The following is a 47,844-nucleotide window of genomic DNA, read 5'->3' as shown; positions in this document are numbered from 1 at the left end:
GCGGGGGGCGGTGGGGCGGGGTTGGCTGGGCCCGCCCCCCCCCGGGCCCCCCCGCCGGGGGGGCGCCCGGGGGGGCCCCCGGGGCCCCCCCCCGGCCAGGGAATTCCCCCCAGCGGGGCGGCGGCAATAACCTCGAACGTCGATCATCACCTCGACGAAGGGGAAGAATGCGCCTGCGCGCCCTGCTAGCCGCTGTTGTCCTGACCACGACCGCCGCCCCTGCCGCCTTGGCCGCGCCAGGGATCGCCCACGGCACGGACGTCCCCCAGGGGCAGTTCGGGTTCGTCGCGAAGCTCGCGATGACGAAGATCCCCCGCCCGGACGGCTCGACGTACAGCAGCTACTGCACGGGCGCGCTGGTCGCCCCCGGCTGGCTCTTGACCACGGGCCACTGCTTTCACGACGCCAACCGCAACCGCGTCTCGGGCAAGGTCCCCTACCCCACCACGGCAACCCTGGACCTGACGGACGAAGCCACCGAATCAGGCGTAGCCCGCAAGGTGACAGAAGTAATCCAGGCCAAAGAAAACGACGTAGCCCTAGCCCACCTGGACACCCCAGTAACCACGGTAAAGCCGCTACAACTCAACCGAGCACTCCCCAAGGTAGGCGACCAACTGACGCTGGCCGGCTGGGGCAGCCTGACCAGCACAAACCCCAAACCGGCAACCCGAATGCAACAGGGCACGGTAGCCATCGCAACAGTCGCCCCGACAACACTGGGAGTCCGCGGCGCAGCCCCGGCAATCACCACAAGCGCCTGCACATACGACTCAGGAGCCCCGTACTTCACCGAAGCGGGCTTGGTAGCCCTGGAAGCAACCGGCCCAGGCTGCCCCCACGCAGGCATAGAAACCACCTCAAGGACAGACGTCCTAGCAGACTGGATCAAGAAGACAACGGCCTAAATACACCCCGACCTAAGCCGTAAGCGAACACCACGCAGAGCCAAACGGGTGATATTCACCACCCCCCACCCCCTCCGAAACCACGCTGGAACCGGAACCAGAGGCACCGTGGGGGGTCCGGGGGGCTCGGCCCCCCGGGAGGAATAAGGCCAACGGGAAGAGGCCCCGACGCGCTAGCGTCGGGGCCTCTGAACAGCGTGGGCGAGGAGGGAGTTGAACCCTCACGTCCTTTCGGACACACGGACCTGAACCGTGCGCGTCTGCCATTCCGCCACTCGCCCGAGTGCTTCCTTGCGGCAGCGAGGAGAAGACTAGCAGGTCGTTCGCACGGGTTTCACCGGGGGCCGTGTCGAGGCTCGCTCACCCGGATAGGATCGGAGCGGAAGTACACGTGTGAGGAGGTTTTCCCCGGTGGGCCGCGCTGAGCGATTCGACAGGCGACTCGAGAACCTGGTGGGGAACACTTTCGCGCGCATGTTCGGTGGCAACGTCGTCACGCAGGAAGTGGCGATCGCGCTCGAGCGGGAGAGTGAGGAGAACGTTCGTGAGCTGGCAGGCGGTCGGCAGCTCGCCCCGAATCACTACATCGTGTCCTTGGGGACGGCTGACCACGAGCGCATGGCCGGTGACGAGCAACGCGTCACCCAGGTGCTGGCGAAGGCGGTGGCCGAACACCTCGCCGCCGAAGGCCTGGACACCTATGGTGACGTCGTCGTATCACTCGAGCGCAACGAGGCGCTGCATACTGGACAGTTCAAGACCCGTTCGTCCGTCGATCCCGACGCCCGCCCCGCAGGCGCCGGTTCACCACGGTCGGCACGACCCAGCAACGCAGGAGACCCAGCAATGAGCCAGCCCCCCGGCTACGGCCAATACGACCAGGGTGACCCGTACGGCCAGCAGGGCCAATACGGCTACGGACAGCAGGGTGGCCAGCAGCCCGGGTACGACCAGGGTTATGGCCAGCAGCAGGGCGGCTACGACCAGTACGGCCAGCCGCAGCAGGGTGGGGCCTACGACCAGGGTTACGCCCAGCAGCAGCCCGGGTACGACCAGGGTTACGCCCAGCCTCCGCAGGGTGGTTACGACCAAGGTGGGTACGCCCAGCCCCAGGGCGGTGGCTACGACCAGGGCGGGTACGGCCAGCCCCAGCAGGGTGGCTACGAGCAGGGCGGCTACCAGCAGGGTGGTTACGACCAGTACGGCGGCCAGCAGCAGGCGCCCGGGTACGACCAGTACGGCGGCCAGCAGCAGGGCGGTTACGACCAGTACGGCCAGCAGCAGGCGTACGGCCAGCCAGCCGGCGACCCGTACGCGCAGCAGCAGGGCGGCTACGGCCAGCCCGCCGCCGGGCGTCAGCTCGCCGCGAGCCTGCAGCTGGACGACGGCTCGAACCGGACGTACTCCCTGAAGCAGGGTGGCAACGTCGTGGGCCGCGGCCAGGACGCCGACTTCCGGCTGCCCGACACCGGCGTCTCGCGCCGGCACCTGGAGATCACCTGGGACGGGCAGAGCGCGACGCTCGCCGACATCGGGTCGACGAACGGCACGACCGTGAACGGCACTCCGGTGCAGACCTGGCAGCTCGCGGACGGTGACGTCATCCGGGTGGGGCATTCGTCCCTGGTGTTCCGTACACAGGGCTGACTCCGGGCGCGAAATACTGTTCCCGCAGAATTGACGTGCGGGGGGACCGCGGCGTACCCGCGTCGCGGCTGCACGGAAGAGTCGGGAGCGGACACACCAAGTGCCAGAGCTGGTCGTACAACTCACCAGGGTGGGCTTCCTCGTGCTGCTCTGGCTCTTCGTGTTCGCCGCGCTCAGAGTCGTCCGCTCGGACCTCTACGCGGCGTCCGGCATGCGTGTCCAGGTGCCGACCTTCGGCCGCAAGAAGGAGAAGAAGCCGCGCGGCGGGAAGTCTCCGCAGCAGCTGCTGGTGACCCACGGCGCGCTCGCCGGGACCCGCATCGCGCTGGACGGCAGGCCGATCCTGATCGGCCGCGCCGACGACTCGACGCTGGTGCTCGACGACGACTACGCGTCGACCCGGCACGCACGGATCGCCCAGCGCGGTGAGGACTGGTACGTGGAAGATCTGGGCTCGACGAACGGGACCTATCTCGACCGGGCTAAGGTCACTGCACCCCTCCGGGTCCCGCTCGGAGTCCCCATCCGGATCGGCAAGACGGTGATCGAGCTTCGCCCATGACTCTCGTCCTCCGCTATGCAGCCCGCAGCGACCGGGGCCTGGTGCGTTCGAGCAACCAGGACTCCGTGTACGCCGGCCCTCGCCTGCTCGCGCTCGCCGACGGCATGGGTGGGCATGCGGCGGGCGAAGTGGCCAGCAAGGTCGTCATCGCCTCCCTCGCCCCGCTCGACGACGACGAGCCGGGTGACGACCTCCTCGCCCAGCTGCGCGAGGCGGTGGCGAACGGCAACGCCGCGATCGCCGAGCTCGTGTCGCAGGACCCCGACCTCGACGGGATGGGCACCACGCTCACCGCCGTCCTGTTCGCCGGGAACCGGCTGGGCCTGGTGCACGTCGGCGACTCCCGCGCCTACCTGTTGCGGGGTGGTCAGTTCGCGCAGATCACGCGCGACGACAGCTTCGTCAACGAACTGCTCGAACAGGGCCGGATCACGCCCGAGGAAGCGGCGGTGCACCCCCAGCGGTCGCTGCTGCTGAAGGCGCTGACCGGGCACGAGGTCGAGCCGAGTCTCACCGTGCGCGAAGCGCGCCCCGGTGACCGGTACCTGATCTGCTCGGACGGCCTGTCCGGGATGGTCAGCGACGAGACGCTCGCGGAGGCCGTGCAGATCAAGGACCCGCAGCAGTGCGCGGACCGGATGATCGAGCTGGCCCTCAAGGGCGGCGGTACCGACAACGTCACGGTGATCATCGCCGACGTCGTCGACGTCGACTTCGGTGAGGACGCGCCCATCGTGGGCGGCGCCGCCGGGGACGGCAGCGACGAGCGGCACCAGGGCGACTCCCCCGCGGCGCGGGCCAGGGCGCTGACCCAGCCCCCGCCGCAGCCGCGTCCGGAGCTGCCGCAGCCCACCGTGGACCCCAAGGCCAAGCGCCGGAAGCGGTTCCGCTGGCTGGCCGGCGCGCTGGTCGTGCTCGTGGTGCTCGCCGCGGCCGCCATCGCCACCCGCTACTTCGTGCTGAGTCAGTACTATGTCGGCGAAGGTGCGGACCAGGAGGTCGTGATCTACCGCGGCGTCCCCGGCAGCATCCTCGGCATCGACCTGCACACCTACGAGCAGGGCTCGTGCCCGCCGAACCAGGTGTGCACGGACAAGCTGCGCGTCAACCAGCTCCAGGAGGACGCGCGGCTGGCGGTGCAGAACGGCGTCAAGAAGGACAGCCTCGACGACGCCCGGAAGTACATCGACGACTTCCTGCAGCTGCACAAGCGCTTGAACAACTGCGCGCCGGCGGGGACCCAGCCGTCCCCGACGCCGACGCCTTCGGTCACGCCGACGACGACTCCGTCGGCACCGGCCGGTTCCACTGCTCCGTCGTCGGCGAACCAGCCTGCGGGGAGGGACTGCTCGACGCCGAGTTCGACGGCACCGACGACGGGAGGCGGTAACTGATGGGCCAGCCTGCCGCGAACACCGCCGAGCCGCTCGCGGCGCAGTTCCAGACGAACCCGCCGCGTGACGTCCCGACCCGGCGCAACACCGAACTGGTGCTGCTGGGGTTCGCGGCCTTCATCGTGACCATCGCGTTGGTCCTGGTGGAGGCGAACCAGGAGCAGGAACTCACCGCGTCGATCCTCTGGCTCGGGCTCGCCTACCTGGGCGTGCTGACCGGGGCGCACCTCGCGGTGCGCAAGTGGGCGCCGTACGCGGACCCGGTGCTGCTCCCCTGCGTCGCGCTGCTCAACGGCATCGGCCTGGTCATGATCCACCGGATCGACCTGGCCCAGGCCGAGAAGGCGCTGCAGAACGGCAAGGACTTCTCGCCGGACGTCACCAAGCAGGTGCTGTTCACGGTCGTTTCGCTGGCGCTGTTCATCGTGGTGCTGGTGGTCGTCAGCGACCACCGCACGCTGACCCGCTACGGCTACACCGCCGGCCTGATCGGCATCGTCGCGCTGGCGCTGCCGGCGATGCTGCCGTCGAGCCTGTCCGAGGTCAACGGCGCCAAGGTGTGGCTGAAGCTGCCGTTCTTCTCGATCCAGCCGGGCGAGTTCGCGAAGATCCTGCTGATGATCTTCTTCGCCTCGTTCCTGGTGTCGAAGCGCGACCTGTTCATGGTGGCGGGCAAGAAGTTCCTCGGGGTCGAGCTGCCGCGGGCCCGCGATCTCGGCCCGATCCTGATCGCCGCCGTCGTCTGCATCGGCGTCCTGGTCTTCGAGAAGGACCTCGGCACGTCGCTGCTGTTCTTCAGCGTCATCCTGGTGATGCTCTACGTGGCGACCGAGCGGGCCATCTGGGTCGTGCTCGGGCTGAGCTTCTTCGTCGTCGGCTGCGTGATCGCCTACAACCTCTTCGGGCACGTGCAGCAGCGCGTCGCCAACTGGATGGACCCGCTGGCCACCTACGACGACCCCGGCGGCGGCTACCAGCTCGCCCAGGGCCTGTTCGGGCTCGGCACCGGCGGTGTCGGCGGCACCGGCCTCGGCGCGGGCCGGCCGGACATGGTGCCCGAGGCCGCCACCGACTTCATCACCGCGTCGATCGGCGAAGAGCTCGGCTTCATCGGGCTGGCCGCGGTCCTGATGCTGTACCTGCTGGTGGCGATGCGCGGCATGCGGAGCGCGCTCGCCGTGCGCGACACGTTCGGCAAGCTGCTCGGCGGCGGGCTGGCGTTCACCATGGTCATGCAGATCTTCGTCGTCGTCGGCGGGGTCACGAAACTCATCCCGGAGACCGGTATCACCGCCCCGTTCCTGTCGAAGGGTGGTTCGTCGCTGCTGGCGAACTACATCCTGGTCGCCCTGCTGCTCCGGATCTCCGACGCCGCCCGCAGGCCCGGCACCCGTCCGAAGCCCCAGCAGCCGCAGGCACCGATCGCCGAGGCGCACACCGTGCTCGTGCAGCGCCCGCCGTCGGCGAACGGAGGCGCTCAGGCATGAACACCCCGCTCCGCAAGGTCGGCATGGCGATGCTCGTGATGGTCGTCCTGCTGCTGGCGAACGCCACCTACATCCAGGTGGTGAAGGCCGACGACTACCGCACCGACTCCCGCAACGCCCGCGTGCTCTACGACGAGTTCGCGCGCCGCCGCGGCCAGATCGTGTCGCAGGCGAACGGCGAGGTGCTGGCGAAGGTCGACCCGTCGAACGACAAGTACAAGTACATCCGGTCCTACGTCGACGGCCCGATGTACGCGCCGGTCACCGGCTACTACTCGATCAACTACGGCTCCGGCGGTCTCGAGCGCGCCGAGGACGACGTGCTGAACGGCTCGGACCCGCGGCTGTTCGTCCGGCGGCTGTCGGACATGGTCACCGGCCGCGACCCGAGTGGCGGCAACGTCCGGCTGACCATCGACCCGGCCGTCCAGAAGGCCGCCTACGACCTGATGACGCAGCGGGGCTACACCGGCGCCGTCGTCGCGCTGGAGCCCAGCACCGGCCGGATCCTGGCGATGGTCTCGACGCCGTCCTACGACCCGAACCTGCTCGCCTCCCACACGTCGAAGACGCAGATCGACGCCTGGAACGCGAACATCAAGAACGACAAGAACCCCATGCTGAACCGGGCGATCTCGGAGACCTACCCGCCGGGCTCGACGTTCAAGCTGGTCACCGCCGCGGCCGCGCTCGAGGACGGCAAGGGCCCGGACACCCCGGTCAACCCGGCACCGAACACGAAACTGCCGAACACGACCATCACCCTGGAGAACTACGCCGGCGAAGCCTGCCCGGGCGCCACGTTCAAGGACGCGCTCGCGCACTCCTGCAACGTGCCGTTCGCGGAGTTCGCCGGTCAGCTCGGTGCCGACAAGATGAAGAAGACCGCGAGCAACTACGGCATCGGGCAGACGGACCTGACCGTGCCGATGAAGGTCGCGCCGTCCACCGTCGGGCCGCTGGACTCCCAGGGCGCGCTGTACCAGAGTGGCATCGGCCAGCGCGACGTGCGGCTCACCCCGCTGCAGGACTGCCTGCTCGCCGCGACCGTGGCCAACAACGGGATGGCGATGAAACCGCAGCTGGTCCAGTCGGTCCTGGCACCGGACCTGTCCACCATCGAGGACTACAGCCCCACCGAGCTCACCGGCACACCGGCGCTGTCGTCGTCGAACGCCGCGATCCTCAAGGACATGATGATCGCTTCCGAGGGCTTCACCAAGGGCGGCGGCAAGCGCCCGGACATCCAGATCGCGTCGAAGACCGGCACCGCCGAGCACGGCACGGACTCCAAGAACACCGCCCCGCACGCCTGGTACACCGCGTTCGCCCCGGCGAACGACCCGAAGATCGCGGTCGCCGTGATCGTCGAAGACGGTGGTAACCGCGGGCTCGCGGCCACCGGCGGCTCGGTCGCCGCCGAAATCGGCCGCGCGGCGATCAACGCGAAACTCGGGGGTGGATAGCGCATGCTGTCCTCCGGTCACCTGCTGGCCGAGCGCTACAAGCTGACGAGCCGGATCGCCGTCGGCGGGATGGGTGAGGTCTGGCAGGCCAGCGACACCCGGCTCGACCGGACCGTCGCCGTCAAGATCCTCAAGTCCGAGCTGTCCGGCGACGCCGAGTTCCTCCACCGCTTCCGCACGGAAGCGCGGATGACGGCGTCCCTGAACCACCCCGGCATCGCCGCGGTGCACGACTACGGCGAGACCATCTTCGACGGCGACCTGTCGATCGCGTACCTGGTGATGGAGCTCGTCGACGGCGACCCGCTGGCCGGGTTGCTCGCCAAGCACGGCCGGCTGTCGGCGGAGTTCACGCTCGACATGCTGGAGCAGGCGGGCAACGCGCTGCAGGCCGCCCACGAGCGGGGCCTGGTCCACCGCGACGTCAAGCCGGGCAACATCCTGGTGACCCCCGCGGGCCAGGTGAAGATCACCGACTTCGGCGTCGCGAAGGCGGCCGACGCGGCCCCGGTCACCCGGTCCGGCATGGTCATGGGCACGGCGCACTACATCGCGCCGGAGCAGGCGCTCGGGCACCCGGCCGAGCCGGCGTCCGACGTCTACTCGCTCGCGGTGTGCGGCTACGAGTGCCTCGCCGGGCACCGGCCGTTCCTGTCCGAGAACGCCGTGACCGTCGCCATGATGCACATCCGCGACATGGCGCCGCCGTTGCCGCCGGACGTCCCGCCCGCCGCGCGCGCGGTGATCGAGGCGACCCTGGTGAAGGACCCGCGGCAGCGCTACAACAGCGGCGGCGAGTTCGCGGCCGCCGTCGCCGCGGTGCGCGCCGGGCTGCCGCTGCCGGCGCCGTCCGGGCTGGTCAACGCGTCCTACTCGACCGGGCAGCAGCCGATCCAGCAGCAACCCGTTCAGCAGCAACCCGTTCAGCAACAGCCGGTGTCGCAGCAGATTCCGCAGCAGCAGCCGCCGCACATGCCGATCGGGCCGCCGTCGCCCGCGATGAACCCGATGCCCGTCATCGGGCCGCCGTCACGGCCCGCGATGGGGCCGGTCATGGTGCCGGTCACCCGCAAGAAGCCGCAGTGGGGCTGGTGGGCGCTGCTGGCGGCGATCCTGCTCGTCGTCCTGGTGGCGGGCATCGTGCTGATCGCCAAGATGATCGGCAGTTCCGGCTCGCCGCAGCACAACGGCCAGACGACGAGCCAGGTGGTCCCGGGCAGACAGCCGCCCGCGGAGGAACCGCCCGCTTCGAGCGCTTACCCGGCGGATACTCCCGGCACGACCGACGATGGCCAGCAAGGCATCATGACCACACCTTGGACGGAATGGAACGGCATCCAGAGATGAGCACACCCAGACTGCTCTCCAACCGGTACGAGCTGGGCGAGACGCTCGGCTACGGAGGCATGTCCGAGGTCCATCACGGGCACGACGTGCGACTCGGCCGGGAAGTGGCGATCAAGATCCTCCGTGCCGACCTCGCCAGGGATCCGCAGTTCCAGGAGCGCTTCCGTCGTGAGGCGCAGAACGCCGCCGCGCTGAACCACCCGGCGATCGTGGCGGTCTACGACACGGGCGAGACGAACACCGAGTTCGGGCCGCTGCCGTACATCGTCATGGAGTACGTCGAAGGCCGGACGCTGCGCGACATCGTCAAGACCGAAGGCCCCATGTCGCAGAAGCGCGCAATGGAGGTCATGGCCGACGTCTGCGCGGCGCTCGACTTCTCCCACCGCCACGGCATCGTGCACCGCGACGTCAAGCCGGCCAACGTGATGATCACGAAGAACGGCGCGGTCAAGGTGATGGACTTCGGCATCGCGCGCGCGATGCACGACGGCCAGTCCGCCATGACCCAGACCGCCGCGGTGATCGGCACGGCGCAGTACCTGTCGCCGGAGCAGGCCCGCGGTGAGTCGGTCGACGCCCGTTCCGACGTCTACGCCGCCGGCTGCGTGCTGTACGAACTGATCACCGGCGAGCCGCCGTTCACCGGTGACTCCCCGGTCGCGGTGGCCTACCAGCACGTTCGGGAGGACCCGAACCCGCCGTCGTCGGTCAACCCGGCGGTCGCGCCCGAGCTCGACGCCGTCGTGCTGAAGGCGCTGGCGAAGGGCCCGGCGAACCGCTACCAGTCGGCCGCCGAGATGCGCTCGGACCTGGTGCGCACGCTTTCGGGCCAGCGCCCGGCCGCGCCGATGGTGATGTCCGAAGACGAGCGCACGCAGGTGATGAACGCCGATCGCCGTCAGCCGCAGCGCTACGAGGAGTACGCCGAGCCGGACGACGAAGACCCGAAGGCCAAGCGCCGCCGCCGGACGCTCCTGGCGGTGCTGGCGGCGGTGTTCGTGCTGGGCGCGGTGCTGCTGATCATGTGGCTGTCGGGCTCGTTCAAGAGCAGCCCGACCGCGGTGGAGATCCCGGACGTGCTGCACCAGACGGTCCCCCAGGCCCAGGAGCAGCTGCGGGGCAAGGGGTTCCAGTCGTTCACGACCAAGAACGTCACCTGCAACGTCCAGCCGACCGACGGCAGCCCGCAGTGCGGTCAGGACGACATCAACAAGGTCGTCAAGATCGACCCGGCCGTCGGGACGCCGGTCAGCACCGACGCGAAGATCACGTTGTACGTGGGTGTCGCGCCGGGCAAGGCCAGCGTGCCGGACCTCAAGGGCAAGACGCGTGACCAGGCGCAGCAGGCGCTCACCGACGCGAAGCTCACGCTGAACCCGGACGTCACGGAGACCGAGGTCGACGACCCGAACCAGGCCGGCCTGGTGCAGAACCAGACCCCGACCGCGGCGTCCGAGGTCGACGAGGGCACGAGCGTCAAGATCACGATCGCGAAGTCCAAGGAACTGAAGCAGGTTCAGGACTTCACGGGCAAGCCGTACTCGCAGGCCGACGCGGCTCTGAGAGGCCTCGGCTTCAAGACCAAGAAGGTCGACCAGGCTTCGGACACGGTCCCGAAGGACAGCGTCATCACCCAGAACCCGAACGGTGGCCAGCTGGCCGTCGGCAGCCTGGTCACGCTGACGGTGTCGACCGGTCCGGAGCAGACCGACACCAAGATCGAGATGCCGAACCTGGTCGGGATGACGGTCGACGAGGCCCAGTCGAAGCTGCAGAGCATGGGCTGGACCCAGAACCTCAAGCAGCAGTCCGACCGGACCAGCAACAAGCCGGAAGGCACGATCACCAAGCAGAGCGTCCAGGCCGGCAGCCAGATCGACAAGGATCAGGCCGTGACGGTGGCCGTGTCGGAGGGCAACGGCTTCCCGACCGGGTTCCCGACGCCCACCACCGGGCCCTGACAGCCACTTGAAGAAGGCCCGCACGGTGTGAACCGTGCGGGCCTTCTTTCGTTTCAGGCTTTGTCGAGAAATCCTTGGACGGCGCCGAGAACCTGCTCGGCGTCACTGCCGGCGCCGCAGTCGATTTCGAGTTCTTCGGCCGCGCCCGAGCGCTTGATCCTCAGGGACACGCGGGCCTGGCAGCGACGCAGCCAGGCGAACAAGGACCGGCAGAAGACGACGGCGGAGGTGCTGGTCACGCCGACGACAACGGCGTCGAAGAGCTGGACCCGGCCGCGAAGCTCGTCTTCACCTCGCAACCAGGCGGCGAGGTCTCGAAGCTCGCCATCGGAGTTTGGCACGGTGATCGCTACGATCCCAGCCGTCACCCGGTCTCCCTTCACCCAGAACCGGAGAGAACCCGAACCTTAGTCGTGTTCGACGACCCCCGGGAAGCCTCGTCCGGGAATTGAAGATTGCAAATTGCACTCAGGAACGGCGCTGCACGAGCCGCGAGACGACCAGGAAACTCGCGGCCAGCACCACCACCGACGTCACCACCGCCAGCACCAGCGGGCCGCCGACCGGTTCCTCGTCGGTTAAGGCGTGCAGCAGGGGGTGGACCAGCGGAATCTTCGCCAGCAGCACGACGACCAGGGTGATCACGGCGGCCAGCACCGTCCAGCCGATCCGGTGCACCAGCAGCCGTGAGCACGGCAGGGCGATCGCGATGCCCAGCAGCGCGCACGCGATGTGGGCCAGCAGCCCGACACCCAGCGCGGCCGGCTGGACCTTGAACGACTTGAGCGCCGACCACGCCTCGGTGATCACCGTCAGGATCAGCGAGCACCCCAGCACGGTGAGGACGGCGCCGGTGATCAGCCGCCGCCACTGCCGCGCGTGGCTCAAGGTGACCAGGCGCTGCACCGGGTCTTCGATGTCGAGCAGCGCGATGGTCAGCCAGCACGACACGACCAGCAGTCCGCCGGCGCTCACCCCGAACAACGGCAGCGGCGGCGAGTGCGGGTCGGCGTAGAGGATCACGCAGAGCGCGAGGTAGGCCAGCAGCGCGGGCAGGTACCGCTGCGAATGTCCCAGCAGTGCCACGTAATACCGCGTCAACGCGAGCACGGCGCGACCTCCCGGACCGACCAGCCGTCCTTCAGCGCGCGCAGCAGCACGGCGTCGGCCGAACCGGCCTCGACGGTGAGCACGACCAGGGCGCCCTCGGCGACGGCGTGCCGCACGCCGGGCTCGTCCGTCCAGTCGGTGCCGTGCCCGCGCAGCACGATCCGCGTGGTCGGCTCGGTGTCTTCCGCGGTCAGCCGGCCGGCGGCCATCAGGTGCACGACGTCGGCGTGGTCGTGCACCACCTGCGGCCGGTGGTCGGTGAACACGACGCTCGCGCCGCGCGCCCGGGTCTCCTCGACGAGCTCGCCGAGGATCGCGTGCGTGGCGACGTCGAGCCCCGACCACGGCTCGTCGAGGACCAGCAGGTCCGGCCGCACCAGCACGGCCTGCGCGAGCCCGACCTTCTGCGCGTTGCCCTTGGACAGCGTCCGCAGCGGTGACGTCGGGCCGCCGACCAGGGCGAGCCGCTCGAGCAGCGGGTCGATCGCCGAGAGGTCGGTGAGCCCGCGGATGCGTCCCATGTGCCGCAGGTAGGCCCGCGCGCCCATGCGCTGGCCGGCCGGGAAGCGGTCCGGCAGGTACCCGATCCGCGGGCTTCCGGTGACGGTGCCGGTGGTGGCGTGCGAGACACCGGCCATGATCCGCAGCAGCGTCGACTTGCCGGAGCCGTTGGTGCCGAGGATGCCCACGACCCGCGCGGGCTCGACGGTGAGGTCGACGTCGTGGAGGACGAAGTCCCCGCGCCCGTACCGCTTACCGACCCCCTCGAGCCGGATCACGCAACGGCGGCCTTCTGCAGCGCCTTCGTCGCTCGCTCCAGCTCGGCGACGCGCTCGGCGTCGACGGGGTGGCCGGCCGCGGCCATCCAGTTGGCCAGCATCCGGTGACCGCCCTCGGTGAGCACGGACTCCGGGTGGAACTGGACGCCTTCCAGCGGCAGCTCGCGGTGGCGCATGCCCATCACGATGCCGGATTCGGTGCGGCCGGTGACCTCGAAGACGTCGTCCGGGATCGTCTCCGGCAGCACGGTCAAGGAGTGGTACCGGGTGGCCGTGAACTCTTCCGGCAGGCCCTTCAGGACGCCGACGCCGGAGTGGCGCACCTGGCTCGTTTTGCCGTGCAACAGCTCGGGCGCGCGGTCGACGGTGGCGCCGTAAACGACACCGAGTGCCTGGTGGCCGAGGCAGACGCCGAGCATCGGGGTCGACGTCTCGGCGCACTTGCGGATGACGTCCATGCTCTGACCAGCGCGTTCGGGGGTTCCGGGACCGGGCGAGACGAGCACGGCGTCGAATTCCGGGACGCGGTCGAGGTCCACGACGTCGTTGCGCCAGACGGTGCAGTCGGCGCCGAGCTGGGCCAGGTACTGGACCAGGTTGTAAACGAAGCTGTCGTAGTTGTCGACGACCAAGACGCGCATGGCCGCGAGCTTACCGGCTCCCACTGGCTGGACCGTACCGCAAATCACATTTTAGGTTAGGGCAACCTAACTTACGGTGGAGGGTGTGAGCCGATCCCTTCGCGTAGCCGTCGTGGGCGCTGGTCCCGCCGGCATCTACGCCGCCGACATCCTGGACAAGTCCGACGCCGAGGTGACGATCGACCTGTTCGAACGGATGCCTGCGCCGTTCGGCCTGATCCGCTACGGCGTCGCGCCCGACCACCCGCGCATCAAGGGCATCGTGACCGCGCTGCACAAGGTGCTGGACAAGCCGAACATCCGGCTGCTGGGCAACATCGACTACGGCACCGACATCAAGCTGGACGAGCTGCGCGAGTTCTACGACGCGGTGATCTTCTCGACGGGCGCGTCCGCCGACCGCGCCCTCGACATCCCGGGTGTCGACCTCGACGGCAGCTACGGCGCCGCCGACTTCGTCTCCTGGTACGACGGCCACCCGGACGTCCCGCGCACCTGGCCGCTCGAGGCGTCTTCGGTCGCCGTGCTGGGCGTCGGCAACGTGGCCCTGGACGTCGCGCGCATCCTCGCGAAGACGGCCGACGAGCTGCTGACCACGGACATCCCGGACAACGTCTACCAGGGCCTCAAGGCGAGCCCGGTGACCGACGTCCACGTGTTCGGCCGCCGCGGCCCGGCCCAGGCGAAGTTCACGCCGCTGGAGCTGCGCGAGCTGGACCACTCGCCGAACGTCGAGGTCCTCGTGTACCCGGAGGACATCGAGTTCGACGAGGGCAGCGTCGCCGCGCTGCGGGCGTCGAAGCAGATCGACATGGTCGTGAAGACGTTGCAGGAGTGGGCGATCCGCGACCCGGGAACGCGCCCGCGCCGGCTGCACCTGCACTTCTTCCACTCGCCTTCGGAGGTCCTGGGCGCCGACGGTCGTGTCGTCGGCCTCCGCACGGAACGCACCGAGCTGACGGGCGACGGCAACGTCCGCGGCACGGGCGAGTTCCACGACTGGGACGTCCAGGCGGTGTACCGCGCGGTGGGTTACCTGTCGTCGCACCTGCCGGAACTCCCGTTCGACCACGTGAACGGCGTGGTCCCGAACCAGGCGGGCCGCGTGCTGGACCTGGACGAGAACCAGCTCCCGGGCGTCTACGTGACGGGCTGGATCAAGCGCGGCCCGATCGGCCTGATCGGCCACACGAAGGGCGACGCGGCGGAGACGATCGCCAGCCTGCTGACCGACGCGGACACCCTGACGGCCCCGAAGTACGACTCCCCGGACGCGATCCTCGACCTCCTGGCGACGCGCGGAATCCCGTTCACAACGTGGGAAGGCTGGGGAAAGCTGGACGCCCACGAGAAGTCACTGGGCGAGGCGGACGGCCGCGAGCGCATCAAGGTGGTGGACCGCGAGGAGATGACCCGGGTCTCCCGCGCCTGAGCTCCCCCAACGCCGTGGCGGCCATTCCCGGGAGCCCGGGCTGGCCGCCACGGACCAGCTTGTAGTGATGATGACCAACTCAGCCAAACATCTGACCGACGCAAGCCTGACCAATGTGCAGGCGATGCTGGACTTCGCCAAGACCAAGCAAGACCCCCAACGGCGTGCCGGGATCATCGCCGATGCGCAGCATCTGCTTGGCTGGGCGATGCGCTCTGCCATCGCTGAGTGCGAGTCGTCCGGAAAACCGTGGCGGGCCGTAGCAGCGACCCCGCAGACTCGGAATTACCGTTTGCAGGTCAGCGGATCGAGCTCAAGTACCGAACCGGCCACGCCACAGAACTCGAAGACCTGGGTCCCGGCAGGTTCTATCCCGTCTGGCATGGAACTCGGCCGTCGTCCGATCCACCTTGCCGAACCGGTATTCGCGTTGCTCTTCGGACCCGCCGATGTCAGCGGTCAAGCAAGGATCGCGTGGCTCGAGGAAAGGGCACGGCTCATCAGACTTCGGCGCGACAATACGATGAAGGCTTAGTCGCCACATCGCATACATCAGCTCGCGCCGAGGTAGGCGAGCACCGCCAGCACTCGGCGGTTCGTGTCGTCCGAGGCCGTGATGGCCAGCTTGGCGAAGATGTTCGCCGTGTGCTTGCCGACCGCTCCTTCGCTGAAGTGCAGCCGGGACGCGATCGCCGCGTTCGAACAGCCCTCTGCCATCAAGCCCAGGACCTCACGCTCGCGCGCCGTCAGAGCGGCCAGCGGGTCGGATGCGTTGCCCGCCACCAGTTTGGCGATCACCTCGGGGTCCATCACCGTGCCGCCGGCGGCTACCCGGCGGACCGCGTCGATGAACTGGTCCGCGTTGAACACGCGGTCCTTCAGCAGGTAGCCGATCGCTCCGGTGCCGTCGGCCAGCAGCTCGCGGGCGTACAGCTGCTCGACGTGCTGGGACAGCACCAAGATCGGCAACGCGGGTATTTCGCGGCGGACCGCCAGGGCCACCTGGATGCCTTCGTCCGTGTTCGTCGGCGGCATCCGGACGTCCACAATGGACACGTCCGGCCGGTGGGCACGCAACGCCGACTCCAGCTCCGGGCCGGTGCCCACCGCGGCGACGATGTCGAAGCCGTGGGCGGTCAGCAGGTGCGTCAGGCCGTCTCGGAGGAGGTACTGGTCTTCGGCGATGACGGCCCGGGGTCGATCTGACACGGGACCTCCACCGTCGCGCTCGTCGGCCCGCCGGTCGGGCTGGTCAGCGTCAACCTACCGTCGAAACCGCCGAGCCGGCGCTCGATCCCGCGCAGGCCCGAGCCGCGCGCCGGGTTCGCGCCGCCGGGGCCGTCGTCGAGCACCACCAGCGTCAGCAGGTCGTCCTCGAAGGAGACGGTGATGGTCGCGCGGCGCGAGCCGTGTTTTGCCGCGTTGCCCAGCAACTCCGACACCGCGAAGTACACACACGCCTCCACCGGTTCTTCGACGCGCCCGGGCAGCGAGCCGGTGACCTCCGCCTTCAGCGGGCTGTCCAGCGCGATCGCGCGCACCGCGTCCAGCAGCCCGCGTTCGGACAGCACCGGCGGGTGGATGCCGCGGATCAGCACCCGCAGTTCGGTCAGGGCCTCGGCCGACGCCGAGCGCAGCTCGGCCGCGAGCTTCTTCGCGGCCGCCGGATCGTGGTCCACCAACGCTTCGACGGCGCCGAGCTTCATCCCCATCGCGACCAGCCGCGACTGGATCCCGTCGTGCAGGTCGCGCTCGATCCGCCGCAGCTCCGCGGCCTGCGCGATCGTGACGTCCGTGCGCGTCTGCTTCAGCCGGTCGACCCGCTGGGCGAGCCGGGACGCCTCGGTCGGGCCCAGCAGCAACCGCGCGAAGCGGGCCGCCTGCTTCGCCAGGAACGTCGTCGGGACGAGCCCGAGGACGAATGCGGCGAGCGCGATCGGGGTCAGCAAGAGCGCGTGCGCGGTGTCCGGCGGTACGCCGAAGAACCACGGCCAGGTGACGTTCCACGTCGCCATGATCGGCCGCCAGATCCACAGGTCGATCAGGCCGAGGAAACCGCCGAACACCAGCACGGCCGTCGGCAGCGCCAGCAGCGCCGTCACCGGTGGCAGCACGACGGCCGCCAGCACGTCGCGCCACGTAGCCCGGTCGCGCATCACCCACCGCGTCCGCGAAAGCTGCACCGGCCACCACGGCTCTTCGTACAGCTGCTTGCCCACCTGGAAGAGCCCGTCGGGCCGCGGTGTCGGCAAGGGTGGCGGCGGCAGGTACGGGGTCGGGATCCGCACGCCCGTCCAGGTGCCGACCTCGCGGCGCAGGGTGTTCGCGATGGTCCGGCTCCACCGCACCACCGGCGCCGCCATCGGCGGGGCCACGAGCAGCAGGGCCACCGGCCACACCGCGAACGCCGTGAGCACCACCGAAAGCGCGAAGGTCCCCAGCTGGTGCCCGAGCGACTCCAGCCGCTGGTGCATCCACCGCAGAGCGCCGATCTTCGTCACCCTGCCGGGCCGGCGGCCGAGCCACCACCGCGTCCAGTGGCCGTAACCGCGCAGCGCCAGTGGCCCGCCGAGCAGCGCGAAGACCGGAAGCAGCAGCGTGACCGGCGGGTTCACCAGCTGCCAGCCGAACTCGCGCTGCGCCGCCGGGTCCTCCATCACCCACGTGAGGCGACGGCTCCAGCGGATCCAGAACGCGCGCTTGTAGAGCGTGTTGCCGTCGCGGTACCAGCCGTCGCGCTCCCGTTCGGGTTCCGGCGGCTCGGGCAGGTACGGCGGCTCGATTTCGACGCCGCACCAGCGCCCGGCCAGCACCCGCGCCGTCGCCGAGCGGTGCCGGGCCCATTCGATCGCGGGGCCGAGGAAGAAGACCAGGCCGAGGCACAGCAGCCCGAACGTGAGCAGCTCGAGCAGCACGTCGAGCCAGCTCAGCAAACCGAACGCGGCGAGCGCGAACGCCCGGCCGACCGCACGCAGGTAGGCCATCGGCACCTCCTTCCCCCGTGATCCTCGCCGATCGGCCCGCGTCCGCGCACTGCCCGAAGGCCCCCGGCGAGGGTGGGCCCAGCTCTACCCCGGCGTCAGCAAAACCCTACTTGAGCTGGGGATTCAGCAGGATTCTGCGGGCGGCCGCGAGTTCGTAGCGTTGTCGCCATGGCCCTCATCGAAGTCACCGACCTCCGCAAGCGCTACGGCAACCGGGTCGCGGTCGACGGCGTTTCGTTCTCCGTCGAACGCGGCGAAATCTTCGGCATCCTCGGCACGAACGGCGCCGGGAAGACCACCACGGTCGAATGCATCGAAGGCCTCCGCCAGGCCGACGCCGGCGAGCTGTCGGTGCTCGGCCTGAACCCCGCGACTGACCGCGCGGCGCTGACCCGTCGCGTCGGCGTCCAGCTGCAGGAAAGCCGGCTGCCGGCGAAACTGCGGGTGCGCGAGGCGCTGGAGCTGTTCGCCTCCTTTTACCCGGACCCGGCCGACGTCGACGTCCTGCTGGAGCAACTCGACCTGCGCGACCACGCCCGCAGTTACTTCGGCAAGCTCTCTGGCGGCCAGAAGCAGCGCGTGTCGATCGGGCTCGCCCTGGTCGGGAACCCGGAGCTGGCGATCCTCGACGAGCTGACCACCGGCCTCGACCCGCACGCCCGCCGCGACACCTGGAAGCTCGTCGAGGCCATCCGCGACGCCGGGGTCACGGTCCTGCTCGTCACGCACTTCATGGACGAGGCCGAACGGCTCTGCGACCGCGTCGCGATCTTCGACGCCGGCCGCGTCGTCGCCACCGGCACCCCCGCCGAACTCCGTGCTGTCGCCGGAGAATCCACTTTGGACGATGCGTTCGTCTCGCTCACGAGGAGTGCCCGGTGACCACGTTCGCCAAGATCACCGCCACCGAAACGAAACTCTTCCTGCGCACGCCGATGTGGGCGCTGTTCGGCCTCCTGCTGCCGCCCGCGCTGCTGCTCGGCATCGGCGCCATCCCCGGCATGTCGGAGCCGAGCGAGGTCACCGCCGGCTTCCGGTTCATCGACCTGTGGGTGCCGTCGCTGATCGTCGTCAGCCTCGCGACGCTGGCGCTGCAGGCGATCCCGGGCGCCGTCGCGACCTACCGCGAGCAGGGTGTGCTGAGACGGCTGGCCACGACACCCGTCCACCCGGCGAACCTGCTGGGCGCGCAGCTGCTGATCCACGTCGCCGTCGCGCTGGCGGGCGTGGCGCTCGTGCTCGGGCTGGGCCACGCCGTCTACGACGTCCCGCTGCCGCGCCACCCGCTGACGTTCCTGGTGACGCTCCTGCTCGGCGCCATCTCGGTGTTCGCCCTCGGCCTGATCGCGGCCGCGCTCGCCCGCACCGCGAAGAGCGCCGGCGGGCTCGCGATGATCGCGTTCTTCCCCATCATGTTCTTCGGCGGCGTCTACCTGCCGCGGCCGCTGCTGCCGGAGGTCCTGCGCCGGATCGGCGACTACGTCCCGCCGGGCTCGCAGCCGCTGCAGGACGCCTGGGTCGGCAACGGCGTCCAGCCGCTGCAACTGCTCGTGCTCGCCGCCTTCGCGGTGGGCGGAACGGCGCTGGCGGCGCGGCTCTTCCGCTGGGAATGACCTCGCTTCCGCCATATTGGTGATGATCATCGTTTTCTCTTGTGGCCGGGCCAACCGGCCGGTAGCCAAGAGGGTGGCCCTGCTCAAACTGGAGGTTCGATGTCCCTGGACGTGTCACCCGCGCTGCTGGAGAAGGCCGAGCGCGGGGAGGTCTCCGACGCCGAGTTCGTCCGTTGTGTCAAGGAATCCCTGCCCTACGCCTGGGAAGTCATCACCGGCGTGATCGCCGACGCCGACGGCGCCACGGACGGCTTCGCCGACAACGAGACGCCGCCCCCGAGCGAAGCCGCCCGCGGGCAGCTGCTGAGGGCGCTGGCCTCGGACGCCATCCGCGGCGGGCTGGAGCGGCACTTCGGCGTCAAGCTGGCGTTCCAGAACTGCCACCGGGTCGCCGTGTTCAAGAACTCCGAACTGGACGGCGACCGTTACCGCGCGTTCGTCTCGCCGCGCGGGCAGCTGCTCAACCAGAGCCCGGAGCTGCGGGACTGCTAGCCCGCAGCACCTCGGTGCCGATCCGCGCGATGTTCGCGTAAGTCCCCTCCGGCGTACCGGACGCCTCCACGAGCATCAGCACGTGGGAGACGCCGGTGCGCCGGAGGCTCGTTTCCCGACCTCACGGAGCCAGCTGGTTCTCCAGGTACCGCACGAACAGCTCGTTGTGCAGCACCCGTGGCGAACGGCGCGCCCGGACGAGCGCGATCGCTTCCGTCGCCCCGAGCCCCAGCTCGACGAGCGTCCGCGCGACGACCAGGCCGGACCGGTTGTACCCGGCGTGGCAGCGCACGAGCGTCTTGCGGCCCGCTCGCACGGCCGCGGCGGCGAGCACGGCCAACCGCGCGACCTGCTCGAGCTGCTCCGGGGACAGCGGTCCGTCCGGGATCGGGTAGCAGTGGTGCTCGACGCCGTCGGGCGGACCGTGCCCTTCGCGGCGGTAAAGGCTGATCACGACGTCGAACTCGCGCGCGACGACCACCGGCACCTCACCCGTCGCGTCGAACCGGGTGTGCCCGCCGATCCAGAGCCCCGGCCGGACCTCACTCCACACCGGGTCGTCCGGGTACCAGCTCAGTTGACCGCGACCTCGTTGAACCACAGGCGCGGCTCCAGCCACGGGAACACGATGAACATCAGCAGGGCGACCACGCCGAGCGCGAGGACGACGGCCAGCGTCAGCTTCGCCGCGAACGGGCCCGGCAGTTTCCGCCAGATCCAGCCGTACATCAGGCTTCCCCGATCTTCGAGAGCAGGTCGCCGTAGTCCTTGACCTGGTTCTTCGGCACCTGCTGGGTGAGCACCGAGGTGATGATGAGCCGCTGCTGGGCGGAGAACTGCGGGTGGCACGTCGTGAGCGTGAGCAGCGCGGCCTGCTGGGCCTTCGGCAGCGTGTCGGCGCCCTTGTACGGGACCGGGTTCACCGCGGTGCCCTGGCTGGGCAGCACGACCTTGCGGCCGAACGTCTCGCTGTAGGCGCCGCCACCCTCACTGTTCGTGTCACGCAGGGTCGACACGCCCTTGCACTTCGGGTCGGCGCCCTTGCCGCCGGCCCAGCCGTCGATCTCGTCGTCGTAGGGCAGGACCTTGTAGATGTAGAAGTCGGTCGAGGTTTCGATCACGATCTGGTCACAAGATGAGAGGTTGTCCAGATCGTTGAACGGGGCACCCTTGCCGACGCGGTGACCGGCGACGGCGAAGTTGCCGGGCTCGCCGGGCAGCGACGTGCCCTTGTAGTGGCCGGGGCCGACCTCCAGCGCGGCGTCGTCGGTGCCCTCCTGGATGGTGAAGTTGTAGTCGACGCCGAACGTCGGGATGTGGATCCGGGCGAACGCCTTGCCGTCGACCAGCTCGGGGTGCAGCGTGCGGTCGTGCGCCCACTCGCCGTCGAGCTGGTCGCTCGCCTCGGACTGCTTGCCTGCCGAGAACAGGTCGGTCACGTAGAGCTCGTAGACCATGAACAGCAGCACGACGAGGCCGAGCGTGATGAGGATTTCGCCGGCCGTCCGGATCGCGACGCCACCCTTGCCCAGCGGGGCCGGGGCGGGTTTCTCCTTGGTCGCGGCGCCGCCCTTGCCGACCGGGGCGAACACGACGGTCTCCTCGGCCGAGCCTGGTGGCGGGGCCGGGCTGGTGTAGCGCCGGGGTGGCGGACCCTGCGGACGACGCGGTGGCTGCCCCTGGGGCCGGCCCGGCGGCACCTGGCCGCGAGGAGGCGTCACGGGCGCCCGGCGCTGGGGCGCGGGCCGCTGTCCGGGCTGTCTGCGCCGGTCGTCATCCGGTCCTTCTCGCGTAGCCACGCAAGCTCCTCTCAAGCCGCGTCGAACCCTGGGTGACGCCGCTGTCACGGTCCGGGAAATCCGACCACTCCTGGCCGCTGCTTTCCTGCGGTCATTTACGTTAACGTGTGCACGTGGCGCCGGTTGCGCACCCTCAGCGGGACAGCGCCACCTGACGAGCCCGAAGAGCACCGCGAGGAATCACACGATGCCCAAGTCCAAGGTCCGCAAGAAGACCGCTTACACCCCGCCTGCCGACCGGCGTACGCCGGTGAAGGTGCGGGCCGCAGGCCCCACCGGCCTCGCCTGGAAGATCCCGATGTTCGGGTTCATGGTCCTGGGCTTGGTGTGGCTGCTGGTGAACTATATCGCCGGGGACAAGATCTCCTGGATGGCCGACCTGGGCAACTGGAACTTCGCCGGTGGGTTCGCGTTGATGATCGCGGGTCTGCTCATGACGATGCGCTGGCGCTGATTATTACTCCAAATGGCGGCTTGACGTCGAATTACACCGGTGTGACTCATCCCCAGTGTGGATAACCCCTGTGGATAACTACCCCACCTCTTGGGCACCGCGTCGGGCCGTTGTGGTATCGGCCTGGGCCCTCACGGCGTTGCTGGTGCTCGGCGTGGTCGTCGACGCGCTGACCGGCGACCGCGGCGGGCTGGTGCTGTTCGCGCTGGCCGCCGTGGCGGTCGGCGCGTTCTCGGCGCACGCCACGATCGTCCGTCCCCGGCTGGCCGCCGGCGCCGAGGGCCTGCTGACGCGGACGCTCGGCGGTACGCAGCAGCTGCCCTGGGGCGAGACCCGCACCCGGCTGCGCACCACGCGCCGGCTGGGCCGCGACGGCGTCACCCTCGAGATCGAGCACGACGACCGGCTGTACGTCTTCGGGTGGCTGGAGCTCGGCGAGGACCCGCGGGACGTCCTGGACGTCCTCAGCACGCTCCGCGCGCGGAGCTAGGTGCAGTTGTAGAGCTGGACCCCGCGGTACGGGACGAGGCCGCAGGTCTGGGCCGCGAACTGGCTGTCCTTCCAGACCAGCAGGCCGACGATCGCGACGACGATGATCACCAGCCCGATGGCCTGCCAGCGCGCCTGGTCGACCTCCGGCGCGTAGAGCAGCGCCACCGTGACCAGCGCCCCGGTCACCAGGCCGCCGACGTGCGCGTAGATCGAGATGCCCGGGATGCCGAAGGTGATGAAGGCGTTCAGGGCGAGCGTGATGAGCAGGCCGGTCGGGTTCAGCCGCAGCTTCAGCACGATCACCGCGTAGGCGCCCATCAGGCCGAACAGCGCGCCGGACGCGCCGGCGGTCGACTTCTGCGGGTCGTCGAACAGCAGCACGGCCGCCGACGCGCCGAGCATCGAGATGAAGTAGAGCGCCAGGTACCGGCCGCGGCCGGTGATCTGCTCCAGGGACCGGCCCATCATCCACAGCGAGAACATGTTGACCGCGACGTGGATCGGCCCGAAGTGCAGGAAACCGCTGGTCAGGACCCGCCACCACTCGCCGCCGCCGAGGGTCGCGCTGCCGTACAGCTCGCCGTACTGGAAGGCGTTCGAGAAGTCGTTGTCCGAGAGGCTCTTCGCCTGGAAGGCCGTGAAGAGGAAGACCAGGACGTTCACCGCGAGGATGACCTGGGTGACGAGCACCGACTGGGACAACCGCGCGCCGAAGACGGTGCGCTGGCCGAAGCCGGCTTCCTGGTAGCTGCGTTGCTGACGGCGCTGCTGCTGGCTGCCGGCCTGCACGCAGTCGGTGCACTGGAAGCCGACGGGCGCCTCCCGGAGACAGTCCGGGCACGCCGGACGCCCGCACCGGGAACAGCTCAGCCCGGTCGGGCGGTTCGGGTGCCACCAGCACCCGGGCAGTGCGGCCTGGGGTTGCGCGGCGGGGTTCGGCGGTTGGCTCACGATAGGAACCAACCTACCGAAACTCCCGGACGCTCAGCCCTCGTGGTCGATCGTGACCTTCTCGATGACGACGTCGGACAGCGGACGGTCCGCCGGCCCGGTCGACGTACGGCCGATCGCGTCGACGACGGAGCGCGACTCCTGGTCGGCCACCTCGCCGAAGATCGTGTGCTTGAAGTTCAGGTGGGTGGTCGGAGCCACGGTGATGAAGAACTGCGAGCCGTTCGTGCTCGGCCCGGCGTTCGCCATGGCCAGCAGGTACGGCTTGCTGAACTGCAGTTCGGGGTGGAACTCGTCACCGAACTTGTAGCCCGGGCCGCCGCGACCGGTACCGGTCGGGTCGCCACCCTGCAGCATGAAGCCGTCGATGACGCGGTGGAAGATCGAACCGTCGTAGAACGGCCCGGAGTTCGTGCCCGCCGCGTTCGGCTGGGTGTACTCCTTGGTGCCCTCCGCGAGCCCGACGAAGTTCGCGACCGTCTTCGGCGCGTGGTCGGGGAACAGGTTCAGGTTGATGTCACCCTGGTTGGTGTGCAGCGTCGCTTTCACGCTTTCATCGTGCCATCTGCGGCGGCGCGCGGGGAAAAGGGGCACGATAGGTTACGGGCAACAGAGCAGTGTCAAAACGATTGATGAGGTGAAGGCCATGTCCCGGGCGACAGCCCAGGCCGTCGATGCCGCCGACAAGCTTGTCTCCGAGGGAGCCAAGACCGGCCGCCGCGTGCAGAAGCAGCTCGCGAAGAAGACGGAACTGACCCGCAAGGAGCTCAAGAAGAGCTCGAAGGCCGCCCGCAAGGAGGCCCTCGCCCGGCTCTCCGAGCTGCGCAAGCCTGGTCGCAAGGCGAAGAAGGCCGCCATCAAGGCCGCGAAGGCGGCCGGCGAGTCGAAGCGTCGCGGCAAGAAGGACTTCAAGTCCGCGAAGAAGGACTTCGCCGCGGCCGTTGTCGAGGCGAAGGCTGCTGCCAAGGGCACCCGCAGCCGTCGTCGCTGGCCGTGGCTGCTCGGGCTGGTCGTGGTCGGCGCGGGCGCCGCCTACGTGCTGCGTTCGAAGCAGGAGCCGCCGGTCGCCCCGGCGCCGCCGAAGGCCACCCCGCCCGCTCCGCCGAAGCCGGCCGAAGCGGCGAAGCCCGCCGCGGCTCCGGCGCCGAAGCCGAGCCCGCAGGCGAACGGCAAGTCGCCGTCCTCGACGCCGGCCGAAAAGAAGAACTGAAGACGACGCGAAGAGGCCCCCGGGGTGCACCGGGGGCCTCTTCAGTCGTGCTCAGGTGGTGATCAGACCGCGGCGGCGTGCTTGTCGACCAGCTGGCCGAGACGCGGCAGCGCCTCCTCGACGTTCTTCTTGCCGTTCGGGCGCAGCTTGCCGTAGACCTTCTTGATGCTGTCGCGGCTGCTGCGCTCGGCGCGCGAGTCGGTGACGCTCAGCAGCGCGTCGGAAGCCTCGTCCGAGCGGCTGGTCAGGTAGGCACCGAAGTCGCTGCCGCCCTTGGCCTTGTAGTCGCCGTAGAACGGCTCGAGCGCCACGACGAAGTCGGGCAGCAGCGTGTCGACGGCCGAGGGGATGATGCCCGGCTTGATCTTCTTGACCGCGGCGAAGCCGGTCTTGACGACGGCACCCGAAACGCCGCCCTTGTCCGAGACCTCGGCGTCCACGAGGCCTTCGAAGTCGCTCACGACAGCCGGGCGACGGCTGGAGTCGAGCAGGATGTCCTTGAGGGTGTCAGCCACGAATCTTGTCCTTTGTCGTTGCAGAGTTGGTGCCCCGCCCCGGGGTGGGGGTTCCCCGGCGGCTGCGGTGCGCGAGTCCACGAAGCCTGCGCGTGACGCACAGGGTAATACAAGATCAACTTCACTCACCCGTGTGGCTACGACTACCTAGAGCTTCAGGGCGGAGATGGTCTTTCTGACCACGGAGCGTGCCTTCACGCTCTGCTTCTGGTTCGTCGTCGCGACCACCGCCGTCGCCCCCTTCGAGACCGCGTAGACGGCGCCGTCGTCGGTGGACTGGTAGCCGCCCTTCCAGCCGGTCGGGTCGGACGCCGGGTTGGACGTCTCGACCGGTGCCGCCTTGTTGACCAGCGCCGTTGCCACCGCCGCGTCGCCGACGTAGATCCGGACGGTCAGCTGGATCTTGCCGTCCGGGCGGTAGAAGAAGCACGCCGGATGGGGCTGGTCGGCGGACACTCGCACCTTCGAAACGTGCTGACCGTTCGCGTCGGCCACGAACTGGCTGTCGAGGTACGGGCAGTCCGCGGTCTCCCCGGGCTGGGGGTCCGGCGGCAGCTCGGTGCCCGCGGCCGCACCGGCGGACTTGGACGGCGGACTGGGAGTCGCGGTCCCGGACACGAGGGTGGCGCTGCAGCCGGCCAACAGGGCCACGGCGGGCGCGAGAAGTACGAGTCGTCGTCGCATAGCGTGCTCAGTCAACCATGTCCAGTCACACGAGTGAGTGCGGTCGGCAGTTCAAGTTCACGTGCTGACCCGGCGTGGGAGCATGGCCGGGCGGTGTCCGTCTTCGGTGGGGGAGGTCCCCGGCGTGCTCACTTCCGAGCAGTACCTCGGTGCGGTGGCCGGCTGAACTCCGTGCAGTTCGGGCCCGCGGTCGCCGTGGTCGGGTTGTTCACCGAGTCGGTGATGCTCACGACGATGAACTACTGCGTGGTCGCCTGCGCCATCCCGGAGGTCAACGCCGCCGCGCTGTACGACTTCACCAGCCGCGCCACGCAGCACGCCCGCGCGAACGTCATGGGGACCTCGGCTGGACGGCGGGGTCGGTCGTCATCGCCGGCCTCATCGGCCAGCGCGTGTACCCGGACGCCGCGCGAAGCTGACGTACTGCTTCCCGCAGCCCGCCGAGGTGTACCAGCAGGTGCAGTGGCAGCAGCAACAACAGCAGCAGCTCCCGCCGGCCCAGCAGCAACAGCAGCCGTACTACCCACCTCAGGGCCGGCCTCCGTACGGTTACTGACATGGTCGCGTTGCGTGGATGGCCCTCGTTCCCCGAAGAACTGCCCGTGTTCACACCGGAGACGGCACCGCCGGAGCCGCGGGAGCTGTTCCTGGAGTGGCTGACCGAAGCCGGTGAGCACGTACTGGCGCCGCACGCCGTCACACTGTCCACTGTGGACGCCGATGGTGCGCCCGACGCGCGGGTGGTGATTCTCAAGGACGTCGGCCCCGGCGGCTGGGCGGTCGCCACCAGCTCGGAAAGCCCGAAAGGCCTGCAGCTGCGCAAGGATCCGCGCGCCGCGCTGACGTTCTTCTGGCCCGGCCGCGGCCGCCAGGTCCGGCTGCGGGGGCCGGTCTCCCCCGCCGCGCCCGAGGTGTCCGCCGAGGACTTCCTGGCGCGGCCGCCCGCGTCGCGTGTCGAGGCGTTCATCGGGCACCAGTCCCAGGTGCTGCACGACCCGGCCGAACTCGACACCGCCGCCGCGGAAGCCGCGCGTTGGGTCGAAGAAAACCCGGGTGTCGCCCCGGAAACCTGGACGCGGTTCCTGGTGGACCCGGACGAGGTCGAGTTCTGGCAAGCGAGCCATGACCGCCGCCACGTGCGGTTGCGGTACCGGAAGGCCGACGGCGAGTGGGTCCGCGAGCGGCTCTGGCCCTGACGTACCGGGGGCGCGGGTAGTCAGGAAATGCGACAAAACGGAGGCTCTGATTCGCCTAACCGTCGTACTCGCCCGCGGCGTCCCCGGCGCGTTCGACCGCGCCGGCGCACTGCTGAGGGTGGCCAGGCAAGGCGCCCGGTAGACGATCTTCCCTTCCTAGCAAGGTCTGTGCCGTCGAGCGGCACCAGATCCAGCGATTCGACGGCCTGCTTGGCGGCCGCGGCGGTCCGTCCGGAGAACCACCGGAAGTGCTTGAACGACCCGCAACCGCGTTGTCGCCCCGGCAAAGTCTGGCCGTTCGGGGGTGTTCCGCGCCGGGGCCGGTGTGGCCATGATGGATCATGCGTTCGAAACTGCTGACCGCCGGGCTGGTCCTGGCGCTGACCGCCGCACTCGGTGGTGTGGCCGCGGCCGACACGCGTCCTGGGGGACGACCGAAGCTGACGGACTCGCACCCGTGCCCGGGCCAACCGGGCTTCACCTGCTCGATCCTGACCGTTCCACTCGACCACACCGGCCGCGTCCCGGGCACGCTCGACCTGCCGATCGCGACCGCGGACAACGTCACCGCGCCGAAGGGCGTGCTCCTGTTCCTCACCGGCGGCCCCGGGCAGGGCGGCGTCGGCACCATCACGCGGATCGCCACGCAGCGGCTGCCGGAGGTCGCCAAGGACTACCGGATCGTCATGCTGGACCAGCGCGGCACCGGCCCTTCGTTGGCGCTGCAGTGCCCGGGCCTGCAGGCGCAAATGGGCAGTTCGGACATCGCGACGCCGACGCCGGACGCGGTCACCGAATGCGCCCGCATCCTCGGCAGGACGGCGCCGCTGTACTCGACGGACCAGACGGTCGCGGACTTCGACCAGCTGCGCCAGGCGCTGAACGTGCCGAAGATGGTCGTCGACGGCGTGTCGTACGGCTCGTTCACGGCGGCGCGGTACGCGATCGCGCACCCCGGCAACGTCAGCAAGGTCGTGCTGGACTCGGTGCTCCCGCACCACGCGACGGCGTCGGCCTCGCTCTACCTCACCGGGCTCCAGGCCGAAGCGCGCGTGCTGCGCCTGGCCTGCGCGACGGCGCCGGCCTGCGGCTACGACCCGGCCGACGATCTCGCGTGGGTAGTTCACCACCGGAGCACGGCGGACGGCGTGAAGATCTTCGACACGATCGTCTCGTACGAGTTCGCCGACCCCAGCTACCGCGACCCGGAGGCGGGCGACATCATCGGCGCCCTGCACGCAGCCCGCGGGGGCGCCCCGGACCAGCTGAACCAGCTGCTGGAGGCGTACAAATCGGGCGGCGACGACCCGGCAGCGTTCAGCTCGGGCCTCCACGCGGCGACGCTGTGCGCGGACCAGCGCTTCCCGTGGGGCTCGGCGGCAACTCCGGTGGCGTTGCGTCAGCCTCTGCTTTCGCTGACGTCGCGCGCGCTGCCGCCGCAGGCGACCTGGCCGTACACCACGGCGGTGGCGACGCAGCAGGGGTTCATCCAGAGCTGCCTGCCGTGGCCGGCGGAGCGTCCCGGCTCCAACCCGTCTTCGCGGCTCCCGAACGTCCCGGTGCTGCTGCTGAACGGTGACCACGACCTGTCGACGCCGCTGGAATGGGCGCAGGAGGAGGCCAAGCAGGCACCGCAGGGGAAGCTGGTGGTGGTCCCCGGAGCGTCACACTCGATCCAGAACCGCGAGCGCGGCCACGCGGGCCGCGACGCGGTGATCGCCTTCCTCGGCTGAGGGGAACCTGCCCGTGAGGTGAGGGGCAGGCCAGGGGCACGGCCGCCTGGCATGACGAAGGCCGGGTCAGCGAGCACAGCAGCTGACCCGGCCTTCGTCACGGGCCTCAGGTTGTGGAGCTGAGGGGAATCGAACCCCTGACCCCCGCCTTGCAAAGGCGGTGCTCTACCAATTGAGCTACAGCCCCGGGCGCGGGCGGCGGACCGCCCGCACGGAGACTCAGTTGTGGGAAGCGCCCGCCGGCTTGGCCGGGGTGGTTCCGTTGTTCGAGGGGACCGGAGCGGTCGCCTCGCGCCAGAGGTCGGCTTCGGCCTTCGCCGCCTTGTTGCGCTTGACCACGAACAGGACGCCGCCCGCGATGACCGCGAGTGCCAGCAGCTTCTTCACCGAAGCCCCCTTCTCATTGCTTCCCTTACCCCGCGATGTTACTGCACCCGGCCCGGCGCGAGGTCGGCCGGTGCCGGAGCGCGGTGTTCCACGTGGAACCACTGTCACCGCACGTAACCCACGTCACACCGCCGCGGAAATACCGAGCCCCGCAACACTGTTATACGAAGTGGTCGACCGCCAACTCAGCCCTGCCGGCACTTCTCTTCCCGGCAGGGCTGACCTGTATCCGGACGCTTTCAGGGCCGGATCCGCAGCTCGCGCCTGCTGCCGGCACCTGGTCACGTTCCGGGTGGCTCTCGCAGTACCTGGATCACCAGGATCTCCCGGGACGTCTGTCGACCTGTTTGAGTCGGCGTTCAGATACACCGGACGCGCATTTGTGCCAGCAAATGCTTCCGCGACTGAATGGACGAAGACCAATGGCGGACAACCAGTTCACCACTCACGCAGACCTTTTCGATCTGAGCGGGAAATACGCACTAGTCACTGGCGGCACCAAGGGCATCGGGATGATGATCGCGCGCGGCCTTCTGCAGGCGGGCGCCCGCGTCGTCATCAGCTCACGCGACGCGGACGCGTGCGCGGAGGCTCAGAAAGTACTCTCCGAATTCGGCGACGTCCAAGCAATCCCCGCCGACCTGTCCAGGTACGACGAGTGTCAGCGCCTCGCTGACCTCGTCAAAGGCGGCTCGGAACGCCTCGACATCCTCGTCAACAACGCGGGAGCGATGTGGCGCGAGCCGCTGGAGACGTTCCCGGTCGAGGCCTGGGACACGGTGCTCGACCTCAACCTCAAGGCGCCGTTCTGGCTGGTGCAGGCGCTGCTCCCCGCACTTCGCCGGGCAGGCACCGCCGATGATCCCGCGCGGGTCATCAACATCGGCAGTATCGCCGCCATCCACGTCGCCGAGTCGCCCAACTACTCGTACGCCAGCAGCAAAGCGGGACTCCACCAGCTCACCAGGGTGCTCGCCAGAGAATTGGGCCCACAGCACGTCACGGTGAACGCGGTGGCCCCCGGACCGTTCCCGTCGCAGATGATGGCGTCCACGCTCGATGCCATCGGCGACACGATCGCGGCGAAAGCCCCTCTGCGCCGGCTCGGCCGCGACGACGACATGGCGGGTATCGCCGTGTTCCTCGCCGGCCGGGCCGCGTCCTACCTCACGGGCACCGTCATCCCGGTCGACGGCGGCATCGCCACGACGGCAACGGGTACCTAGGCGGGTACCGGCAGAACCTCCCTTCGCCCGCGGACAGGGCTTACGGTGAAGAGGTGGCCAAGATCGATCTGCGCACCGAGATCAAGGAGTTCCTGAGCTCCCGTCGCGCGCGGATCGCGCCCGAGCGGGCCGGACTGCCCGCCTACGGCGGCAATCGCCGGGTCAAAGGTCTTCGCCGCGAAGAGGTAGCGCTACTGGCCGGGGTGTCGGTCGACTACTACGTGCGCATGGAGCGCGGTAGCCTCGCCGGCGCTTCCGACGGGGTGCTCGACGCGTTGGCCGTTGCCTTGCAACTCGACGAGGCCGAGCGCGACCACCTGTTCCACCTCGCGCGACAGTCGAGAGCGCCGAGCGGTCCACGCCGACGGCGACCCGCCGCGGCGGTGCGTCCGGCGCTTCAGCAGGTGCTCGACGCCATTACTGACGCGCCGGCGTGGATTTGCAACGGCCGTTATGACGTGCTGGCCGTGAATCACCTTGCCCGCGCGCTGTTTTCACCGGTGCTGGCCGACCCGCGACGGCCGGCGAACACCGCACGGTTCGTGTATCTGGATCCCGCATCGGCAAAAACGTTTTTCGTCGACTACGACCAGATCGCCCGCGATACGGCCGCGAAGCTACGCATGGAAGCCGGCCGCGATCCGCACGACGAGAAGCTGATCGCCCTGGTCGGCGAGCTGTCGACCCGCAGTGAACTGTTTCGGCAGCGGTGGGCGTCCCAGGACGTTCGGCTCCACCGGTCCGGACGCAAACGCCTGCACCATCCGGTGGTGGGCCAGCTCGACCTGGACGTCGAGTCGATGGAACTGCCAGCCGAACCCGGCCTGCTCCTGACCGTCTACACCGCGCCCGCCGGCACGGCGACCGCGGACGGCCTGGCCCTGTTGGCGTCGTGGGCGGCCAGCCAGGAGAAGCCGGTGCGGTGACCTCTGACCACGGTCATGCAAAAGCCCGGTTCGCGCATTGCGAACCGGGCTTTTGACTTGCGTGGGCCTACCAGGACTTGAACCTGGGACCTCTTCGTTATCAGCGAAGCGCTCTAACCACCTGAGCTATAGGCCCTTGAACGAGGAGAACTTTACAGGACCCCCGAGGGGGCCCTGCAACCGGGTTACTCCCGTTCCGAGAGCGTGACTTCCAGGCCTCCGGCGAGGTCGGCGGACACGTTGTAGATGAAGGCGCTGACCGTGGCCAGTGCCGACACCAGGACGATGTTGATCGCTCCCAGGATGGCGGCGATGCCGAAGACGCGGCCTGCGCTGATCAGGGGTTCCGAGGACGCGTTCGCGCCTTCGCCGCCGACCAGGGAGGAGTACGTGCCGTTCAGCTTGTCCCAGACGCCCATGCCGTCGAGGACCGTGTACAAGACGCCGACCGCGACGAGCCAGACGAAGAACATCGCGACGCCCAGGACCAGGGACAGCTTCAGCACCGACCACGGGTCGAAGCGCTTGACCTGCAGGCTCGCCCTTCGCGGGCCGCGGCCTGGGCGGCGGAGGGCGCTCGGGCGGGCCCGCTGGGTCGAGGCCGACGGGACGGCGGCCGCGGACGGCTCGCCGCCCGGTGGGGTGTCGCCGCTGCCGCCGAAGAGGCGGGGGGCGGCGCTGCCGGTCACCACCGGGCGGTCGGCCGGGGAGACGGGTTGCGTCTCGCCGGCCGAGTGCGCTTCCTCCGTGGCCAGCCCGACCGTCGCTTCGGCGTCGCCGCCGTCCTTGCCTACCCGCTGCCAGGGTGGGCTCGCCGGAGTCCCGTTCGAACCCGCTGCCTCGGGATTCTCGGATGGTGTCACGAAGAGTCAGTCCTTACCCGTGCCGTGGAGACGCCGTTCGCGCTGGAACCTACTGCTCCGGCGTCGCCGTCGTTTCTTCACCCGCGTCTGTCGCTTCGACCACGGCTTCGGACACAGTTTCCACCGTGTCGTCCGCTTCCGCAGTTTCCGCGCTGTCACCGTTGGCGACGTCCGAGGGCTCGTCCGCGTTGCGTGCGACGGCGAGAAGAGTGGTGCCTTCGCCGAGATTCATCAGCCGGACCCCCTTCGTCTGCCGCCCTGCCTTGCGCACATCGCCCGCCGGCGTGCGGATCACGCCGCCGCTCGAGGTGATCGCGTACAGCTCGTCCTCGGCGTCGACGATCAGCGCACCCACCAGCCTGCCACGTTTGCGGTCGTGCTGAATGGTGAGCACACCCTTGCCGCCGCGGCCCTGCACCGGGTAGTCCTCGATCGGCGTGCGCTTCGAGTATCCGCCATCGGTCGCGACCAGCAGGAACTTGTCCGGCTTGACCACGCTGATGCCGAGCAGCTCGTCGCCGTCGTTGAACCGCATGCCGAGCACGCCCGACGTCGGGCGGCCCATCGGCCGCAGGGCCTCGTCCGTCGCGTGGAAGCGGATGGACTGGCCTTCGGCCGACACCAGGAGCAGGTCGTCCTCGGCCGCCGCCAGCACCGCGCCGACCAGTTCGTCACCTTCGCGCAGGTTGATGGCGATCAGACCGCCGGAGCGGTTCGAGTCGAAGTCGGTGAGCTTGGTCTTCTTCACCAGGCCGCGCTTGGTGGCGAGCACCAGGTACGGCGCGACCTCGTAGTTCTTGATCTGGATGACCTGGGCGATCTGCTCGTCCGGCTGGAACGCCATGAGGTTCGCCACGTGCTGGCCGCGCGCGTTGCGGTTGGCCTCGGGCAGGTCGTAGGCCTTGGTCCGGTAGACGCGGCCCTTGTTCGTGAAGAACAGCATCCAGTCGTGCGTCGAGCAGACGAAGAAGTGCTGGACGATGTCGTCCTGCTTCAGCGTCGCGCCCTGCACGCCCTTGCCGCCGCGCTTCTGCGAGCGGTACAGATCGGTTTTCGTCCGCTTGGCGTACCCCGTGCGGGTGATCGTGACGACGACGTCCTCGACCGCGATCAGCTCTTCGTCGGTGACGTCGCCGCTGAACCCGATGATCTTCGTGCGCCGGTCGTCGCCGTACTTCTCGACGATCGCCATCAGCTCGTCGCGGATGATCGCGCGCTGGCGTTCCGGCTTCTCGAGGATGTCCTTGAGGTCGGCGATCTCCAGCTCGATCTCGGCCAGCTGGTCGATGATCCGCTGCCGCTCCAGTGCGGCCAGGCGCCGCAGCTGCATGTCGAGGATCGCGGTGGCCTGGATCTCGTCGACGTCCAGCAGCTCCATCAGGGCCGGCCGGGCCTCGTCCGCGGACGGCGACCGCCGGATCAGCGCGATGACCTCGTCGAGCGCGTCGAGCGCCTTGACGTAACCACGCAGGATGTGGGCCCGCTCCTCGGCCTTCTTCAGGCGGAACCTGGTCCGCCGGACGATGACCTCGACCTGGTGCTTCACGTAGTGCCGGATGATCTGGTCGAGCCGCAGCGTGCGCGGCACGCCGTCGACCAGCGCCAGCATGTTGACACCGAAGTTCTGCTGCAGCTGCGTGTGCTTGTAGAGGTTGTTCAGCACGACCTTCGCGACGGCGTCGCGCTTGATCGTGACGACGATCCGCATGCCGGACCGGCTGTTGGACTCGTCGGCGATGTCGGCGATGCCGGTGAGCTTGCCGTCGCGGACCAGGTTCGCGATGTTCTCGACGAGGTTGTCCGGGTTGACCTGGTACGGCAGCTCGGACACGACCAGGATCGTGCGGCCCTTCGCGTCCTCTTCGACCTCGACGACCGCGCGCATCCGAACCGAGCCGCGGCCGGTGCGGTAGGCGTCCTCGATGCCGGACGTGCCGAGGATCATCGCCTTGGTCGGGAAGTCCGGGCCCTTGATCCGCACCAGCAGCGCGGCCAGCAGCTCGTCGTCGTCGGCGTCCGGGTTCTCCAGCGCCCAGACGACGCCGTCGGAGACTTCGCGCAGGTTGTGCGGCGGGATGTTCGTCGCCATCCCGACCGCGATCCCGGAACCACCGTTGACCAGCAGGTTCGGGAACCGCGACGGCAGGACGTCGGGCTCCTGCGTGCGGCCGTCGTAGTTGTCGGAGAAGTCGACGGTGTCTTCTTCGATGTCGGCCAGCATCTGCATGGCCAGGGGCGCGAGCCGGGACTCGGTGTACCGCATGGCGGCCGCGGGGTCGTTGCCCGGCGAGCCGAAGTTGCCCTGGCCGTCGATCAGCGGGTACCGCATCGACCACGGCTGGGCGAGCCGGACCAGCGCGTCGTAGATCGCCGAGTCACCGTGCGGGTGGTAGTTGCCCATGACGTCGCCGACGACGCGGGAGCACTTGTTGTACCCGCGGTCCGGCCGGAAGCCGGAGTCGAACATCGAGTACAGCACCCGCCGGTGCACCGGCTTGAGGCCGTCCCGGACGTCCGGGAGCGCGCGCGCCACGATGACGCTCATCGCGTAGTCGATGTAGGAGCGCTGCATCTCCTGCTGGATGTCGACCGGTTCGATCCGGTCGTGGTCCGGCGCCGGCGGCAGTGTTTCCGTCATGAGGTCCTTCTCGGGTGCGGGGTCCTGGCGGGACGAAGTACGGGGGGACGCCTACACGTCCAGGAAGCGCACGTCCTTGGCGTTGCGCGTGATGAACGAGCGGCGCGCCTCGACGTCCTCGCCCATCAGGACCGAGAACAGCTCGTCGGCCTGCGCGGCGTCGTCGAGGGTGACCTGGCCCAGCAGCCGGTTGGCCGGGTCCATCGTGGTCTCCCACAGCTCCTCGGCGTTCATCTCGCCGAGACCCTTGTAGCGCTGGATCGCGTCGTCCTTCGGGAGCCGCTTGCCGCCCTCGACACCGGCCTTGATGACGGCGTCGCGCTCGCGGTCGGAGTACGCGTACTCCGGTTCGGCCCGCGGCCACTTGATCTTGTACAGCGGCGGCCGCGACAGGAAGACGTGGCCGTGCTCGATCAGCGGGGTCATGAAGCGGAACAGCAGGGTGAGCAGCAGCGTGGTGATGTGCTGGCCGTCGACGTCGGCGTCGGCCATCAGCACGATCTTGTGGTAGCGCAGCTTCGACAGGTCGAACTCGTCGTGGATGCCGGTGCCCAGCGCGGTGATCAGCGACTGGACCTCGGTGTTCTTGAGGACGCGGTCGATGCGGGCCTTCTCGACGTTGATGATCTTGCCGCGGATCGGCAGGATCGCCTGGTACATCGAGTCCCGGCCCTCCTTGGCCGAGCCGCCGGCCGAGTCACCCTCGACGATGTAGAGCTCGCACTCCTCCGGCTTGGTGGAGCGGCAGTCCTTCAGCTTGCCGGGCAGGCCGCCGATGTCGAGCGCGCCCTTGCGGCGGACGAGGTCACGCGCCTTGCGCGCGGCCATCCGGGCCTGCGCCGAGGAGACCGACTTGTTGATGATCGTCTTCGCCTCGGCGGGGTTGCGCTCGAACCAGTCGGCCAGCCATTCGTTCGACTGCTGCTGCACGAACGTCTTCGCCTCGCTGTTGCCCAGCTTGGTCTTGGTCTGGCCCTCGAACTGCGGCTCGCCCAGCTTGATCGAGACGATCGCGGCGAGACCCTCGCGCACGTCGTCACCGGTCAGGTTGGTGTCCTTCTCCTTGAGCAGCTTCTTCTCGCGCGCGTAGGTGTTGACGACGCGGGTCAGCGCGGCGCGGAAGCCCTCTTCGTGGGTGCCGCCCTCGTGGGTGTTGATCGTGTTGGCGAACGTGTAGACCGACGGCGTGAAGCCGTTGTTCCACTGCATCGCGACCTCGACCTCGAGGCCGACGCCCTTCGCGTCGAAGGAGATCACGCTGGGGTGGATCGGGTCCTTGCTGCCGTTGATGTGCTTGACGAAGTCCTCGAGCCCGCCCGGGTAGCAGTAGACCTTCTCCTTGACCCGGGCGACCTTGCCCTCGGCGTCGGCTTCGGTCTCCTCGTCGGCGACGCGCTCGTCACGCAGCGACAGCGTCAGTCCCTTGTTGAGGAACGCCATCTCCTGGAGGCGGCGCGAGATCGTCTCGAAGTTGTAGGTCGTGGTCTCGAAGATGTCGCCGTCGGCCCAGAACGTCATCGTCGTGCCGGTCTCGGTGGCCGGCCCGAGGTCTTCGAGAGGCCCCGGGATCTGGTTGGTGTACAGCTGGCGCCAGCTGCGGCCGCCGTACTTGACCTCTGCCAGCAGTTTGGTCGACAGCGCGTTCACCACGGAGATGCCGACGCCGTGCAGGCCGCCGGACACCGCGTAGGAGTCGCTGTCGAACTTGCCGCCCGCGTGCAGCTGGGTGAGCACGACCTCGATGGTCGGCTTGTGCTCCTTGGGGTGCATGTCGACCGGGATGCCGCGGCCGTCGTCGACGACGCGCACCCCGCCGTCGGCGAGGAGGGTAACCTCGACCTTGGTGGCGTACCCGGCCATCGCTTCGTCGACCGAGTTGTCGACGACCTCCTGGACGAGGTGGTGCAGGCCGCGTTCACCGGTGGAGCCGATGTACATGCCGGGACGCTTGCGGACCGCTTCGAGGCCTTCGAGCACCGTGATCGACGACGCGTTGTACTCGCTCTTGTTCTCGGTCACAGGCCTTGTTTCTCCTCGTCTCGCGCGAGCGGACGTTCGCTCCCTCCCAGTGTACTTGGCCGCGTCCGCTGACATGCGGCAAGGACACCCCTGAACGCGTCACAGACGGACGAAATCGGTCCGAGCCGAGTCTTGACGTAATTCAGTGCGTCTGGATGCGTTCTCGGGGCATTCAACCGAGCAACGCGCAACCCGGGTCAGCCGTACGTGTCACGCGGGCCGCGACCCGGCACGTGGCGGGGGCCTTTCCGCCAGCTCGGGGCCATCGGACCCTGGATCCGCATGCGCTTGACCACGCCGTTCCCGACGCCCGCCGCGATCTTGGCCAGCAGTTTTCCCTGCAGCAGGCGGAGCTGGGTGGCCCACGCGGTGGAGCTGGCGCGGACCGTCAGTTCGCCGTCTTTCAGCGCGACCGGTTGGGCGTGTTCGGCGACGTCTTCGCCGACCAGGCGCGCCCACTGCGCGAAGACGCGCGCGCCGGAGACGCTCTCGTTCCAGCCGCGGTCGCTGACCAGCCGGGAGACGAGCCGGCCGAGCGGCTGTGGATCACGCGCGTCCGCGCCGGGTCCGGACCAACGGCGGCGCCGCGGGTTCTGGCCGCCGGTGACGACGCGGCGGCGCTGGCCCGGCGGGGCGCCCCGCTCCTTCGCCTTGGCCTTCGCGGCCTCGAGCGCGGCGTGCGCGAGGTCCCGGCCCGTCATCGCCGCCTCGTTCGGCCCAGCGGCGCCGTCACGCTCAGTGCCGGAAGCCGGTTTCGGAGCCGCGGCGGACCCGCCACGGGGCGCTTTGTGCCACTCATCTGGCCGTATGGTCACGGGCGGCGATAACTCATTCACCGTGTTATCCACACTGTCCACAGGTTTGTCCCCAGATCGGGTGCGGTTTGTGTCGCCGCTCACACCGGGTGCCCGTTTCGGCGCTCGATCGAACCGTTCAGCCACGCGTGACCTCACCATCCGCCACCACGAACCGGCTCCCCGCCAGCTCGCTGGGCACGTCTTCGTCGACCGCGGCGGTCACCAGCACCTGTTCGGCGCTCGCCGCCACTTCGGCCAGCCGGGCCCGGCGCTTGCGGTCCAGCTCGGCGAACACGTCGTCGAGCAGGAGCACCGGCTCACCCGCCTCCCCGCGCAGCAGCTCGTAGCTGCCGAGCCGGAGGGCGAGTGCGAACGACCACGACTCGCCGTGGCTCGCGTACCCCTTGGCCGGCGCCTCGCCGAGGATCAGTTCCAGCTCGTCCCGGTGCGGGCCGACCAGGCTGATCCCCCGCTCCAGCTCCGCCTTGCGGGCTTCCCCGAGCGCTTTGAGCAAGACGTCCTTGAGGACTTCGGGTTGCGCCCGTTCCCCGTCCGGTACGCCGTACGCCTCCGGCAGCGCCTCACCCAGCGAAGACTTGTACGAGATCTTCGCCGGCCGGGAGTCCGGCGCGACGCCCATGTACGCCGAAGCCGCGTACGGCCCGAGGTCGGCGACGAGGTTCAGGCGCGCGGCCAGCAGCTCCGCGCCCGCCACCGCGAGGTGGTCGTCCCAGACTTCGAGCGTCGACAGCGCGTACGGGTCCTCGCGCCCGGTCCGGCGTTTGCCGGCCGTCTTGAGCAGGGCGTTTCGCTGCTTGAGCACCTTCTCGTAGTCCGCACGAACCCCGGCGTACCGCGGCGCGCGCAGCACCAGCAGCTCGTCGAGGAACCGGCGTCGCTCGCCCGGGTCGCCCCGCACGAGCGCCAGGTCCTCCGGGGAGAACAGCACCGTGCGCAGGATGCCGAGCACGTCCCGCGGCCGGCCGACCGCGCCGCGGTTGACCCGGGCGCGGTTGGCCCGACCGGCGGTGATCTCGAGCTCGACGGTCAGCTCGCGGTCGTCGTTGACCACCGCGACCCGCACCAGCGCACGCTCACAACCGTGCCGGATCAGCGGCGCGTCCGTCGCGACGCGGTGGGAGCCCAGCGTCGCGACGTACCCGATCGCCTCCAGCAGGTTGGTCTTGCCGCGACCGTTCTGGCCGACCAGCACGGTCGGCCCCGGTTCGAGGGCGAGATCGGCCTGGGGCCAGGAGCGGAAGTCGGTGACCTGCAGATGGCGCAGATACACGTTGTTCCTTCCCTGGGTTCCTTCCCGGACGGGACCTACCCGCCGACCTTCTTCACGGCGTGCCCGCCGAACTGGTTGCGCAGCGCGGCGACCGCGCGCATCGCGGCCGAGTGCTCCTGGCGGGAGGCGAACCGGGCGAACAGCGCGGCCGAGATGACCGGAGCCGGCACCGCGTTGTTGATCGCCTCTTCGAGCGTCCACCGGCCTTCGCCCGAGTCCTCGACGTACCCCTCGAGGTCGTCCAGGTCCGGGTCCTCGTCGAGCGCGCGCACGAGCAGGTCGAGCAGCCAGGACCGGACGACGGTGCCGCGCTGCCAGCCCTTGATCACCGCGGGCACGTCGTTGACGACCTTCGCGGCCTCGAGCAGCTCGAAGCCTTCGGCGAAGGCCTGCATCATGCCGTATTCGATGCCGTTGTGGATCATCTTCGCGTAGTGACCCGCGCCGACGTCGCCGGCGTGCGAGAAGCCCTCTTCGCGCGGGCCCTCCGGACGCAGCGCGTCGAAGATCGGCATCGCCCGCTCGACGTCGGCGGCCGTGCCGCCGACCATCAGGCCGTAACCGTTGTCCTTGCCCCACACGCCACCGGAGACGCCGCAGTCGGCGTACCCGATCTTCTTCGCGGCGAGCAGGTCGGCGTTCAGCTTGTCGTCGGTGTACTTCGAGTTGCCGCCGTCGATGACCATGTCACCTTCGGAGAGCAGGTTGCCGAGCTCGGTGATGGTCTGCCGCGTCGGGTCGCCGGCGGGGACCATGATCCAGACGATCCGCGGAGCGTCCAGTTTGGACACCAGGTCCTCGAGCGACGTCGTGTCGCTGACGTCCGGGTTGCGGTCGTAGCCGACCACTTCGTGACCGGCCGCGCGCAGCCGCTCACGCATGTTGAAGCCCATCTTGCCCAGGCCGATCAGACCGAGCTGAACCATGAGATCCCCTTACGTGCTCAAGAAAGTGTGCGGGTCAGCCCGGGAGGCGGACCGGCATCAGGAGGTAGAGGTAGCCGGGGACGAGGTTGCCCTCGGCGTCGGCGGGCTTGATGAGGGCGGGGCGGTTCGGCGTCGTGAACGTCAGCTCCGCCCGGTCGCTGTGGAGCGCGCCGAGGCCGTCGACGAGGTAACCCGGGTTGAACGCGATCGTCACCGGCTCACCTTCGTAGTCGACCTGGAGTTCTTCTTCGGCGCTTCCTTCGTCGTCGCCGCCCGCGGACAGCCGCAGCGTGTTGTCCCCGAACTCCAGTCGTACCTGAGTCCCCCGCTCCGCGACCAGGGAAACGCGCTTGATCGACTCCGTGAGAGCCGACACGTCGATGACCGCGCGTGAGGTGTGCGACGCGGGCAGCAACTGGCGGTACGGCGGGAACTCCGCGTCGAGCAGGCGGGTCGTCGTGTAGCGCCCGGAACCGGACAGGCCGAGCAGGCCTTCGCCGCTGGCGAGCGCGAGCCGGATCGTGGCGCCGCTCGCGCCGAGCGTCTTGGCCGCCTCGGCGAGGGTGCGCGCCGGGACGAGCACCGCGGCGTCGGCCAAGCCCTCGGCGGGCTGCCAGGTGAACTCGCGCATGGCGAGCCGGAACCGGTCGGTCGCGACGAGGGTCAGCGAGCTGCCGGAGATCTCGAGCCGCATGCCGGTCAGCATCGGCAGCGTGTCGTCCTTGCCCGCGGCGACGACGACCTGGGTGACGGCCTGGCCGAACGCGTCGCCGGCGAGCTCACCCGCGAAGGCGGGCTGGGACGGCAGCTGCGGGTAGTCCTCGACCGGCATGGTCGGCAGGGAGAAGCGCGCGCTGCCGCACGTGATGGTGGCACGGGCGCCGTCGACGGCGATCTCGACCGGCTGGTTCGGCAGGGACTTGGTGATGTCGGCGAGGAGCCGGCCGGACACCAGCAGGCGGCCGCCGTCGGCGATCGTCGCCGGGACGCCCACGGTGGCGGACACCTCGTAGTCGAAGCCCGACACGGTCAGCGCGTCGGACTCGCCGTCCGCACCGGCGTCGAGCAGGACACCGCCCAGTACCGGCACCGGAGGCCGGGAGGGGAGGCTTCTGGCCACCCACGCGACGGCGTCGGCGAGCCCGTCACGCTCGACGCGGATCTTCATGCGCGCATCCTTTCGACGACCGAGCCGTGATCGGCTCGGGCCAGGCCTCGTTCTGGCTGGGCAGTGACCGGCTGCCTCGTCCGGCCGGTCCGGTCTCCGCTCGAGCAGCCGGAGCACGGACCAGGTGCAGGCGTCCACGGTAGGCCGTCACGGCGACCGCCGTCACCTCGGCCTCCCCTTGACTTTGTCGACTTGACGACACGATCTCGCGGCTGTCCCCAACTTCGTCCTTCGCCTGTTTTTATCTTTTCTCTCTTAGAAGAGATCTAAAAGGCAGTAGCAGTAGTAAGCGTTGTGGATTGTGTGGATTGAGGTCGTTCACGCAGGTCGGAGCGCCTGCGGGCATGTGGAGAACCGTGGTGGTGGATCTGTGGGCAACTTGGGGCGTCGGTGGATGGTTTCGGGCATCCCCGGATTCGTCCACAGATCGGCCCGGTTGTCCCCATGGTTGTCCCCAGGTTTGGGACTGTTTCTGGGGGTGGACGGCACGGTCCGAATCGCTCTACCGAGTGACGGCGCCCTCCTGTGCACAGCATGTGGGCAACCTGTGGAATCAGCGTGGACAAGGGTGTGGATTCCCTGTGGATCACCTGTGGGCGGGGTGGGGACGGAATCCGGGTCGTCGCTGCTCAGAGATCCGCTGGCACTGTGGGCAAACTGCCCACACCATGGGGAAACTTCCTTGTGTACAAACAATTTTCGCGACTTTGCGAAGCGCGCGTACGCGTCCTTCGCTGCTTCGCGGGCGTAGTGCGCTTCGGACGGTCCAAAGACGACAAAGGGGCGTCCACAGTGCGTGGACGCCCCGAAGTCGTTGCGGGACAAGGGGATGTGCTACTGGCGGGCGCGCTGCTTGATGCGCGAGGTCAGCTCCTGCACCTGGTCGTAGATGCGCCGGCGCTCGGCCATCTCCTTGCGGATCTTCTTGTCCGCGTGCATGACGGTCGTGTGGTCGCGGCCGCCGAACGTCTGCCCGATCTTCGGCAGCGACATGTCGGTCAGCTCGCGGCAGAGGTACATCGCGATCTGGCGGGCGGTGGCGAGCGCCTTCGTCTTGCCGGGGCCGCACAGGTCGTCGAGCGTCACGTCGAAGAACTCGGAGATGACGCCCATGATCGTGGGCGCGGTGATCTCCGGGGCGTGGGAGTCGGGGATGAGGTCCCGCAGCACGATCTCCGCCAGGCCGGCGTCGACCGGCTGCTGGTTCAGCGACGCGAAGGCCGTCACGCGGATCAGCGCGCCTTCGAGCTCCCGGATGTTCGCCTCGACGCGCGAGGCGATGAACTCCAGGACGTCACCCGGCACCGCGAGCCGATCCTGTGCCGCCTTCTTGCGGAGGATCGCGATGCGCGTCTCGAGCTCGGGCGGCTGGATGTCGGTGATCAGGCCCCACTCGAACCGCGTCCGCAGCCGGTCTTCCAGCGTCTCGAGGCGCTTCGGCGGGCGGTCGGAGCTGACGACGATCTGCTTGTTCGCGTTGTGGAGGGTGTTGAAGGTGTGGAAGAACTCTTCCTGCGTACCTTCTTTGCCCTCCAGGAACTGGATGTCGTCGACGAGCAGGATGTCGATGTCGCGGTAGCGCCGCTGGAACGCGACCTTGCGGTCGTCTCGCAGCGAGTTGATGAAGTCGTTCGTGAACTCTTCGGTCGAGACGTACCGGACGCGCATGCCGGGGAAGAGCCGCTGGGCGTAGTGGCCGACCGCGTGCAGCAGGTGCGTCTTGCCGAGCCCGGACTCACCCCAGATGAAAAGGGGGTTGTACGCGCGGGCCGGTGCTTCGGCGACGGCGACCGCCGCCGCGTGCGCGAACCGGTTGGACGCGCCGATGACGAACGTGTCGAACGTGTACTTCTCGTTCAGCTTCGTCTTCGACGTCTGCGGCTGCGCCGGCGCGGTGTACGGCTGCCCGGCGATCGGCTGGCCGGAGAACGTGGGCCAGATCTCGTGGACCGCGGCGAGCGCCTCGCCCTCTTCGTCGACTTCCTCGTCGGTGTCGTCACCGTCGTCGGGCTTCGTCGCGAGGGACTGGTGCTGCGGCATCGGCGGCGCGGGCTCGGGGCGCGGCGGCGGCAGCATCGGGCCGGGGCCCGGCCGCGGCGCGGGCGCCGGCTCGGGCACGGCGCCGTTTTCCACCCGGCCGGGTGACGGGACGTAGTGGGGTGCGGCGACCGGCGCGACCGCTTCGGTGCTGTCGACCTTCACCGCGAGCGAGATGGCGCGGCCGAGCCGCCGGGAAAGGGCGTCGGTGATCGCGCCGCGGAGGCCGCGTTCGATCGCTTCCTTCGCGAAGTCGCTGGGAGCCGCCAGCAGCGCGGTGCCGTCGAGCAGGCCGATCGGACGGGTCACCCGCATCCAGGCGCGCTGCTGAGGGGACAGCGTCCCGTCGGACAGTTCGCGCACCACCTGCTCCCAGATGACGCCCAGATTGTGCTGGTGCTCCGACACTGGTCCGGCTCCCCTCCCCTCGTCGGCGTGGACGGCCGAACCGGCCCCGGAACGCCCTGGTCACTCCACCCGACGACCGCCTGCGGACCTGGCCGGGTACCGGCACAGCGAATATCCACATAGTTGTCCACAGCTGTGCACTAATGTACGGCGACCCGCGGCGTCGCCACCTGCGGGCTCGTCGTACGCCGGTGGGCACTCCACCACCCGGATACTCGTGCACCTCGACCGGTGACCCGAGAGAGGCACGCTAACAAGCTCCGCCCGCTGCCACAAGGCATCCTGGGTCGCAAGCATTTCACGGTGTACGGCGTGTTGCCATTCGATGCCGCGGCGTTGATGATCTCGCCTCGACCGGCCCGTCGCAGACGGTGGCGGAGGGGGCGCTTACGGCGTGCCGGACGGGGGTGCGTACCCTCGTAAGGTCTCCCGTATGCGACGGGCGCGTTTCTCGTGCCCTGGTTGCAGTAGCTCGTCGTGACGAGGCCACACGTTGGTAGGAGACACCAGAGACTGCCGTGCGCCCGCACGACACGCCAGAAGTGAAGGAAGACGGAAGCCTTCTCTTCCGACGCGACACACAGGAGAAGCAGTGAGCAAGGGTAAGCGCACCTTCCAGCCGAACAACCGCCGCCGCGCGAAGACCCACGGGTTCCGGCTGCGCATGCGGACCCGGGCAGGCCGGGGCATCCTGGCGGCTCGCCGTCGCAAGGGCCGCGAAGCGCTGTCGGCCTGATCCGGCACGTCGGGGCGCGCCGTGCTGCCGGCTGCCGCACGTCTGCGGCGGAGTGAGGATTTCCGCGTGGTTCTCCGTCGCGGATCCAAGGCAGGCAGGCGCCGCCTCGTCGTCCACGCGTTGACCACGGACCCGTCCATGGCCACCGACGCTTCGTCGGCGACCAGGGCGGGTTTTGTGGTGAGCAAGGCCGTCGGGAACTCGGTGGTCCGCCACCGGGTGTCCCGCAGGTTGCGTCATCTCGTTTCGGCCCGGCTCGGAACCCTGCCCGCCGGCAGTGCGTTGGTCGTACGGGCATTGCCGCCGTCCGCGACCGCGTCCAGCGCGGAGCTCGGGGCCGATCTCGACGCCGCGCTGCGTCGGCTGGGACTACTGTCGTCGCGCCGTCCGGCCGGGGATGTCCCCAGCCCGACGCGTCCCGCGGACGCGCCCCCCGACCACGGATCAGCGGTGTGACCGGTATGCGAGCCACCCCCGAGCACTCAGTGCACGACGAGCACGACCACGACGACGAGCCGGGGCCCGCCCGGCCCGGACCGGTCGCCTGGGTCCTGTTGCTCCCCATCAAGCTCTACCGCAAGGCGATTTCGCCCTTCCTTCCGCCGGCCTGCCGGTTCTACCCGAGCTGCAGCGCGTACGCAGTCGAAGCCCTCACCCGGCACGGTGCCGGCCGCGGCTCCTACCTCGCGGTGCGCCGGCTGCTGCGCTGCGGCCCGTGGACCATGCCCGGCCGCGACCCCGTGCCCGAGACGTTCTCGTGGCGGCACCGACGACCTGAAACACCGATCGAGGAGTAGCAGCAGTGCTCGATTTCATCTACTACCCCGTGTCCTTCATCCTGTGGTGTTGGCACAAGGTCTTCGGGCTCGTCTTCGGGGAGTCGACGGCGATCGCCTGGATCCTCGGCATCATCTTCCTGACGTTCACGGTCCGCGGCATCATGTTCAAGCCGTTCGTGAACCAGGTCCGGTCGATGAAGAAGATGCAGGACTTCGCGCCGGAGATGAAGAAGCTCCAGAAGAAGTACGCGAACGACAAGCAGCGCCAGGCGCAGGAGATGCAGAAGCTCCAGAAGGAGCACGGCGTCAACCCGCTGGGCAGCTGCCTGCCGATGCTGCTTCAGATCCCGGTCTTCATCGGCCTGAACCACGTGCTCCGCGCGTTCACGATGCCGCCGCCCGGTGGTGGCCCGAAGACCGAGAACTACTTCTTCTCGCAGGCTGACGTCCACTCCTACGTGAGTGCGAAGCTCTTCGGCGTCAACCTCGGCGAGGCCGTCTACAACGGTGTCGGGGTCGTCAGCGGTGGTGCTGCGAACGCCGGGTTCCAGTGGAGCGTGCTCCCGGTCGCCCTGCCGCTGATGATCGTCGCGTCCATCGCCACGCACCTCACCGCGCGGCACTCGGTGGCCCGCCAGAACGCCGCGTCGGCCACCTCGCAGACCGCGATCATGAACAAGCTGACGATGTACATCTTCCCGCTCGGTGTCCTCGTCTTCGGTGCGCTGTTCCCGCTCGGCCTCCTCTTCTACTGGCTGGCGAACAACGGCTGGACCCTGATGCAGCAGCGCCTCGTCTACACGAAGATCGACAAGGAAGAGGCGGCTCGCAAGGCGGAGGCCGCGGAGAAGCGCGCGACGCTCGGCCCGAAGCCCGGGCAGAAGCCGACCGCGCCGAAGGTGGGCCAGAAGCCCGTCCAGCAGAAGAAGAACCAGCCTGCCCAGACCGCTTCGCAGAAGAAGGTCACCAAGGCGGGTTCGGCTCACGGTTTCGCGCAGACCACCCCGGCCCAGGCGGCCGCCGCCAAGGCCGCGGACGCCGCGGCCGCGAAGGCGGACGGCGCGACGGCGGCGGACAAGACCCCGGCCGTGGCGAATGGCCAGAACGGCTCACAGGAGAACGGCACGGGTGTGCCCGGGCTCCTCAAAGACTCGACCAGGAAGTCGGGCCGGAAGCGCCGTTGAGGCGCGACCGGTTCGGAGAGGAGACGAATGATGTCGGAGACGATCGACACGATCGACGCCGATCAGGACGACGTGACCCCGGGTGAAACCGCCGACGAGGCGGGCGAGCAGAAGGCGGGAGGTGGCGACGACGTCCTCGTTCAGGAGGGCGACATCGCCGGCGACTACCTCGAGCGGCTGCTCGACCTGCTCGACTACGACGGGGACATCGACCTGGACGTGGAGGCCGGCCGCGCGATCGTGAGCATCGACGGCGGCGAGGACCTCGAGAAGCTCGTCGGCCCGCGCGGCACGGTGCTCGAAGCGCTGCAGGAGCTGACCCGCCTGGCGGTCCAGCAGGAGACCGGCTCGCGCAGCCGCCTGATGCTGGACATCGCGGGCTGGCGCGCCGACCGTCGCGAGGAGCTCCGCGAGCTCGGCCGGTCGACGGCGGAGTCGGTGCTGTCGAGCGGCGAGCGCGTGCGGCTGCAGCCGATGAGCCCGTTCGAGCGCAAGGTGGTTCACGACGCGGTGGCGGCGGTCTCGGGTGTCACGAGCGAGAGCGAGGGCGAGGACCCCAAGCGTCGCGTGGTTATCTTCCCCGAGTCCTGACGGACTCGTCAGCGGCCCGCCGGACTTCGGTCCGGCGGGCCGTTTTTTTATGCTGGGGAGATGCGTCCGGCGCCCGGCGAGGTCCTCCACTTCTCGGAAGATCCGGCGATCACCCGCTTCGTCCCGCACGTGGCCGTGACGGCCCGCCAGCCGGAGGCGTACGTCTGGGCGGTCGACGCGGAGCGGGCGCCGGACTACTGGTTCCCCCGCCAGTGCCCGCGCGCGATGGCGTGGGCGACACCGTCGACGGCCGACGCGGACCGCGACCGAATCCTCGGCCCGGGAGGCGGCGACCGCGTCCACGCGATCGAGTACGGCTGGCTCGAGCCGATGCGTTCGACCCGGCTGTTCGCCTACCGGCTCGACGCGTCGGCGTTCCGGCCGTTCGGCTCCCCCGTGTCGCACGCGCTCGTGGCGACGTCGGAGGTGGTGCCGCTCGGCCCGCCGGAGCCGGTCGGCGATCTGCTGGGCTTGCACGAGGAGGCGGGCATCCAGTTGCGGGTGCTGCCGAACCTGTGGCCGTTCGTCGACGCGGCAGCGGAGAGCACCCTCGGCTTCAGCGGCATCCAGCTGCGGAACGCTCGGCCCCGGGTGCACGAATTACAGCGGTGAGGTTTCACGTGGAACGCGCGGCGGTCCGGGCGGGCGAGGTTGGATCGCTCAGCTTCGTGGGGACGGTTCGACTGGCCTAGGTGTGATGTCCGGGGAGGTTGGTCAGCCGGGTGACCGGCGGCTTGCCGCCGGTTGAGCTGTGGGGTCGATGGTGATTGTCGAAGTGCAGCCACCCCGGTAACGCGGCCCGCCGCAGGGTTTCCGAGGGATAGAAACGGGCATAGGCCCAGCCTTCGGCCAACGTGCGGTGGAACCGTTCGATCTTGCCGTTGGTCTGCGGCCGGTAGGGCCGAGTCCGTTCCGGGGTGATCCCCAGTTCGGTGCAGGTGTCGCGCCAGGCATGAGACCGGTGGGCGGAGCCGTTGTCCGAGAGCACGCGTTCGACGGTGACGCCCC

At 69.2% G+C, this 47,844-nt stretch carries 49 protein-coding genes and 3 tRNA genes; 26 read left to right on the top strand and 26 right to left on the bottom strand.

Annotated elements, in window-relative coordinates:
• The first annotated feature begins 167 nt into the window (after positions 1 to 167).
• The gene (locus ACGFMK_RS30910) at positions 168 to 908 is read left to right on the top strand and encodes a S1 family peptidase (protein ID WP_392770548.1); all 741 of its coding nucleotides are present in this window, start codon (positions 168 to 170) and stop codon (positions 906 to 908) included.
• A gap of 198 nt (positions 909 to 1,106) precedes the next feature.
• On the opposite strand, the gene ACGFMK_RS30905 is transcribed toward ACGFMK_RS30910, so the two are convergent.
• Positions 1,107 to 1,189, bottom strand: a tRNA-Leu gene (locus ACGFMK_RS30905).
• A gap of 130 nt (positions 1,190 to 1,319) precedes the next feature.
• On the opposite strand from ACGFMK_RS30905, the gene ACGFMK_RS30900 reads away from it, so the two are divergent.
• The 7 genes from ACGFMK_RS30900 (at position 1,320) to pknB (ending at position 10,775) form a co-directional block, all read left to right on the top strand.
• Positions 1,320 to 2,555, top strand: a complete 1,236-nt coding sequence (locus ACGFMK_RS30900; RefSeq protein ID WP_392770545.1) for a DUF3662 and FHA domain-containing protein — start codon at positions 1,320 to 1,322, stop codon at positions 2,553 to 2,555.
• A 100-nt stretch (positions 2,556 to 2,655) separates the two neighbouring features.
• Complete coding sequence (locus ACGFMK_RS30895) at positions 2,656 to 3,117, top strand: FHA domain-containing protein (RefSeq protein ID WP_247059705.1); 462 nt, start codon at positions 2,656 to 2,658, stop codon at positions 3,115 to 3,117.
• Positions 3,114 to 4,511, top strand: a complete 1,398-nt coding sequence (locus ACGFMK_RS30890; RefSeq protein ID WP_392770542.1) for a PP2C family protein-serine/threonine phosphatase — start codon at positions 3,114 to 3,116, stop codon at positions 4,509 to 4,511. Before ACGFMK_RS30895 ends, ACGFMK_RS30890 begins: the two co-directional genes overlap by 4 nt.
• Entirely contained in the window at positions 4,511 to 5,998 is a 1,488-nt protein-coding gene (locus ACGFMK_RS30885; protein ID WP_392770539.1) for an FtsW/RodA/SpoVE family cell cycle protein, read from the top strand. The genes ACGFMK_RS30890 and ACGFMK_RS30885 overlap by 1 nt, the downstream gene beginning before the upstream one ends.
• Positions 5,995 to 7,464: a peptidoglycan D,D-transpeptidase FtsI family protein gene (locus ACGFMK_RS30880; RefSeq protein ID WP_392770536.1), complete on the top strand. Its 1,470-nt coding sequence runs from the start codon at positions 5,995 to 5,997 to the stop codon at positions 7,462 to 7,464. The genes ACGFMK_RS30885 and ACGFMK_RS30880 overlap by 4 nt, the downstream gene beginning before the upstream one ends.
• A gap of 3 nt (positions 7,465 to 7,467) precedes the next feature.
• Positions 7,468 to 8,811 carry a serine/threonine-protein kinase gene (locus ACGFMK_RS30875; protein ID WP_392770533.1) on the top strand — a complete coding sequence of 448 codons (1,344 nt, stop codon included), beginning with the start codon at positions 7,468 to 7,470 and terminating at the stop codon, positions 8,809 to 8,811.
• On the top strand, positions 8,808 to 10,775 hold the full coding sequence (gene pknB / locus ACGFMK_RS30870; RefSeq protein ID WP_392770530.1) for a Stk1 family PASTA domain-containing Ser/Thr kinase: 1,968 nt from the start codon (positions 8,808 to 8,810) through the stop codon (positions 10,773 to 10,775). Before ACGFMK_RS30875 ends, pknB begins: the two co-directional genes overlap by 4 nt.
• Before the next feature lie 53 nt (positions 10,776 to 10,828).
• On the opposite strand, the gene ACGFMK_RS30865 is transcribed toward pknB, so the two are convergent.
• The 4 genes from ACGFMK_RS30865 to ACGFMK_RS30850 all read right to left on the bottom strand — a co-directional run bounded on the left by ACGFMK_RS30865 (position 10,829) and on the right by ACGFMK_RS30850 (position 13,305).
• Positions 10,829 to 11,143, bottom strand: coding sequence for a hypothetical protein (locus ACGFMK_RS30865; protein ID WP_392770527.1), 315 nt, complete (start codon positions 11,141 to 11,143; stop codon positions 10,829 to 10,831).
• Between the two features lie 100 nt (positions 11,144 to 11,243).
• Positions 11,244 to 11,885, bottom strand: a complete 642-nt coding sequence (locus tag ACGFMK_RS30860; RefSeq protein ID WP_392770524.1) for a hypothetical protein — start codon at positions 11,883 to 11,885, stop codon at positions 11,244 to 11,246.
• The gene (locus ACGFMK_RS30855) at positions 11,873 to 12,664 is read right to left on the bottom strand and encodes an ABC transporter ATP-binding protein (RefSeq protein WP_392770522.1); all 792 of its coding nucleotides are present in this window, start codon (positions 12,662 to 12,664) and stop codon (positions 11,873 to 11,875) included. The genes ACGFMK_RS30860 and ACGFMK_RS30855 overlap by 13 nt, the downstream gene beginning before the upstream one ends.
• Complete coding sequence (locus ACGFMK_RS30850; RefSeq protein ID WP_392770519.1) at positions 12,661 to 13,305, bottom strand: aminodeoxychorismate/anthranilate synthase component II; 645 nt, start codon at positions 13,303 to 13,305, stop codon at positions 12,661 to 12,663. The genes ACGFMK_RS30855 and ACGFMK_RS30850 overlap by 4 nt, the downstream gene beginning before the upstream one ends.
• Before the next feature lie 112 nt (positions 13,306 to 13,417).
• Here ACGFMK_RS30850 and ACGFMK_RS30845 point away from each other — a divergent pair, with 112 nt between their 5' ends.
• Both ACGFMK_RS30845 and ACGFMK_RS30840 read left to right on the top strand, forming a co-directional pair.
• Complete coding sequence (locus ACGFMK_RS30845; RefSeq protein WP_392770516.1) at positions 13,418 to 14,737, top strand: FAD-dependent oxidoreductase; 1,320 nt, start codon at positions 13,418 to 13,420, stop codon at positions 14,735 to 14,737.
• Positions 14,738 to 14,804: 67 nt separating this feature from the next.
• Positions 14,805 to 15,272, top strand: a complete 468-nt coding sequence (locus ACGFMK_RS30840) for a hypothetical protein (protein ID WP_392770513.1) — start codon at positions 14,805 to 14,807, stop codon at positions 15,270 to 15,272.
• Positions 15,273 to 15,289: 17 nt separating this feature from the next.
• Here the strand turns inward: ACGFMK_RS30840 and ACGFMK_RS30835 are convergent, their stop codons facing one another.
• Together ACGFMK_RS30835 and ACGFMK_RS30830 are read right to left on the bottom strand one after the other, a co-directional pair.
• Positions 15,290 to 15,946 carry a response regulator gene (locus ACGFMK_RS30835; protein WP_392770510.1) on the bottom strand — a complete coding sequence of 219 codons (657 nt, stop codon included), beginning with the start codon at positions 15,944 to 15,946 and terminating at the stop codon, positions 15,290 to 15,292.
• Positions 15,886 to 17,721: a histidine kinase gene (locus tag ACGFMK_RS30830; protein WP_392770507.1), complete on the bottom strand. Its 1,836-nt coding sequence runs from the start codon at positions 17,719 to 17,721 to the stop codon at positions 15,886 to 15,888. The genes ACGFMK_RS30835 and ACGFMK_RS30830 overlap by 61 nt, the downstream gene beginning before the upstream one ends.
• 168 nt (positions 17,722 to 17,889) lie before the next feature.
• On the opposite strand from ACGFMK_RS30830, the gene ACGFMK_RS30825 reads away from it, so the two are divergent.
• The 3 genes from ACGFMK_RS30825 to ACGFMK_RS30815 all read left to right on the top strand — a co-directional run bounded on the left by ACGFMK_RS30825 (position 17,890) and on the right by ACGFMK_RS30815 (position 19,826).
• Complete coding sequence (locus tag ACGFMK_RS30825) at positions 17,890 to 18,603, top strand: ABC transporter ATP-binding protein (RefSeq protein ID WP_392770504.1); 714 nt, start codon at positions 17,890 to 17,892, stop codon at positions 18,601 to 18,603.
• Positions 18,600 to 19,334: an ABC transporter permease gene (locus tag ACGFMK_RS30820; RefSeq protein ID WP_392770502.1), complete on the top strand. Its 735-nt coding sequence runs from the start codon at positions 18,600 to 18,602 to the stop codon at positions 19,332 to 19,334. The genes ACGFMK_RS30825 and ACGFMK_RS30820 overlap by 4 nt, the downstream gene beginning before the upstream one ends.
• A 99-nt stretch (positions 19,335 to 19,433) precedes the next feature.
• Positions 19,434 to 19,826, top strand: coding sequence for an SCO5389 family protein (locus ACGFMK_RS30815; protein WP_392770499.1), 393 nt, complete (start codon positions 19,434 to 19,436; stop codon positions 19,824 to 19,826).
• 121 nt (positions 19,827 to 19,947) lie between these two features.
• On the opposite strand, the gene ACGFMK_RS30810 is transcribed toward ACGFMK_RS30815, so the two are convergent.
• The 3 genes from ACGFMK_RS30810 to ACGFMK_RS30800 are packed head-to-tail and all read right to left on the bottom strand — an operon-like array spanning position 19,948 to position 21,547.
• Positions 19,948 to 20,379, bottom strand: coding sequence for a dual specificity protein phosphatase family protein (locus ACGFMK_RS30810; RefSeq protein WP_392770497.1), 432 nt, complete (start codon positions 20,377 to 20,379; stop codon positions 19,948 to 19,950).
• Positions 20,380 to 20,399: 20 nt separating this feature from the next.
• Positions 20,400 to 20,555: a hypothetical protein gene (locus ACGFMK_RS30805; RefSeq protein ID WP_323325321.1), complete on the bottom strand. Its 156-nt coding sequence runs from the start codon at positions 20,553 to 20,555 to the stop codon at positions 20,400 to 20,402.
• Positions 20,555 to 21,547, bottom strand: a complete 993-nt coding sequence (locus tag ACGFMK_RS30800) for a class E sortase (protein ID WP_392770625.1) — start codon at positions 21,545 to 21,547, stop codon at positions 20,555 to 20,557. Before ACGFMK_RS30800 ends, ACGFMK_RS30805 begins: the two co-directional genes overlap by 1 nt.
• 265 nt (positions 21,548 to 21,812) lie before the next feature.
• Here ACGFMK_RS30800 and crgA point away from each other — a divergent pair, with 265 nt between their 5' ends.
• Complete coding sequence (gene crgA / locus ACGFMK_RS30795) at positions 21,813 to 22,079, top strand: cell division protein CrgA (RefSeq protein WP_020642616.1); 267 nt, start codon at positions 21,813 to 21,815, stop codon at positions 22,077 to 22,079.
• 112 nt (positions 22,080 to 22,191) lie between these two features.
• Positions 22,192 to 22,569 (top strand): PH domain-containing protein, encoded by a 378-nt coding sequence (locus ACGFMK_RS30790; RefSeq protein ID WP_392770494.1) that lies wholly within the window; start codon positions 22,192 to 22,194, stop codon positions 22,567 to 22,569.
• Here ACGFMK_RS30790 and ACGFMK_RS30785 read toward each other — a convergent pair.
• Both ACGFMK_RS30785 and ACGFMK_RS30780 read right to left on the bottom strand, forming a co-directional pair.
• Complete coding sequence (locus tag ACGFMK_RS30785) at positions 22,566 to 23,522, bottom strand: rhomboid family intramembrane serine protease (protein WP_392770491.1); 957 nt, start codon at positions 23,520 to 23,522, stop codon at positions 22,566 to 22,568. The genes ACGFMK_RS30790 and ACGFMK_RS30785 overlap by 4 nt on opposite strands.
• Before the next feature lie 33 nt (positions 23,523 to 23,555).
• A complete protein-coding gene (locus ACGFMK_RS30780) occupies positions 23,556 to 24,071 on the bottom strand; it encodes a peptidylprolyl isomerase (protein WP_392770488.1) in 516 nt (171 codons plus the stop codon).
• Between the two features lie 97 nt (positions 24,072 to 24,168).
• On the opposite strand from ACGFMK_RS30780, the gene ACGFMK_RS30775 reads away from it, so the two are divergent.
• Positions 24,169 to 24,732, top strand: coding sequence for a hypothetical protein (locus ACGFMK_RS30775; protein WP_323325310.1), 564 nt, complete (start codon positions 24,169 to 24,171; stop codon positions 24,730 to 24,732).
• 62 nt (positions 24,733 to 24,794) lie between these two features.
• Here ACGFMK_RS30775 and ACGFMK_RS30770 read toward each other — a convergent pair whose 3' ends face one another.
• On the bottom strand, positions 24,795 to 25,247 hold the full coding sequence (locus ACGFMK_RS30770) for a DUF6918 family protein (RefSeq protein ID WP_323325307.1): 453 nt from the start codon (positions 25,245 to 25,247) through the stop codon (positions 24,795 to 24,797).
• 147 nt (positions 25,248 to 25,394) lie between these two features.
• Positions 25,395 to 25,931, bottom strand: a complete 537-nt coding sequence (locus ACGFMK_RS30765) for a DUF2020 domain-containing protein (protein ID WP_392770485.1) — start codon at positions 25,929 to 25,931, stop codon at positions 25,395 to 25,397.
• Between the two features lie 557 nt (positions 25,932 to 26,488).
• Here ACGFMK_RS30765 and ACGFMK_RS30760 point away from each other — a divergent pair.
• Together ACGFMK_RS30760 and ACGFMK_RS30755 are read left to right on the top strand one after the other, a co-directional pair.
• Positions 26,489 to 27,127: a pyridoxal 5'-phosphate synthase gene (locus tag ACGFMK_RS30760; RefSeq protein ID WP_392770482.1), complete on the top strand. Its 639-nt coding sequence runs from the start codon at positions 26,489 to 26,491 to the stop codon at positions 27,125 to 27,127.
• A gap of 341 nt (positions 27,128 to 27,468) precedes the next feature.
• Positions 27,469 to 28,860, top strand: a complete 1,392-nt coding sequence (locus tag ACGFMK_RS30755; protein ID WP_392770479.1) for an alpha/beta fold hydrolase — start codon at positions 27,469 to 27,471, stop codon at positions 28,858 to 28,860.
• A gap of 114 nt (positions 28,861 to 28,974) precedes the next feature.
• Here the strand turns inward: ACGFMK_RS30755 and ACGFMK_RS30750 are convergent.
• Together ACGFMK_RS30750 and ACGFMK_RS30745 are read right to left on the bottom strand one after the other, a co-directional pair.
• Positions 28,975 to 29,047: transfer RNA gene (locus ACGFMK_RS30750), tRNA-Ala, on the bottom strand.
• Positions 29,048 to 29,079: 32 nt separating this feature from the next.
• Positions 29,080 to 29,247: a DLW-39 family protein gene (locus ACGFMK_RS30745; RefSeq protein ID WP_086679331.1), complete on the bottom strand. Its 168-nt coding sequence runs from the start codon at positions 29,245 to 29,247 to the stop codon at positions 29,080 to 29,082.
• Positions 29,248 to 29,669: 422 nt separating this feature from the next.
• Between ACGFMK_RS30745 and ACGFMK_RS30740 the strand changes: the two genes are divergently transcribed.
• Positions 29,670 to 30,473, top strand: a complete 804-nt coding sequence (locus ACGFMK_RS30740) for an SDR family oxidoreductase (RefSeq protein ID WP_392770476.1) — start codon at positions 29,670 to 29,672, stop codon at positions 30,471 to 30,473.
• Between the two features lie 53 nt (positions 30,474 to 30,526).
• Positions 30,527 to 31,399 (top strand): helix-turn-helix transcriptional regulator, encoded by an 873-nt coding sequence (locus ACGFMK_RS30735; RefSeq protein WP_392770473.1) that lies wholly within the window; start codon positions 30,527 to 30,529, stop codon positions 31,397 to 31,399.
• Between the two features lie 62 nt (positions 31,400 to 31,461).
• On the opposite strand, the gene ACGFMK_RS30730 is transcribed toward ACGFMK_RS30735, so the two are convergent.
• The 9 genes from ACGFMK_RS30730 to dnaA all read right to left on the bottom strand — a co-directional run bounded on the left by ACGFMK_RS30730 (position 31,462) and on the right by dnaA (position 43,546).
• Positions 31,462 to 31,535, bottom strand: a tRNA-Ile gene (locus ACGFMK_RS30730).
• Positions 31,536 to 31,584: 49 nt separating this feature from the next.
• Entirely contained in the window at positions 31,585 to 32,262 is a 678-nt protein-coding gene (locus ACGFMK_RS30725; protein WP_392770470.1) for a DUF3566 domain-containing protein, read from the bottom strand.
• A 49-nt stretch (positions 32,263 to 32,311) separates the two neighbouring features.
• Positions 32,312 to 34,900 carry a DNA gyrase subunit A gene (gene gyrA / locus ACGFMK_RS30720; RefSeq protein ID WP_392770467.1) on the bottom strand — a complete coding sequence of 863 codons (2,589 nt, stop codon included), beginning with the start codon at positions 34,898 to 34,900 and terminating at the stop codon, positions 32,312 to 32,314.
• A gap of 51 nt (positions 34,901 to 34,951) precedes the next feature.
• On the bottom strand, positions 34,952 to 36,919 hold the full coding sequence (gene gyrB / locus ACGFMK_RS30715; RefSeq protein ID WP_392770464.1) for a DNA topoisomerase (ATP-hydrolyzing) subunit B: 1,968 nt from the start codon (positions 36,917 to 36,919) through the stop codon (positions 34,952 to 34,954).
• A 197-nt stretch (positions 36,920 to 37,116) separates the two neighbouring features.
• Entirely contained in the window at positions 37,117 to 37,620 is a 504-nt protein-coding gene (locus ACGFMK_RS30710) for a DciA family protein (RefSeq protein ID WP_323325283.1), read from the bottom strand.
• 232 nt (positions 37,621 to 37,852) lie between these two features.
• The gene (recF, locus tag ACGFMK_RS30705) at positions 37,853 to 39,007 is read right to left on the bottom strand and encodes a DNA replication/repair protein RecF (protein ID WP_392770460.1); all 1,155 of its coding nucleotides are present in this window, start codon (positions 39,005 to 39,007) and stop codon (positions 37,853 to 37,855) included.
• 35 nt (positions 39,008 to 39,042) lie between these two features.
• Complete coding sequence (gnd, locus tag ACGFMK_RS30700; protein ID WP_392770457.1) at positions 39,043 to 39,933, bottom strand: phosphogluconate dehydrogenase (NAD(+)-dependent, decarboxylating); 891 nt, start codon at positions 39,931 to 39,933, stop codon at positions 39,043 to 39,045.
• A 34-nt stretch (positions 39,934 to 39,967) separates the two neighbouring features.
• The gene (gene dnaN, locus ACGFMK_RS30695; RefSeq protein WP_392770454.1) at positions 39,968 to 41,101 is read right to left on the bottom strand and encodes a DNA polymerase III subunit beta; all 1,134 of its coding nucleotides are present in this window, start codon (positions 41,099 to 41,101) and stop codon (positions 39,968 to 39,970) included.
• Positions 41,102 to 41,935: 834 nt separating this feature from the next.
• Positions 41,936 to 43,546 carry a chromosomal replication initiator protein DnaA gene (gene dnaA / locus ACGFMK_RS30690; protein ID WP_392770451.1) on the bottom strand — a complete coding sequence of 537 codons (1,611 nt, stop codon included), beginning with the start codon at positions 43,544 to 43,546 and terminating at the stop codon, positions 41,936 to 41,938.
• 592 nt (positions 43,547 to 44,138) lie between these two features.
• On the opposite strand from dnaA, the gene rpmH reads away from it, so the two are divergent.
• The 6 genes from rpmH to ACGFMK_RS30660 are packed head-to-tail and all read left to right on the top strand — an operon-like array spanning position 44,139 to position 47,448.
• Positions 44,139 to 44,282: a 50S ribosomal protein L34 gene (rpmH, locus tag ACGFMK_RS30685; RefSeq protein ID WP_247059643.1), complete on the top strand. Its 144-nt coding sequence runs from the start codon at positions 44,139 to 44,141 to the stop codon at positions 44,280 to 44,282.
• Positions 44,283 to 44,303: 21 nt separating this feature from the next.
• A complete protein-coding gene (gene rnpA, locus ACGFMK_RS30680; protein ID WP_392770449.1) occupies positions 44,304 to 44,738 on the top strand; it encodes a ribonuclease P protein component in 435 nt (144 codons plus the stop codon).
• A 5-nt stretch (positions 44,739 to 44,743) separates the two neighbouring features.
• Positions 44,744 to 45,079 carry a membrane protein insertion efficiency factor YidD gene (yidD, locus tag ACGFMK_RS30675; RefSeq protein ID WP_392770446.1) on the top strand — a complete coding sequence of 112 codons (336 nt, stop codon included), beginning with the start codon at positions 44,744 to 44,746 and terminating at the stop codon, positions 45,077 to 45,079.
• A gap of 5 nt (positions 45,080 to 45,084) precedes the next feature.
• Entirely contained in the window at positions 45,085 to 46,245 is a 1,161-nt protein-coding gene (gene yidC / locus ACGFMK_RS30670) for a membrane protein insertase YidC (protein ID WP_392770443.1), read from the top strand.
• A gap of 30 nt (positions 46,246 to 46,275) precedes the next feature.
• A complete protein-coding gene (locus ACGFMK_RS30665; protein WP_392770622.1) occupies positions 46,276 to 46,836 on the top strand; it encodes a protein jag in 561 nt (186 codons plus the stop codon).
• Positions 46,837 to 46,896: 60 nt separating this feature from the next.
• Complete coding sequence (locus ACGFMK_RS30660; protein WP_392770442.1) at positions 46,897 to 47,448, top strand: DUF6886 family protein; 552 nt, start codon at positions 46,897 to 46,899, stop codon at positions 47,446 to 47,448.
• Positions 47,449 to 47,524: 76 nt separating this feature from the next.
• On the opposite strand, the gene ACGFMK_RS30655 is transcribed toward ACGFMK_RS30660, so the two are convergent.
• On the bottom strand, positions 47,525 to 47,844 hold a 320-nt coding region (locus ACGFMK_RS30655), incomplete at its 5' end, for an integrase core domain-containing protein (protein ID WP_392770439.1).

Source organism: Amycolatopsis sp. NPDC049252 (genome assembly GCF_043197175.1).
In the GTDB taxonomy this organism is placed as follows: domain Bacteria; phylum Actinomycetota; class Actinomycetes; order Mycobacteriales; family Pseudonocardiaceae; genus Amycolatopsis.
Note: the sequence above shows the minus strand (reverse complement) of the source record. Positions and strands in the feature narration are given on the sequence as shown.

Excerpts from the sequence above, each read along its gene's own strand:
- ACGFMK_RS30830 (WP_392770507.1), bottom strand. The coding sequence starts at position 17,721 with ATGGCCTACCTGCGTGCGGTCGGCCGGGCGTTCGCGCTCGCCGCGTTC.
- ACGFMK_RS30760 (WP_392770482.1), top strand. The coding sequence starts at position 26,489 with ATGGTCGCGTTGCGTGGATGGCCCTCGTTCCCCGAAGAACTGCCCGTG.
- ACGFMK_RS30805 (WP_323325321.1), bottom strand. The coding sequence starts at position 20,555 with ATGTACGGCTGGATCTGGCGGAAACTGCCGGGCCCGTTCGCGGCGAAG.
- ACGFMK_RS30850 (WP_392770519.1), bottom strand. The coding sequence starts at position 13,305 with ATGCGCGTCTTGGTCGTCGACAACTACGACAGCTTCGTTTACAACCTG.
- ACGFMK_RS30890 (WP_392770542.1), top strand. The coding sequence starts at position 3,114 with ATGACTCTCGTCCTCCGCTATGCAGCCCGCAGCGACCGGGGCCTGGTG.
- ACGFMK_RS30840 (WP_392770513.1), top strand. The coding sequence starts at position 14,805 with ATGATGACCAACTCAGCCAAACATCTGACCGACGCAAGCCTGACCAAT.
- ACGFMK_RS30710 (WP_323325283.1), bottom strand. The coding sequence starts at position 37,620 with ATGACGGGCCGGGACCTCGCGCACGCCGCGCTCGAGGCCGCGAAGGCC.
- ACGFMK_RS30815 (WP_392770499.1), top strand. The coding sequence starts at position 19,434 with ATGTCCCTGGACGTGTCACCCGCGCTGCTGGAGAAGGCCGAGCGCGGG.
- ACGFMK_RS30765 (WP_392770485.1), bottom strand. The coding sequence starts at position 25,931 with ATGCGACGACGACTCGTACTTCTCGCGCCCGCCGTGGCCCTGTTGGCC.
- gnd (WP_392770457.1), bottom strand. The coding sequence starts at position 39,933 with ATGGTTCAGCTCGGTCTGATCGGCCTGGGCAAGATGGGCTTCAACATG.
- ACGFMK_RS30885 (WP_392770539.1), top strand. The coding sequence starts at position 4,511 with ATGGGCCAGCCTGCCGCGAACACCGCCGAGCCGCTCGCGGCGCAGTTC.
- ACGFMK_RS30910 (WP_392770548.1), top strand. The coding sequence starts at position 168 with ATGCGCCTGCGCGCCCTGCTAGCCGCTGTTGTCCTGACCACGACCGCC.
- crgA (WP_020642616.1), top strand. The coding sequence starts at position 21,813 with ATGCCCAAGTCCAAGGTCCGCAAGAAGACCGCTTACACCCCGCCTGCC.
- ACGFMK_RS30775 (WP_323325310.1), top strand. The coding sequence starts at position 24,169 with ATGTCCCGGGCGACAGCCCAGGCCGTCGATGCCGCCGACAAGCTTGTC.
- ACGFMK_RS30825 (WP_392770504.1), top strand. The coding sequence starts at position 17,890 with ATGGCCCTCATCGAAGTCACCGACCTCCGCAAGCGCTACGGCAACCGG.
- ACGFMK_RS30880 (WP_392770536.1), top strand. The coding sequence starts at position 5,995 with ATGAACACCCCGCTCCGCAAGGTCGGCATGGCGATGCTCGTGATGGTC.
- gyrA (WP_392770467.1), bottom strand. The coding sequence starts at position 34,900 with ATGACGGAAACACTGCCGCCGGCGCCGGACCACGACCGGATCGAACCG.
- ACGFMK_RS30755 (WP_392770479.1), top strand. The coding sequence starts at position 27,469 with ATGCGTTCGAAACTGCTGACCGCCGGGCTGGTCCTGGCGCTGACCGCC.
- ACGFMK_RS30665 (WP_392770622.1), top strand. The coding sequence starts at position 46,276 with ATGTCGGAGACGATCGACACGATCGACGCCGATCAGGACGACGTGACC.
- pknB (WP_392770530.1), top strand. The coding sequence starts at position 8,808 with ATGAGCACACCCAGACTGCTCTCCAACCGGTACGAGCTGGGCGAGACG.
- yidD (WP_392770446.1), top strand. The coding sequence starts at position 44,744 with ATGCGAGCCACCCCCGAGCACTCAGTGCACGACGAGCACGACCACGAC.
- ACGFMK_RS30875 (WP_392770533.1), top strand. The coding sequence starts at position 7,468 with ATGCTGTCCTCCGGTCACCTGCTGGCCGAGCGCTACAAGCTGACGAGC.
- ACGFMK_RS30740 (WP_392770476.1), top strand. The coding sequence starts at position 29,670 with ATGGCGGACAACCAGTTCACCACTCACGCAGACCTTTTCGATCTGAGC.
- ACGFMK_RS30660 (WP_392770442.1), top strand. The coding sequence starts at position 46,897 with ATGCGTCCGGCGCCCGGCGAGGTCCTCCACTTCTCGGAAGATCCGGCG.
- dnaN (WP_392770454.1), bottom strand. The coding sequence starts at position 41,101 with ATGAAGATCCGCGTCGAGCGTGACGGGCTCGCCGACGCCGTCGCGTGG.